The organism is Campylobacter sp. 2457A, from assembly GCF_020135895.1.
In the GTDB taxonomy this organism is placed as follows: Bacteria; Campylobacterota; Campylobacteria; order Campylobacterales; family Campylobacteraceae; genus Campylobacter_D; species Campylobacter_D taeniopygiae.
On sequence record NZ_JACHTO010000012.1, the window covers coordinates 1 to 49,130 of the forward strand.

Annotated in this window: 43 protein-coding genes; 22 read left to right on the plus strand and 21 right to left on the minus strand. The window is 30.6% G+C overall.

The annotated features are described in order from the left end of the window. The coding region (locus tag H2280_RS04920; RefSeq protein ID WP_337215855.1) for a PDC sensor domain-containing protein at positions 1-936 on the minus strand (936 nt) is incomplete at its 3' end. Positions 937-1,055: 119 nt separating this feature from the next. On the opposite strand from H2280_RS04920, the gene H2280_RS04925 reads away from it, so the two are divergent. From H2280_RS04925 to H2280_RS04935, 3 genes are read left to right on the plus strand one after another with little or no spacing between them, the layout of a single operon-like run. Then, the gene (locus tag H2280_RS04925; protein ID WP_137623911.1) at positions 1,056-1,913 is read left to right on the plus strand and encodes a metal ABC transporter solute-binding protein, Zn/Mn family; all 858 of its coding nucleotides are present in this window, start codon (positions 1,056-1,058) and stop codon (positions 1,911-1,913) included. 7 nt (positions 1,914-1,920) lie between these two features. Next, on the plus strand, positions 1,921-2,712 hold the full coding sequence (locus H2280_RS04930) for a metal ABC transporter ATP-binding protein (protein WP_337215856.1): 792 nt from the start codon (positions 1,921-1,923) through the stop codon (positions 2,710-2,712). After that, a complete protein-coding gene (locus H2280_RS04935) occupies positions 2,712-3,518 on the plus strand; it encodes a metal ABC transporter permease (RefSeq protein ID WP_337215857.1) in 807 nt (268 codons plus the stop codon). Before H2280_RS04930 ends, H2280_RS04935 begins: the two co-directional genes overlap by 1 nt. On the opposite strand, the gene H2280_RS04940 is transcribed toward H2280_RS04935, so the two are convergent. The 10 genes from H2280_RS04940 to H2280_RS04985 all read right to left on the minus strand — a co-directional run bounded on the left by H2280_RS04940 (position 3,489) and on the right by H2280_RS04985 (position 14,630). Next, positions 3,489-4,871 (minus strand): McrC family protein, encoded by a 1,383-nt coding sequence (locus H2280_RS04940; RefSeq protein ID WP_337215858.1) that lies wholly within the window; start codon positions 4,869-4,871, stop codon positions 3,489-3,491. The two genes, H2280_RS04935 and H2280_RS04940, sit on opposite strands and share 30 nt — an antisense overlap. Then, the gene (locus tag H2280_RS04945; RefSeq protein WP_337215859.1) at positions 4,864-7,314 is read right to left on the minus strand and encodes an AAA family ATPase; all 2,451 of its coding nucleotides are present in this window, start codon (positions 7,312-7,314) and stop codon (positions 4,864-4,866) included. The genes H2280_RS04940 and H2280_RS04945 overlap by 8 nt, the downstream gene beginning before the upstream one ends. A 78-nt stretch (positions 7,315-7,392) precedes the next feature. Further along, complete coding sequence (gene rimP / locus H2280_RS04950; protein WP_137623906.1) at positions 7,393-7,833, minus strand: ribosome maturation factor RimP; 441 nt, start codon at positions 7,831-7,833, stop codon at positions 7,393-7,395. Then, positions 7,823-8,185, minus strand: a complete 363-nt coding sequence (rbfA, locus tag H2280_RS04955; RefSeq protein ID WP_137622711.1) for a 30S ribosome-binding factor RbfA — start codon at positions 8,183-8,185, stop codon at positions 7,823-7,825. Before rbfA ends, rimP begins: the two co-directional genes overlap by 11 nt. Then, positions 8,182-10,761 carry a translation initiation factor IF-2 gene (gene infB, locus H2280_RS04960; RefSeq protein ID WP_337215860.1) on the minus strand — a complete coding sequence of 860 codons (2,580 nt, stop codon included), beginning with the start codon at positions 10,759-10,761 and terminating at the stop codon, positions 8,182-8,184. Before infB ends, rbfA begins: the two co-directional genes overlap by 4 nt. Continuing rightward, positions 10,748-11,044, minus strand: a complete 297-nt coding sequence (locus H2280_RS04965) for a DUF448 domain-containing protein (RefSeq protein ID WP_137623904.1) — start codon at positions 11,042-11,044, stop codon at positions 10,748-10,750. Before H2280_RS04965 ends, infB begins: the two co-directional genes overlap by 14 nt. Next, a complete protein-coding gene (gene thrB / locus H2280_RS04970) occupies positions 11,038-11,916 on the minus strand; it encodes a homoserine kinase (protein ID WP_137623903.1) in 879 nt (292 codons plus the stop codon). Before thrB ends, H2280_RS04965 begins: the two co-directional genes overlap by 7 nt. Before the next feature lie 22 nt (positions 11,917-11,938). Beyond that, positions 11,939-12,367, minus strand: coding sequence for a tRNA threonylcarbamoyladenosine biosynthesis protein TsaB (locus tag H2280_RS04975; protein WP_337215861.1), 429 nt, complete (start codon positions 12,365-12,367; stop codon positions 11,939-11,941). Positions 12,368-12,378: 11 nt separating this feature from the next. Next, positions 12,379-13,263, minus strand: coding sequence for a UDP-3-O-acyl-N-acetylglucosamine deacetylase (lpxC, locus tag H2280_RS04980; RefSeq protein WP_337215862.1), 885 nt, complete (start codon positions 13,261-13,263; stop codon positions 12,379-12,381). Further along, on the minus strand, positions 13,260-14,630 hold the full coding sequence (locus H2280_RS04985) for a M23 family metallopeptidase (RefSeq protein ID WP_337215863.1): 1,371 nt from the start codon (positions 14,628-14,630) through the stop codon (positions 13,260-13,262). Before H2280_RS04985 ends, lpxC begins: the two co-directional genes overlap by 4 nt. Positions 14,631-14,836: 206 nt before the next feature. On the opposite strand from H2280_RS04985, the gene bamA reads away from it, so the two are divergent. The 6 genes from bamA (at position 14,837) to H2280_RS05015 (ending at position 20,762) form a co-directional block, all read left to right on the plus strand. After that, the gene (gene bamA / locus H2280_RS04990; RefSeq protein ID WP_337215864.1) at positions 14,837-17,053 is read left to right on the plus strand and encodes an outer membrane protein assembly factor BamA; all 2,217 of its coding nucleotides are present in this window, start codon (positions 14,837-14,839) and stop codon (positions 17,051-17,053) included. Positions 17,054-17,199: 146 nt separating this feature from the next. Continuing rightward, positions 17,200-18,042 carry an acetyl-CoA carboxylase, carboxyltransferase subunit beta gene (accD, locus tag H2280_RS04995; RefSeq protein WP_137623898.1) on the plus strand — a complete coding sequence of 281 codons (843 nt, stop codon included), beginning with the start codon at positions 17,200-17,202 and terminating at the stop codon, positions 18,040-18,042. Between the two features lies 1 nt (position 18,043). Further along, positions 18,044-18,496 (plus strand): 23S rRNA (pseudouridine(1915)-N(3))-methyltransferase RlmH, encoded by a 453-nt coding sequence (locus H2280_RS05000; RefSeq protein WP_337215865.1) that lies wholly within the window; start codon positions 18,044-18,046, stop codon positions 18,494-18,496. Positions 18,497-18,509: 13 nt separating this feature from the next. Beyond that, positions 18,510-18,872 carry an RNA polymerase-binding protein DksA gene (gene dksA, locus H2280_RS05005; protein WP_337215866.1) on the plus strand — a complete coding sequence of 121 codons (363 nt, stop codon included), beginning with the start codon at positions 18,510-18,512 and terminating at the stop codon, positions 18,870-18,872. Further along, on the plus strand, positions 18,862-19,848 hold the full coding sequence (locus H2280_RS05010) for a hypothetical protein (protein ID WP_337215867.1): 987 nt from the start codon (positions 18,862-18,864) through the stop codon (positions 19,846-19,848). The genes dksA and H2280_RS05010 overlap by 11 nt, the downstream gene beginning before the upstream one ends. Beyond that, complete coding sequence (locus H2280_RS05015) at positions 19,845-20,762, plus strand: tRNA dihydrouridine synthase (RefSeq protein ID WP_337215868.1); 918 nt, start codon at positions 19,845-19,847, stop codon at positions 20,760-20,762. Before H2280_RS05010 ends, H2280_RS05015 begins: the two co-directional genes overlap by 4 nt. 50 nt (positions 20,763-20,812) lie before the next feature. On the opposite strand, the gene H2280_RS05020 is transcribed toward H2280_RS05015, so the two are convergent. Next, the gene (locus H2280_RS05020; protein ID WP_137623893.1) at positions 20,813-23,182 is read right to left on the minus strand and encodes a ribonucleoside-diphosphate reductase subunit alpha; all 2,370 of its coding nucleotides are present in this window, start codon (positions 23,180-23,182) and stop codon (positions 20,813-20,815) included. Between the two features lie 16 nt (positions 23,183-23,198). Further along, entirely contained in the window at positions 23,199-24,527 is a 1,329-nt protein-coding gene (gene purB, locus H2280_RS05025) for an adenylosuccinate lyase (RefSeq protein WP_337215869.1), read from the minus strand. Positions 24,528-24,604: 77 nt separating this feature from the next. On the opposite strand from purB, the gene H2280_RS05030 reads away from it, so the two are divergent. From H2280_RS05030 to dsbI, 5 genes are all read left to right on the plus strand, one after another. Next, positions 24,605-25,510 carry an RluA family pseudouridine synthase gene (locus H2280_RS05030; RefSeq protein WP_337215870.1) on the plus strand — a complete coding sequence of 302 codons (906 nt, stop codon included), beginning with the start codon at positions 24,605-24,607 and terminating at the stop codon, positions 25,508-25,510. 76 nt (positions 25,511-25,586) lie between these two features. Continuing rightward, the gene (locus tag H2280_RS05035; protein WP_337215871.1) at positions 25,587-26,501 is read left to right on the plus strand and encodes a cytochrome-c peroxidase; all 915 of its coding nucleotides are present in this window, start codon (positions 25,587-25,589) and stop codon (positions 26,499-26,501) included. Continuing rightward, a complete protein-coding gene (locus H2280_RS05040; RefSeq protein ID WP_137623889.1) occupies positions 26,485-28,272 on the plus strand; it encodes a methyl-accepting chemotaxis protein in 1,788 nt (595 codons plus the stop codon). Before H2280_RS05035 ends, H2280_RS05040 begins: the two co-directional genes overlap by 17 nt. Before the next feature lie 95 nt (positions 28,273-28,367). Continuing rightward, positions 28,368-28,535, plus strand: coding sequence for a disulfide bond formation protein Dba (dba, locus tag H2280_RS05045; protein WP_137623888.1), 168 nt, complete (start codon positions 28,368-28,370; stop codon positions 28,533-28,535). A 12-nt stretch (positions 28,536-28,547) separates the two neighbouring features. Continuing rightward, positions 28,548-30,065 carry a disulfide bond formation protein DsbI gene (gene dsbI / locus H2280_RS05050; protein WP_337215872.1) on the plus strand — a complete coding sequence of 506 codons (1,518 nt, stop codon included), beginning with the start codon at positions 28,548-28,550 and terminating at the stop codon, positions 30,063-30,065. A gap of 20 nt (positions 30,066-30,085) precedes the next feature. On the opposite strand, the gene H2280_RS05055 is transcribed toward dsbI, so the two are convergent. Together H2280_RS05055 and queC are read right to left on the minus strand one after the other, a co-directional pair. Next, positions 30,086-30,514 carry a GNAT family N-acetyltransferase gene (locus H2280_RS05055; protein WP_337215873.1) on the minus strand — a complete coding sequence of 143 codons (429 nt, stop codon included), beginning with the start codon at positions 30,512-30,514 and terminating at the stop codon, positions 30,086-30,088. After that, complete coding sequence (queC, locus tag H2280_RS05060) at positions 30,507-31,187, minus strand: 7-cyano-7-deazaguanine synthase QueC (protein WP_337215874.1); 681 nt, start codon at positions 31,185-31,187, stop codon at positions 30,507-30,509. The genes H2280_RS05055 and queC overlap by 8 nt, the downstream gene beginning before the upstream one ends. Before the next feature lie 74 nt (positions 31,188-31,261). On the opposite strand from queC, the gene H2280_RS05065 reads away from it, so the two are divergent. The 4 genes from H2280_RS05065 (at position 31,262) to H2280_RS05080 (ending at position 34,486) form a co-directional block, all read left to right on the plus strand. Continuing rightward, positions 31,262-32,488: an HD domain-containing protein gene (locus H2280_RS05065; protein ID WP_137623884.1), complete on the plus strand. Its 1,227-nt coding sequence runs from the start codon at positions 31,262-31,264 to the stop codon at positions 32,486-32,488. Between the two features lie 74 nt (positions 32,489-32,562). Beyond that, positions 32,563-33,081 carry a YagU family protein gene (locus H2280_RS05070; RefSeq protein WP_137623883.1) on the plus strand — a complete coding sequence of 173 codons (519 nt, stop codon included), beginning with the start codon at positions 32,563-32,565 and terminating at the stop codon, positions 33,079-33,081. Positions 33,082-33,201: 120 nt separating this feature from the next. Next, entirely contained in the window at positions 33,202-33,849 is a 648-nt protein-coding gene (locus H2280_RS05075; RefSeq protein WP_137622688.1) for a ferritin family protein, read from the plus strand. Positions 33,850-33,910: 61 nt separating this feature from the next. Next, on the plus strand, positions 33,911-34,486 hold the full coding sequence (locus H2280_RS05080) for a ribonuclease HII (protein ID WP_337215875.1): 576 nt from the start codon (positions 33,911-33,913) through the stop codon (positions 34,484-34,486). Positions 34,487-34,507: 21 nt separating this feature from the next. On the opposite strand, the gene gltB is transcribed toward H2280_RS05080, so the two are convergent. Together gltB and H2280_RS05090 are read right to left on the minus strand one after the other, a co-directional pair. After that, positions 34,508-38,935 (minus strand): glutamate synthase large subunit, encoded by a 4,428-nt coding sequence (gene gltB, locus H2280_RS05085; protein ID WP_337215876.1) that lies wholly within the window; start codon positions 38,933-38,935, stop codon positions 34,508-34,510. Positions 38,936-39,005: 70 nt separating this feature from the next. After that, on the minus strand, positions 39,006-40,307 hold the full coding sequence (locus H2280_RS05090; protein ID WP_137623880.1) for a Na+/H+ antiporter family protein: 1,302 nt from the start codon (positions 40,305-40,307) through the stop codon (positions 39,006-39,008). A 193-nt stretch (positions 40,308-40,500) separates the two neighbouring features. On the opposite strand from H2280_RS05090, the gene sorA reads away from it, so the two are divergent. After that, complete coding sequence (sorA, locus tag H2280_RS05095) at positions 40,501-41,742, plus strand: sulfite:cytochrome c oxidoreductase molybdopterin oxidoreductase subunit (RefSeq protein WP_137623879.1); 1,242 nt, start codon at positions 40,501-40,503, stop codon at positions 41,740-41,742. 2 nt (positions 41,743-41,744) lie between these two features. Further along, a complete protein-coding gene (sorB, locus tag H2280_RS05100; protein WP_137623878.1) occupies positions 41,745-42,083 on the plus strand; it encodes a sulfite:cytochrome c oxidoreductase monoheme cytochrome C subunit in 339 nt (112 codons plus the stop codon). 47 nt (positions 42,084-42,130) lie between these two features. Here the strand turns inward: sorB and H2280_RS05105 are convergent, their stop codons facing one another. From H2280_RS05105 to dnaA, 4 genes are all read right to left on the minus strand, one after another. Further along, positions 42,131-43,087 (minus strand): HrgA protein, encoded by a 957-nt coding sequence (locus H2280_RS05105; protein ID WP_442862343.1) that lies wholly within the window; start codon positions 43,085-43,087, stop codon positions 42,131-42,133. Between the two features lie 55 nt (positions 43,088-43,142). Beyond that, positions 43,143-45,455: a DNA topoisomerase (ATP-hydrolyzing) subunit B gene (gene gyrB / locus H2280_RS05110; protein ID WP_137623876.1), complete on the minus strand. Its 2,313-nt coding sequence runs from the start codon at positions 45,453-45,455 to the stop codon at positions 43,143-43,145. 36 nt (positions 45,456-45,491) lie between these two features. Then, positions 45,492-46,559 carry a DNA polymerase III subunit beta gene (gene dnaN / locus H2280_RS05115; RefSeq protein ID WP_137623875.1) on the minus strand — a complete coding sequence of 356 codons (1,068 nt, stop codon included), beginning with the start codon at positions 46,557-46,559 and terminating at the stop codon, positions 45,492-45,494. Positions 46,560-46,720: 161 nt separating this feature from the next. After that, a complete protein-coding gene (dnaA, locus tag H2280_RS05120) occupies positions 46,721-48,043 on the minus strand; it encodes a chromosomal replication initiator protein DnaA (protein ID WP_137623874.1) in 1,323 nt (440 codons plus the stop codon). Positions 48,044-48,136: 93 nt separating this feature from the next. On the opposite strand from dnaA, the gene ruvC reads away from it, so the two are divergent. Both ruvC and H2280_RS05130 read left to right on the plus strand, forming a co-directional pair. Then, positions 48,137-48,613 carry a crossover junction endodeoxyribonuclease RuvC gene (gene ruvC, locus H2280_RS05125; RefSeq protein ID WP_137623873.1) on the plus strand — a complete coding sequence of 159 codons (477 nt, stop codon included), beginning with the start codon at positions 48,137-48,139 and terminating at the stop codon, positions 48,611-48,613. Between the two features lie 124 nt (positions 48,614-48,737). Further along, positions 48,738-49,130, plus strand: a 393-nt coding sequence (locus H2280_RS05130) for a flagellar hook-basal body complex protein (RefSeq protein ID WP_337215878.1), incomplete at its 3' end; no start/stop codon positions are given.

Here is a 49,130-nt window from a genome sequence, read left to right on the forward strand (position 1 = left end):
GAGTTTGGCGATAAAAATATATAATAATAAAGAAATAATTGCCACCATAATCAAAGAAGAAACAATTTGCACATAAGTCATTTTAAGAATTGGCTCGGTTACAATATCAAGTGGTTCGCCAATACATATGGTTGAATTTTCGTATTTTGCACATATAGCAAATCTTTCACTATTGTCTCTTTTTCTTGTATATTCAAAAGGTTCAAAATCCGCTTTTGTTTTAGATATAGCAGCAATTTGATCAATATTATAACCTTCTTTAAGTTGCTCTTTATCTGTCGCTGCAAAAATTTTATTGTTTTTATCAAATGCAAAAGTTCTTCCAGGATTTGCCTCATACTCTTGTTGTAAATCTTTAGTTAAAACATCAATTGCCAAAACTCCAATAAATTTACCATCTTTGTATAGGGCTTTAGAGTAGGTAAAACAAGGAAGTTTAGAAGTGATATCGACATAAGAAGGAGTTATATAAACATCATTTGTTTTTAAAGCTTCTTGATAATATTCTCTTGTAGTGGCATCATAATTATCTGCTTTTCCATAAATACCAAAATCTAACCCTTTAGAATCAGAATCAGAATCAGAAACAATTAATTCTCCATTAGGTTGAGCAATATAGGCTGCCAAAAATCCTCCAGCATCCCTTAAAACTTTAAGCTCCTCGCCCACATTTTCTTTAAGTGCTTGCTCACTACTCAATTCATCATAAGAAAAACCTGAAATTCTTTTACTATAATTTTCAAGAGCTTCCAAATTCTTTTCTTGAAATGATATAAGAGAGTTTTTAGCAACCTTTATATAACTAGTTTCTGTTTCAATAACTTCATCATAAATCAAGTTCTTTAGGAAAAAATAAGTTATAAAACCTAAAATACTTAAGCAAATTATAGTTATTAAACCTGCAACAAAAGAAACCTTAAATTTCAAATTTCCCATAAATATCCCCTTTTTCAATTTTAATAATTTTTACCAAAAGATGGTATTATAACGAAATAAGAATTTATTTTATATTAATTAAATACTATCTCTAAAATATTTAAAACAGGGTTTAAACAATGGTAAAAAAAATATTTTTCTTATTTGCAATTTTATTAAGCTTTTTAAATTTGACTTGGGCTAAAGATATAAAAAATCACAAAGATATCCCTACTGTAAGTGTGAGCATACCACCTCAAGCCTTTTTTGTTGAGAAAATAGCCGGAGATACTGTAAAAATAAATATTATTTTACCGCCTAATACCAATGAACATCATTTTGAATTTAAGCCAAGCGTTATGAAAAAACTCGAACAAAGCGAAATTTATTTCACTATAGGTTTAGAATTTGAAAAAATTTTTATTGATAAATTTCATCACAATTTTCCCAACTTAGAAATAGTCAATATGCAAAAAAATATCAAATTACTTGATTTTCAAGATTCACACCACCAAAAAGATCCTCACACTTGGCTAGATCCTGTCTTAGTGCAAACCATGGCTTTAAATATTTATGATGCCTTGATCCAAAAATATCCTGAAAATAAAAATCTTTACAAAGAAAATTTAAACAAATTTTTAGCAGAATTAGACAATCTTAATTTGCAAATTTCTTCAAAACTTGAAAATATAAAACAAAAAGAATTTATTGTTTATCACCCTTCTTGGGCTTATTTTGCCAAACGCTATCATTTGATTCAAATTCCTGTAGAAAATTTAGGAAAAGAGCCAAAGATAAAAGAATTAAAACAGCTGATAACTTTTATTAAAGATAAACACATTAAAACTATTTTTGTTCAAAATGGCTTTCCTGAAAATGCAGCAAAAACCTTAGCTCATCAATGTGATGCCCAAATTTACATCATCAATCATCTTTCAAAAGATTGGGAAAAAGAACTTTTAAAAGTCAGTGATGCTCTATCTAAAGCTTTAAAATAGGTAATTTATGGAATTTTTTTCTATTAAAAATCTTAATTATTCCTATAATAAAGAATGTGTTTTAAAAAACATCGATCTAACATACAATAATCAAGATTTTTTATCCATAATAGGTCCAAATGGTGCTGGAAAATCCACACTCATAAAGCTGATTTTAGGACTTTTAAATTCTCACAATACAATTATATTTAAACAAATTAAAAAAAGTGAAATCGGCTATGTTCCGCAACATACTTTAGCTAATCCAAATTTTAATCCTAGAGTCCTTGAAGTCGTGCTTATGGGACTTATCAATAAAAAAAGATTTGGTTTTTACAAACAAGAAGATAAAAACAAAGCCTTAAAAGCTTTAGAAAAAGTCCAAATGCAAGATTTTTGGAATAAAAAAATCAACGAATTAAGCGGGGGGCAAAGACAACGCGTATTTATAGCAAGGGCTTTGGTGGATGAATGCAAAATGCTTATTTTGGATGAACCAACCGCAAGTGTTGATAGCAAATCAGCAATACAAATTTTTGAGCTTTTAAAATCTTTACATGAAAAAGGCATAGGCATTTTGCTTGTTTGCCATGATATCAATTTAGTTCTTGCTTATAGCGATAAAATCGCACATTTAAATAAAGAATTATTTTTACATTCCAATCAAAAAGAAAAAAAGAAAAGTGATTTTTTAAAACATTTATACGAAAATCATTCCCATTTTTGCGATGTAGAAATGAGTTTAAATTCATGCTTATGCGATCATAATTGCAAGGATAAAAATTTAAAAACATCACTGCACTTTTCTAAGGAAAAATAATGTTTGAAATTTTTCATTTCACTGTATTTCAAAACGCTCTTTTTGCGGCAATTTTAGTCAGTATTGCTTGTGGAATTATAGGAACTTTAATCATGATCAATCGGCTTTTTTCTATGGCCGGAGGGATTACACATGGGGCTTTTGGGGGTATAGGGATCGCTTTTTATTTTTCCTTGCCTATTTTGCTTAGTACAAGTATTTTTACTCTCATCTTAGCCTTTATCGTTGCCTTTTTAGTCAAACATTACGAGCACAGAAGCGATAGTATCATTGCTGTGATTTGGGCATTTGGCATGGCGATTGGGATCATACTTATAGATTTAAGTCCTAGCTATAATACCGATCTTATGGCTTATCTTTTTGGAAACATTTTAGCGGTTGAAAATGAGGATTTATACCTAATGGGCTTAATTGATGGGATTGTGATTTTTTTAATGCTTTTATTTTATAGACAATTTGAAGCGATAAGCTTTGATGCTGAATTTGCAAAAGTGCGTGGAATTAATACAAATTTTTTCCATTATCTTTTAATCGCACTGATGGCATTTTGTATTTGTATTTCAATCCGCCTTGTTGGACTTATTCTTATTATAGCGCTGCTAAGCATTCCTAGTTTTATCGCTGAAAATTTTAGCAAAAAACTTGGTTTTATAATGATTCTAGCAAGTTTTTTGAGTATGATTTTTTGCTTAGGTGGGCTTTTGCTTAGTTATTATTTCGATCTTTCTAGCGGAGCTTGTATTATTATCGTTGCTTGTTTTGGTTTTTTAATCAACTTAGGCGTGAAAATCGTTTGCAAAAGGTAAGGGTGCGAACAAAATTTTTAACTTTATGCGATCTTCTAAGAAATTTAAAAAATCACTTGCTTTAAAAAAATACTCATCCTTTTTGCTTTTCTCTTTTAATTCTAAAGTCCTCCCGCACAAAGGATAAATAAGCCAAACCTCTTTTACCTTAAATTTAGCAGCATAGGCAAACATTTGATAAAGATCACTTTGTGCGATAGAGTATTGTTTTTTATCGTCACTATCACTTAGAATTTTCCATTTAGTATCTGCGATTATATGATCTTGGATATAAAGATCTGGTTTAAGCAAAAAACAATCTTCGCTGTTATTTTTATTCATTAGAAATTTAGTTTTATCTTGAGTTTTAATCTTAATTTGATCATTGGCTATTTTAAACATATGAGCTACATAATCTTCAAAAAGTTTTTCCATAGGAAAAAGCAAAGCAAAAGCTTCGTTACTTCCTTTATAAGGGGTAAAAGTTTCTTTTTGTAAAAAAATCCTACACCAAGAAAGCAAAGTTTCATAATAATCAAAATGTCTTGAAATTTTATACTCAAAATCTTTTTTGTAGTTTTTAGATAATTGCACATCATCAAGCATTTGCAAGGCTTTTGTGACTTTAAATTTATGCATAGTTGTTTTGGATTTTAAAAACTCAAGTGTAGATTTTATCAAACGATTTGGCGGAATATCCAAGATAAACTCATCGCTTTCTGTAAAAAATCTTTCTTTATGGATAAGATTGTGTTTTAAATTTTCACCAAAAAGCAATTTTCCCTTTAAAAAAGCCCTGTTATCTTGTATACTCACATAATCTTTTTTTAATCCTTTTTTAAAAATCAAATCCAATTCTTCTAAAAACATAGAAATAAAAATTTCAAATAAAGGCATTTTAGAAGTTTTCAAAGATGAAATATGACTTTTTTTAAAAGGAGAATTTTTTAAGGTTGTAAGCAAATTTAACAAAAGTTGCTTAGAAGGAAAATTGTAATTTTTTTCATAGTTAAAATTTACAAATTTTTCTATTTTGATCTCGTTTTTAGGCTCGTTCTCTTGTATATCTAGTTTATAAATTTGTTTTAGTTGATGAAAATTTATTTTTTTTAAATTCTCATCTTTTTCTCCTTGATAATTTTCTAAATCGGTGCATTTGGGCAAAATCTCCAAAATACCGCTTTTTGTTTGTATCATACCCACATAATTTTTAGCTTTTAGCGTATTTTTATTTTTAAAACCTAAAAAAATTTCATTATTTTTAGCAAATTCTTCTAATTCTTTATAAAATTTATTTGCCCTATTTCCAAAATCTTTTTTTAAGTCATTCTCGCAAAAAGCTTGATACTCAATAACTTGAAAAACATTAGTCATTGTTTTTATTATTTTCTTCGGTTTTGTTATTGCTAATTTGATTTTCATAAATTTTTTGATACGTTTCTATTTCATCCCAAATTTCATTATCAAAAGAGGTAATATTATAAATAATTTTCTCATTGTATGTTTCTAGCTTCTTAATGCTATGTAAATAATCATTTTCTTTATTTTCTGCTTTTTTAACCATACCATTATTATTTAAAACGGCATTTATTAAAGCATAATCATCGTAAAAATACTCTTGCAAAAGAGGGATGATTTTATTTTGAAAAACGCTCTTTAAATTTTCTAAATTTTTAACACCTATGAAAAACGCATGTCCTATAGTTTTTTCCCTATCTAGTAAGTATTCTATACGAGTATTGATAGCTGTTAATAGTTTTGATAAATCTACATCTTTTTTATATTCTAAATTTTCCAATTCTTTAGGATTGGGCATCATCTCCACAAATTCAAAACGCCTTCTTAAGGCTGTATCAAGCGAAGTTATACTTCTATCAGCTGTATTCATAGTGCCTATAATATAAACATTTTCAGGTACTCCAAATTTTTCACCACTATAAGGCAAAGTTACCCTTAGTTCTTCTTCTGCCCCTATTCTTTTGCTTGGTTCTATCAAAGTTATAAGCTCACCAAAAATCTTACTTACATTACCGCGATTGATTTCATCAATAATGATAACAAATTTCTTTTCCGTATTATCATCAATAGTTTTTATATCAATCTGTTCTTTTTCGTTTTTTATTTTTTCCAATAAATCATTAGCTCTAATTCTCCACAATTTATAAACTGTTTTTAAGGTTAAATTTTTACTATCATTAAGCTCATATAAGCTAATTTCACTATCTTTTGATATCCATTTAACATCTCTGTAAGTTCGGTATTCTTCTTTATCGTCGCCGTATTTGACATCACTTTTTATAATACCAACGCCTTTTATAGTTTTTAAAGAATTAAACACACATACCAAATCGCCTATTTGCATTTCATCCTTAAAATTATTAATGGTACTTTTATCATTTGTACCAAGTGCTAAAAATTCTTCATTCATATTTTCTGGAATTTTATACCATCCTATATAAATTTTATTTTCTTTGAAACACTTGTCTCTTAGTGAAGCGTTAGGTCCTAGAGAAATTTTCCATATTGGAGTATCATTATTGATAGTTATATCATCAATTTCATTATTATCAACTTTTCTCTCTTTATTTAACGCTCTATTGCATATTCTTTTAAAAACTCCATCTTTTATTTCATATTCTAATTCTTTAGAATTTTCATTATCTTTATTTATAATAGGTTTTATGCCTTCTACAAATTCTTCATATCCATAACTTTGATGAAAGGTAGTAAAAACTATTTGTCCATTTTTTACATACTCATCAAATTTTGCTTTTTTGTCTATTCTATTTTCTAAATTTTCACCCAAAATTTCTAAAGCTTTATCTATAGTATGATAAGTCTTTCCTGTCCCTGGAGGCCCATAAAGAATTTGATTTAAAGATATATTTTCATCTTGTATATCTTTTCCAAAATGAACTTTAAAAAATTTCTCATAATATTTCAATGCATTAAAATACATATTACCATTTTTAAGATTTTCTGATAAAAAATTTTTATCTTTGTCTAATTTGTGTTTATTTCTATAAAATTCATTGTTATCGCTACAACTATACAAACTCTTATCTAAAAATTTCTTAGATATATTATCTATTGCATCAATATATTCTTTTATAACTTCATCGTGCAATTCACTTTTTAAAAAATTAAAAAATAGTTCTTTTATTTCTCTAATATAATTTTCACTATTTTCACCATATTCAAACCATAAAGGATTGGCTATTTTATTTATCATATCTATTAATGATAAATTTTCATCTTCTATTAATTTTCTATAAATTTCACATGTTTTCAATTTCTGTTTAAATTTATTTTTGGATATTACGTTTAAAACATCTTTTGAAAAAATATTAACTATTTTAATATTTTTTATATCTTGATAATGAAAAGCTATTTTCCATTTTACAGCATCCCCAAAATTTATCTTTTCTATCGCCTCTAAATCATTATTTTTACTTGCTTGTATTATTTTTACAATTATTTTTTTTACATTTTCAAAAGCTTCATCTTGGTTATTTCCATATTTAGATAACCAAGCATAATTTTGATTATACAATCTACCTTTAGAAGATTTTTTTTCACCCTCATCGTTTCTTCTATATATACCAAATTTAAAACTTGAGCCACCCCAAATGCTTCCTATATTGCCAAGTTTATTTTCTATCCAAAAAGTAAAATCATCTCTATTTGGATTCTCTTTTAATACACTGGTATATTCTTTTAAAGTCATTTCTTGGACTCTATCCAAAGTCCATACTTCTTGAAATTGTAAAAAATTATCCGCCAATTCTTGAGATTCTTTTTTATCTAAATTCCACATTCAATTTCCTCTTTAGCTATTTTAAAAATTAATAAGCATTATAATAAATTATTTATTAATATTTAATAAATAATTTATTTACCACTGTACAAAAGTTCTAGCTTTTTTTATATCATTAAATTTAAGAGTGATTTTTTCATTATCTAAGGTTTGTAAATTTATATTTTCATTTTCAACGCTAAGAATTTTTGCCTCGATCTTTTCTTTTTCATTGGTTGTGATTTTTACAAGCTCATGGATGCTTTTTTCAAAATGCTCTATTTTACTAAGCTTTCTTTCAAGCCCACAGCTTGAAACCTCTAAAAAATACTCTCCACTTACAGGTGGTTCCACATCAAAAATAGGTGATAAAATCTCACTAAGCCTAGCACAATCATCCAAATTTATCCCCACTCTTTCACCTTTTTCATTTAAAGGATTCATCACATAAATTCGGTAAATTTTTTTTCCATTTTCACTGACTAATTCACTATCATAAAGTTCTAAATTTGCTTCTTTGCATAAAGCCTCAAGATTCATTTTTTTCCTTTTTTATCTTTTCAAAAAGCGCATCCATGTGATTTTGATACTCGAGTCTATCATCAAATTTAAAATGAAAATTCGGACAGCGATACCAACCTTGCTCACTCATACAATAGTTTTGCAAAGCCCTTGATGCCTTTTTTAAAGCGTTAAGAATTTTTTCTTGCTCATGGGCATTGAAAAACATTTTATCAAGATACACAAAAGCATCATATCTGCCTTTTTTGCATTCTACATCCACAACGCAAAGATTTTTTAAATTCTCATCATCTAAATTTGCCAAAGCTTCAGGGATAAGCTCTTTTAAAATGCTTTCTGTGCGTAATTTTTTAATCTCGGCTGGATTCATAGACTTACTTTTTCTTCAACTTCTTTATAACTTTCTATATAATCACCCACTCTCATATCATCACATCCTTGTATGCCAACGCCACACTCATAGCCTTTTGCAACCTCTTTAACATCATCTTTAAAACGTTTTAAAGAACTCACGCTTCCTTCAAAAACCACAACGCCTTCTCGTATGAGACGAATTTTAGCCCCTCTATTGATCACGCCTTCTGTAACCATACAGCCCGCAATTTGACCCAATTTTGGCACATTAATCACTTGTCTGATTTCAGCTTGACCCAATTGCTCTTCAGAAATTATAGGGCTCATCATACCACCAAGCAAGGCTTTAACATCGTCTAAAAGATTATAAATAACATTGTAGGTTTTTATTTCAACACCTTTATCTTTAGCACGTTCTTTGATTTCCCCTGTTGGACGTATATTAAAACCAAGCACGATAGAATTTTCACTCGCACTAGCAAGTTCAATATCGCTTTGTGTGATTCCACCTACCCCGCTATGGATGATATCGACTTTAATTTCATCGTTTCTTAATTTTTCCAAACTCGCTTTTAAAGCTTCTAGCGTTCCTTGAACATCTGCTTTTAATATAACTGGTAAAGCTTTGATATTGCCTTCTTTGATTTTAGCTCCAAGTTCATCAATGCTGACTTTTGTGGATTTGCTAAGCTCTTTTTGACGATTGTATTCATAACGTTTAGCCGCATACTCTCTTGCTTCTTTATCGGTTTTAACAGCAATTAAAATTTCACCCGATTGTGCCACTTCACTTAAACCAACTATCACTCCACATTCACCTGGCTTGATCTCTTTAAGTGCTTTGCCTTGATCATCACTCATAGCTTTTATTTTTCCATAAGAAACACCCGCTACAACCGTATCACCTACTTTTAAAGTTCCATTTTGCACGATCACAGTAGCAACTGCACCACGACCTTTTTGTATGGAAGATTCTATAATACTTGCCTTTGCGTAATTTTTAGGATTTGCTTTTAACTCTAAAATATCAGCCTGTAAAAGCACGATTTCAAGTAAATCTTCTATCCCCATCCCTGTTTTAGCAGATACACCTACAAATTCATAACTTCCACCCCACTCTACTGGCATGATCTCAAGTTCAGCAAGTTGTGTTTTTACCATATCAGGATTTGCACCCTCTTTATCCATCTTATTGATCGCTATGATGATAGGCACATTAGCAGCTTTTGCATGATTGATCGCTTCTTTTGTTTGAGGTTTAACTCCATCATCAGCAGCTACAACGATAATAACGATATCGGTTATACTTGCACCCCTTGCACGCATAGCCGTAAAAGCCTCATGACCTGGAGTATCGATAAAGGTGATCTTTCGATCATTTTTTTCCACCATATAAGCACCCACATGCTGGGTAATTCCGCCTGCTTCGCCACTTGCAACACGAGATTTTCTGATAAAATCTAGCAATGAAGTTTTACCATGATCAACGTGTCCCATTATCGTAATAACAGGTGCTCTAGTGATTAAATCTTTTTCATCATCTTGAGTTTCATAATCTTTTACATAATCAAATTCATCCGCTTCATTAGTAATAGTAATTTCTATACCAAATTCAGAGCCCAAAATCTCAATAGCATCTTCATCTAAAAAATCATTTTTAGTTGTCATCATACCTAACATAAAAAGCTTTGAGATTACTTCGCTTGTGTTTTTGCCTATTTTATCGGCAAATTCATACACTCTAATTTCTTTAGGAATTTCAACGCTTGTAATGGCTTCATTTTCTTTTTTTTCTACTTTTTTAGGCGGTTTTTTACGACTTCTTCTTTGAATTCCGCCTTCAGCAAAATTAACAGAATTACCCACAGCTTGGCGTAAAAAATTAGGCTGTTTTTTAACCGTATTGTTCGGCTTTTCTTCTTCCTTAACGCTAAAATCAGGCAAAACAACCTCATCCTCATCATCTAAAGAAATTTCGGCAAAATCTTGATTTCCTAAAAGATCCATTTTTTGAGTATTTTCTTTTTTGACTGCAATATTAGGTTTTTTATCTTTTTTCTTCTTTTTTGCAGAATCATCAAGATCAGTATTTGAAAACATCGTTTTTAAATTAATTCTTTCTTGATTTGAAGGAGTATCAGCAGCACTTTTTGGTTCTTCTTTTTTTGCAAGTTCTTCTTCGGTTTTTTTCTTTTTAACAATCACAAGCCCTCTTCTTTTTGCCAAAGTAGCACTCGCTAAACTCTCTTGAACTTTTTCTTTAGGCTCTTCTTTGACTTCTTCTTTTGGCTTAATCGTTTCTACTTTTTCTACCTTTTCTTGTTTTGCTACAGTAGTAGTTTTTGCGGTTTGAACCTTGTCTTCTTTTGCTTTGGTTTTTGTTTTTTTTGCCGGAGTTTGCTTGATATTTTTCTTAAAAGCTTCGGGGATAACTTTAGTTTGTATGTATTCATAAATTCCCGCAGCAACATCAGGTTCTACGGCATTTGATGCGGTTTTGATATTGAGTCCCAATTCGTTAGCCTTTTCGATGATTTCTTTGCTGTCGTATCCTAATTCTTTTGCGATTTCATGAATTCTAATTTTTGCCATTTAAAACGATCTCCTTTATATTCTGCTGAGTGATTTTTATATTTAATTTTTTACATATTTTCGAGAATGTGGCCTGAAATTTTTCATCCTCCATTAAAAGACAATGATTGCACAAATAAATACTACGACCAAAAGCTAAATTTTGGTATAACTCCGCCTTAAAAACCTTTAATCTATGCAATTCTTTTTGAAAAAAACGATTTTTGCAAACCACGCACATTCTAACCGGTTTATGTTTGTCTGCATTTTTAGAATTATATCTTTTTTTTTCATTTTTTAGCAAATTTCAAAACCTTTATTATCAAATTCTAAAACCAAAATTTTAAAATTTCTAAATTTTTTCTCAAGTTGCTGTTTTAAATAATTTGCATCCTCTTTATAAGCAAGATTAAAAAAGCTAGAACCTGATCCCGAAAGAGTGCTCATTAAAGCTTTGTTTTCTAAAGCAAATTTTTGCACCTCAAAAAGTTCGGGTAAATTTTTCATTCTATGATTTTGATGGATTAAATCTTTACTAGCTATAGTCAATAAATCGTATTTTTTTTCCAAAAAACAAGCTGTAAGAAAAGAAGAATGAGCTAAGTTAAATACGCACTCTTTAAGATTAAAACTTGATGGTAAAGCCGTACGACTTTGCTCTGTGCTTATAAATACATTTGGAATAACTACAACAGCACTTAAATTTTCATCTATGGATTTTTTTATACTAAAAACATTTTCATTTTCAACCACAGAAGTTACAAATCCTCCCAAAACCGCCGGAGCTATGTTATCAGGATGATTTTCATATTTTAATGCCTCATTTAAGATTTTTTGTTTTTCAACCCTAAATCCAGCCATTTCAAAAGCCGCTCCAATAGCTCCAACAATGACAGCAGAAGAGCTTCCAAGACCTCTAGATAAGGGAATTTTATTTTCAAAAATAAAGCGAAATTTTTCTTTTTTTCCACTCAATCTTTCATAAACTTCATTAAAAATACTCACAAAAATATTATTTTTTTTAAGGCTTAAATTTTCACTGCCTTCTCCATAAATGCTGATGCTAAAAAAATTGGATTTTTCAATGATAGTGCTATTAAAAAGCCCTATGCTTAAACCAAGACAATCAAATCCTGGTCCTAAATTTGCACTCGTTGCAGGTACTAAAATTTTCAATATTGATTCCTAGTAAAATTATTTAAATTGCAGGTAAAAAATAAAAAGGTAGATTATCATCTTTTTTATTAAGCTTGCTTAAATTTGAAGGTAGGATAAACTCTCCTGAAACAGCCTTTTCTAAAACAATTTCATCCCCTTTTTTGACAAAACACATTTCTCTATGAGCACTGATGGGCTGATTATTATTCAACTCAAATGCGCTAATTGCAAACAAAGGAATATTTTTAACTATGCTTAGAGTACTCAAACTCACATAAGAAATTTTAATCCCCATAAAAGAGCCTGGACCGTTAGCATAAATAAGCTCATCAAAGGTGAAATCTTGAAGTAATTCTTGTAAAATTTTAGGTATAAATTCACTCGCTTTTTCATCGCTTGTTATGCTTTTTACAAGAAGATCATTTTCATAAATACCAAGCATTAAAGGCTTAGATAAGGCATTAAGCAAGAGAGAAGTTTTTATGCAAAAACCTTTTCATAAGCTTTTTCATTTGCTTTTTCAAGACTGACAATCTCATAAGCTTCTTTATCTTTTAACACCTCTTTAGTGAGTAAGTGATTTAAATGATGGCTTCCAGCAAAAGATATATAATCGCCAAAAACTCTATATCCAAGCAAGGTTAAATCCCCAATAGCATCTAAAATTTTATGTCTTACAAATTCATCCTTAAAACGCAAACCTTCAGGATTTAAAATTCTACTCTCATCGACAACTATAGTATTTTCCAAACTGCCGCCAAGGGCTAAATTTTTATCTCTAAGCATTTGAACATCTTTTAAAAAACCAAAAGTTCTAGCTCTTGCGATATTTTCTATATAATTTTTTTTGCTAAATTCAAAATTATAAGTTTGCTCACCTATAACCGCATTGTCAAATTTGATGGTATAATTAATACGAGGCTCTTTAGTCGGTATTAATCTTACAAATTTATTCCCATCTCTTACTTCTATTGGTTTTTTAATAACCATAATTTTTTTAGATGCATCTAGTTCTACAACTCCCGCTTCATCAAGCATCATACAAAAACTAATACTTGATCCATCCATAACAGGAGCTTCGTTTGCATTTAAAACAATACGCACATTATCAATTCCATAAGCATTTATAGCACTCATTAAATGTTCTATCGTTGAAATAAAACCGCGATCATCTCCTAAAACAGTGGCCATTTGAGTATTGATTACATTTTCAGGAATCGCTTTGTAACTTGCATTTAAATCACTCCTAAAAAAAACTATGCCGCTATCAGCCTCCAAAGGCTCAAGAGTAATTTCGATAGGTTCGCCTTTGTGTAGTCCTATTCCTACACCTTTTACTGATCTTGCTAAGGTTAATTGTTTCATTGTTTTTGTCCTAAAATTATTTTTTTTCCATTATTTAAAACTTTATAAATATTTTCCTCGATCCATTTTCTATCTTGCCATTGCTCCGGACGTGTTTCTACTCCTTGAACTAAAACCCCAAAATGCAAATGATCTCCAAGAGCTAAACCACTTTTTCCTGTTCTTGCGATCACACTTTGGCTGGCTATTTTTTCGCCGACATCAATATCTTTAGATGAACAATGCCCATAAAGACTATAAACACCAAAGCCATGATAAACAATCAAATTAAGCCCGTAAATTCCATTCTTTTGTGCAAATACAACTTTTCCAGAATTATTGCTAAAGATTGGAGCTTCTCTAACACTAGCCAAATCTATACCCATATGGTAAGAATCGCTAACAAATTGACCATTATAAGAATAATATCTATGATCAGCAAAATCCCCAACTTTTAGTGCATGTTTAAGCGGCAAAAATAAATTAAGGGAAAAATTATCAATTTTATCTTCTAAAACATTTGAAGTGATTTCATGTATGAGTTTTTCATTATCATTTCTTAAAGTTTCATTGACGAATTTAAATTTGTCAAAACGCGTAAAATTATTGTCTTTTGGAGCGTATTCTTGAGCTAAATTTTCAATTTTACCATCTAAGAAACTATCTGTAAGGTTGATATTAGAAACTTTATACTTTCTATTTAGAAAATAATACCTTATGCGCTCTTTAGAAATATTTCCAGCCTTATCTGTTGCAATCACATAAGCTCTAAACTCATCATCTCTTGCATCCCAAGCAATAAGGGCTGCATAATAACCATCTTTAACATAAGGAGTTGCTTTAAAGATCTTTCCTCTATTTGTCTCGATATAAACTTGATCTAAGTTAGCATCTTTTGCAGAAAATACAACGCTAGCTGCCCCGCCTTGCTCGATTTGATAAGAATTGCTTAAAATATTTATTTTAGGAGAGACATTATCAACTATAATCGCGATTTGTTTTTTTGCTTTATCTTGATCAAAAATATTCCAAAAACAATCATTTTCAGCAATGATTTCCATAATAAAAGATTTTGATTTTTCGCTACTTTTTGGCAAAGCAACTTGCAAAGTAATATCATTTAATTTTTGTATTTTTTCATCTGCAATTAACATTCCAGAATCTTGATCATCTTTTTTTAAAATAATTTTTACATTTTTAATAGAACGATTCTCATCTTTAATATGCACATAAATAGGTTCTTTAAGATTTGTATAGACAATATCGGGCATAAGAATTTGAGGTAAGCTTTTTCTCACTATATCTTCTTTTTTTACAATAAAAAAAACTGCCAAAACAACAAGGATTAAAAAATACAGATAAAAAGTCTTTTTCTTTCTTCTTGCCATCTTTTCTTCCTAAGATAAAAATCAATTATTTTTAGTTTTTAAAAATTTTATAAAAATATAGTAAACACTTAAAATAGAGAAAGTAAAAATCATATAAGAAGCTTAACTTAAATAAAAACAGCTTTAAAACATCTTGTTTTTATTAAAATTTTTCTGATATAATCATAACTTTGTAATATAAAGCTTATTTTTAGGTAAAAAAATCAATGAAAAAAATTATCAGTGTTTGTTTATTAGCTACTTTGAGTAGTGCTACTGTTATAAAAGAAATTAAATTTAGCGGTTTAAATCATCTTTCAAATACAAGCGCACTTAATCTTACCGGTTTAAAAATTGGAGAAAAGCTAGATCTTTCCAAGGTTAATAAAGCTATACTTAATCTTTATAAGCAAAATTATTTTGATAATATTGCTGTAGAAGAAAATAATGGGATTTTAAACATTATTGTTACAGAAAAACCGAGTATTGCTAAAATCACAGTTACAGGAATTGCTTCCAATGATCGTAAGCAAATTGAAAGTATGCTCGGAATTAAAAGAGGAAATTTATTTGACGAATCAAGTGCCAAAGAAGCATGTGATCGCATTAAAAACTACTATGAAGCAAGAAGTTATTTTGACACTGTTGTAGAATACAAAACAAAAACTCTAAACAATACAGACGGCCTAGAACTTGAATTTATAGTAAATCGTGGAGAAAATATTATCATCGATAATGTTTATTTAAGTGGAGCTAAAAAGCTATCTTACTCCGATATAGAACCTGCTGTTATCAATAAAGAAAAAGAATTTATGGGCTGGATGTGGGGAAGAAATGACGGAAAGCTTAAAATATTTGAATTAAATAATGATAGCGCAAGAATTAGCGATGAGTATATGAAAAAAGGGTATTTAGATGTACAAGTTTCAGCTCCTTATCTAAAAACTTATACGGATTTGTATCAAGCTGATTTAACCTATTTTATCAAAGAAGGCAAACCTTATAAAATTAAAAATATCTCTATAGAAAACCCTTTATTTGAAGAAAAGCAAAATTTAAAAACAGTTAAAAATCTACGCTCTAGCGTCGGTAAAATTATCAATATCGAAGATGTTAGAAAAGATGTAAAAACTTTAGAAACGCAAAGTGCTGATTTAGGTTATGCTTTTGTTGAAGTTTATCCAGATATCCAAAAAAATGATGAAACCCATGAGGTTACAATTAATTTTAAAGTCATTCCTCATGAAAAAGTTTATATTAGAAATGTAATTATTGCAAATAATTCTCGTACAGTCGATCGTGTTATACGTAGGGAATTATATATTACAGAAGGCAATTTATATAATAGAACGGATTTAACCGAATCCAAAAACGCTCTAAGAAGAACTTCTTATTTTGATGATGTTAATATTAAAGAAAAAAAGGTTGATGATACACATATTGATCTTATTGTCGATGTCAAAGAAGCTTCCACAGGTGCAATTTCTGGAGGTATAGGATATGGATCAAGTGATGGACTACTTTTAAATGCTTCTCTTTCTGATACAAATATTTTTGGATCAGGAATTAAAAGCTCGGTGAGTGTGGATAAAAGCGACGATACTTTATCAGGAAGAATCAGCTTAATTAACCCACGAGTTCTTGATAGTCAATATAGCCTAGGAGGAACTCTTTATTCTAATGATTATGAGTGGGATAATTATTCAGAAAAAAATTATGGATTTGATATTACTGTAGGTCGTCAATTTGCAAGATATTTTAATGCAAGTTTAACTTATAATTTAGAACAAAGTGATATTTATCATCTTAGTCCAACCCTTTTAAGAACAGGTTATGATCTTGGAAAAAGTATCAAAAGTTCTATATCTCCAGCTCTTTCATTTAATAATACAGATGATTATTATTTACCAAGATCTGGAATGATCACTTCGACAAGTCTTGAGTATGCTGGAATCGGTGGAGATCAAAAATTTCTATCCTCAAGCACTAGGTTTAATTTTTATCAAGGTTTGCAAGATTATATAGGCTATGATCTCATTTATCGCTATAAAGCTAGTTTTTATAAAGTTTGGAATAGAGGTTACTTACCAATCAATCAAAGAATTTATTTGGGAGGTATTCGCTCAATTCGTGGTTTTGAAAGTAGAACTGTAAGCCCTAAAAATGAATGGGGTGATGAAGTGGGCGGAACGATAGCTTTTGCCAATTCCGTAGAGCTTAGTTTTCCATTGATAGATAGAATCAAACTTCGTGGAAGTATGTTTTTTGATTATGGTATGATAGGACGTAAAAATTTAGATGAAATTAAAAGAATGAGTACGGGCGTTGGTTTAGAATGGATCACTCCTATAGGACCTTTACAACTCATCTTTGCTAAACCGCTAAATAAGAAAAAAGGCGATGATACGAGTACTTTTGAATTCAATCTAGGAACACGTTTTTAATATTTTTTAGATGCATTAATGCATCTAAAAATTCAAATACTTACTACAAATAAATTTCATTTCATAAAAATTTTACTAATTGCAAGAAAAGATAAGAAAATTTTGATATAATTCTTAAATTTTTTAAATCTAATTAGGTAGTTTATATGAATTTTGCAGATATTTTTTCAAAAATTAGAAGACAACAACCTAGCGTAAAAGAAGCACCAAATCACTGGGTAAAATGCCCAAGCTGTCATGCTTTAATGTATTATAAAGAAATAGAATCTTGTTTTAATGTATGTCCTAAATGTTCTCATCATATGAGAATTTCTCCTATAGAAAGAATCAATCTTTTAAGCGATGAAAATAGTTTTGTAGAATTTGATGCAAATTTGGAAGCTATTGATCCTCTAAAATTTGTTGATAGTAAATCCTATAAAAAAAGATTGAGTGAAAATCAAAATAAAACAGGCAAAAAATCTGCGGTCGTAAGCGGAGAATGTACAATTGATGGGATTAAAACTCAGCTAGTTGTATTTGATTTTTCTTTCATGGGGGGCTCTTTAGGATCAGTAGAAGGTGAAAAAATAGTTCGAGCCATACAAAGAGCCATCAGTAATAAAAATCCTTTAGTGATTGTAAGTGCAAGTGGAGGTGCTAGAATGCAAGAAAGCACCTATTCTTTAATGCAAATGAGTAAAACAAGTACTGCTTTAAAACTCTTAAGCAAAGAAAAAATTCCTTATATTAGCATCTTAACAGATCCAACCATGGGTGGCGTGAGTGCTTCTTTTGCTTGGCTTGGAGATTTGGTGATTGCCGAGCCAGGGGCTTTGGTAGGCTTTGCAGGAGAAAGAGTTATAAAACAAACCATAGGAGCTGATTTACCACAAGGCTTTCAAAGAGCTGAATTTTTATTAGAACATGGTCTTATAGATGCAATAGTCGAACGATCTGAAATGAAAAAATATCTTAGCGATGTACTTAAGTTTTTTTGCGGAAACTGATTTGCAAATTAATATTTTTTATATACAAAAAAGTGATGAATTTGAAATTTTAGATCAAAAATATTTTAAGTTAATATCTAAATTTGCCACAATTAAAGAATACAATCTTTTTAATAAAAAAATAGCTAATGCACAAAATCTTAATAATCCAGAACTAGCGAAAAAAAGTTATGAAGAAGTATTTAATACGCATAAAAAAGGCTTTAATATAGCCCTTGATGAAAGAGGCAAAGAGCTAACAAGTTTAGAATTTGCCAAAATGATACAAGATAAAATTGAATTAAGTTTTTTTATAGGTGGAGCTTATGGACTGAGAAAAGAATTTACGGAAAAATTAGATTTTAGCCTTTCGTTGAGTAAATTGACTTTGGCACATTATTTTGTTAAAACTTTGCTTTTAGAACAAATTTATCGCGCCTTTTGCATTAACTCCAATCACCCTTACCATAAATGAATTAGGAAATTTCATGAAAAAAAATGACTTAAACTTTTTTAAAGATAATCTAGAGCAAAGAAAAAAAGCTATCAAAGAAGATTTGCACAGCAATTCTAAAGAAATTGAAGCCTTACACAATAGCGTTCCTAGCGATAGCGTTGATTTTTCAGTGATAGAAACAAATTCTCAAATTGATCTTGCTATCAGTGCTAATTTAAAACAAGAATTAAAAGAAATTGAAGAATCTCTCGATAAAATCAAAAACAATACTTATGGAATTTGTGAATCTTGTGATGACGAAATTGCTGTTGAAAGACTCAAAATAAAACCTCATGCAAAATATTGTATCACTTGTCGCGAAAATTTAGAAAAAGGAAAAATTTATGAAAGTTAAATTATTTTTGGGTGCTAGCCTTATTTACACTCTTATAATTTTTGCATTTGCTTGGTATTTAAAACTTGGTAGCTATACTCTAAATTTTAGGACTTATAATTTTGAGCTTCCGGTTATGATTTGGTTGATTTTACCTTTAATTCCTTTGATTTTTTTTGCTACTTTTCACATGATCTTTTATCATTTTTTACTCACTTTTAAATTCAAGCATTTCTTCAAAGACTCTGCCAAATTTGAAAGCTATATCCAAAATTTACTTTTAGAAAAAGAGTTAAATACAAGCTTTAGCACTCAAGAATTTAGAAAAGTAGCACAACTAGCAAAAATTGTAAAAACCCATGAAAAAATTCCAAATGAAACCAAGATCAATGAAATTCTAGATCTTATTGATGCTTTAAATAATCAAGAATATGTCAATATTTCTAAATTCAAGCTTGCAAATAATAATATTTTATTTTTAAAAAATGAGCAAAATCGCATTCAAAATGATATAAATTATGCCTATTCTAAAATAAAAAACATCACTGAAATCAAAGACGAGTTTGAGGAATTAGCCTTTAATACTCTTCTTAAAAAAGGCAATTACGAACAAATCAAAAGTATTAAAATTTCTAAAAATTCTCATCAAATTTTAAATTTAATCAAACGCTTTAAAGATGGAAATCTTGAACTTAATACCGCTGAATTTGAAGTTTTGCTGACTCATTCTCTCTTAAATGAAAAAGAATATTTAAGTATTGCGAAAATGAGTACTCAATTTTTTAATCCAGATGCAATACTAGGAATTTTTTCTAAAATAAAAAATGAAAAAAATGAAGCGTTAAAAGCATACTTATATTTACTTGCCGAATTTGGACTTTTAGATGAGTTAAGAGAACAAATTAGAAAAGATGAAAAAAAATTCAGTGATTTTAAAGCCTTTTTAATCCTTAAAGAAAATAACATCAAATTTGATTTAAATCATCTTATACAATGATAGATTTTACCAATAAACCCTTATTTTTAGCTCCAATGGCAGGTTTTTCAGACTTGCCATTTAGAAATGTGGTTAAAAAATTTGGAGCTGATGTAACCATTAGTGAGATGATAAGCTCTAATGCTTTAGTTTATGAAAGCTCTAAAACTTTGCACATGTTAGAACGTTCCGAATTTGAAAAACCTTATATTGTGCAAATTGCTGGAGGCGATAAAGAAGTGCTTAAAAAAGCGGTTGAACTTCTTAATCAAATGGATTTTATAGATGGTATCGATTTTAACTGCGGCTGTCCTGTAAATAAAGTAGTTAAGCAATGTGCCGGTAGCGCCTTATTAAACGATTTGGAACTTTTTAAAACTTTAGTGGGAGTGATCAAGCAAACCAATAAAAAAAGATTGACAAGCGTCAAATTTAGACTAGGATTTAATGAAAAATATCCTGAAAAAATGGCTAAAATTTGCGAAGATTTAGGTGTTGATTTTGTAAGCATTCATGGACGAACAAGAAAACAACTTTATAGCGGAAAGTCTGATTATGACTCTATAGCCTTTGCTAAAGCAAATGTAAAAATTCCTGTTATTGCTAATGGGGATATTAATGCAAATAACGCGCTTGAAGTTTATAATATCACAAAATGCGATGGATTGATGATAGGAAGAGCAAGTATAGGTAATCCTTGGATCTTTTATGAAATAAAACATAATAAAAAAGTTGAAGAAAACTTAAAAAAAGAAATTATATTAACCCATTTTGAAGAAATGCTAAAGCATTACCAAAATCAAGCTGTAAGTATATTTCGTAAGCATTTGCATGAGTATTCTAAAGGACACAAAGAAGCTTCAGCTTTTAGAGATGAAATCAATCGCATCAATGATGCAAAAGAAATGAAGAAAAAAATAGAATCATTTTTCTAATCATTTTAAATTTGAAGTTTTTAAAAGATTAAAAACTTCAATAAAATTTTTTACTGACATCCCTCGCATTCTATGCTGCGATCGGCCACATTGACTTTTTCACTATTAGGGCTTTCACTTCTTAAATAATATGTAGATTTAACGCCAAGCTCCCAAGCGAGTTGGTAAATTTCATTAAGATAACCTCCGCTTGCCTTATCTAGCGATAAAAAGATATTTAAACTTTGTCCTTGATCGATCCACTTTCCACGTATAGCAGCTGCTTTTACTAAAATTCTTTGATCAAGCTCATAAGCTGGAGTATAATATTCCCAAGTTTCAAGGCTTAAATTTGGAACAACAACAGGTATCATGCCGCTTAAATTCTGCTCAAACCACTTACGCTTATAAACAGGTTCTATAGTTTGAGTGGTTCCTACCAAAATAGATATAGAAGAAGTAGGAGCGATCGCCATTAAATACCCATTTCTCATACCATCTTTTTTTACTTTTTCTCTAAGTTTATTCCAATCACAATCACTTTGATTAAACAAACCTTCTCTTAAAGTTAAAGCTTTAGCTTGTTCATTAGCAACATCAATAGGAAAAATTCCTTTACTCCAGTTTGATCCTTGAAAATCAGGATAAGATCCTTTTTCTATAGATAAATTAGAACTTGCATTGATAGCCTCAAAACTAATTTTTTCCATAATTCTATCAATCATTTCAAAATGCTCTTCACTTCCCCAATGAATTCTAGCTTCAGCAAGCATTTGTGCTTCTCCCATAACTCCAAGCCCTATAGAACGCGATTTTAAATTTGTATCTTTTACTTTTCTATGAGGATAAAAATTTAAATCGATCACATTATCAAGCATACGAATAGCCGTAGGCACAACGCGTTCTATATCTTCATTAGAATGTACTTTACTTAAATTAACACTTGCCAAATTGCACACAGCGGTTTTGCCGTCATTTTTGTATTTTTCAACTATATAAACTTTATTGCCATCAATACTATCTAAAGTTGAAATTTTCTTAGCTGATTTTTCATAGCCACCATCTATAATAACACGCTCTTCTTCATCATAATGTCTCTCATCGCCGTTTTCAAAAACAACTTTAATTTGATAATAATTAGCATCGGTATTTTGAAAAATTTCAGTGCATAAATTTGAACTTCTAATGATTCCAACGTGAGAATTTGGATTGGCTTTATTAGCAGTATCTTTAAAACATAAAAATGGCAAACCTGTCTCAAAATAATTTAACAATATTTTTTTCCAAAGCTCTTTAGCCTCTACGATTTCTTTAACTATATTTTCATCTTTTTCATATTCTTCATAACGTTTTTCAAATTCTTCACCATACAAATCACACAAATCAGCTGTATCAGCAGGATCAAAAAGCGTCCATTTATCATTAGCTCTAACCCTTTTCATAAAAAGATCATTGATCCATAAAGCAGGGAAAAGCTCATGTGCTCTACGTCTTTCCTCTCCGGAATTCTTTCTTAAATCTATAAAATCACCTATATCCATATGCCAAGGCTCTATATAAACCGCAATAGCACCTTTTCTAGTTCCAAGTTGATCTACAGCCACCGCAATATCATTTGTAATTTTTAAAAAAGGAATAATCCCTCCGGCTGCATTTTTATGTCCGTCTATGCTTCCACCCATAGCACGAACTTTAGACCAATCCCAACCTATACCACCACCAAATTTAGATAAAAGTGCCATTTCTTGATAAGAATCAAAAATTCCTTCAATATTATCAGGAGTGCTTCCTATATAACAAGAACTGAGTTGATGTCTAGTGGTTCTAGCATTTGAAAGAGTTGGAGTAGCAAGCATAATTTCAAATTTAGAGATCAAATCATAAAATTTTTTAGCCCATTCTCCAGGATTAAATTCATTTTGCGCCAAAAACATAGCTATAGCCATAAACATTTGCTGTGGAAGTTCTATGGGCATACCCTTGCTATCTTTGATCAAATAGCGATCATATAAAGTTTTAACACCCAAATAAGTAAATTGCATATCGCGTTCAGGCTTAATATAGTCATTTAAATCATCTAAATCATATTTTTCTTTTAAGCCTAATAAAATTCTTCCTTCTTTTTCCCCTCTTTCAAAATAATCACGTAGGTGATTATAGCGATTCATACCATTAACTTTTTTATACAAATCAAACAAAAAAAGTCTAGCAGCAACAAAAGTCCAATTTGGACAATCAATATCTATCTTATCTACAGCCGTTTTAATAAGAGTTTTTTGAATTTCTTCGGTTGAAATTCCATCCCTAAACTGAATTTTTGCATCAAGCTCTAACTCACTTAAACTCACACCTTCTAAATCTCTCACAGCATCGGAAGTGCATTTTTTAATTTTAGAAATATCTAACTCTTCTGTTCGGCCATTTCTTTTTATAACTTTCATTGTTTTCCTTGCTTAATTATTTAAATGTTCTTGCAAAAATAGCATCAATATTTTTTGTATAGTAATTATAATCAAAACATTTACGTATATCTTCTTCGCTTAAACTTTTTCTTAAATCTTCATCATTTAAAAGTGCGATTAAAAATAAACTTTCGTTTTTATCATTGATTGCTTCTTTGCCATTTTGCAAATCAGCCCATACCTTCATAGCATTTCTTTGAACGATTTTATAAGCTTCCTCACGACTAATTCCTTTAAAAGGAAGTTCTAGTAAAACACGTTGAGAGAAAACAAGTCCTCCGGTAAGATTTAAATTTTTCATCATATTTTCTGGATAAACTAAAAGATTTTCGATCAAATTTGTAAGACGTGCAAGCATAAAATCTGCTGTTATAAAAGCATCAGGTAAAATAAATCTCTCTACACTAGAATGAGAAATATCTCTTTCATGCCAAAGTGCAACATTTTCCAATGCTGGAGTAACAAAAGATCGAAGAACTCTGCAAAGTCCTGTAATATTTTCACTCAAAACTGGATTTCTCTTATGTGGCATTGCCGAACTTCCTTTTTGCCCTGCACTAAAAAATTCTTCAGCCTCATAAACTTCCGTTCTTTGAAAATGCCTTATTGCCACAGCGATTTGCTCACAAGATGAAGCTAAAATCGCAATAGCTGAAATCACTTGTGCGTAACGATCTCTTTGGATAACTTGATTTGAAACTGGAGCAGGTTTAAGATCTAAATTTTTGCAAACCTCTTCTTCAAATTCCAAAGGAGCGTGGGCGAAATTTCCCATTGCACCGCTGATTTTTCCATAACTAATCACTTCTTTAGCGTGCTCTATAAGATCTTTAGCGTGCAAAATTTCATCATACCAAATTGCCATAACCAAACCAAAAGTTATAGGCTCACCATGAATTCCATGACTTCTTCCAACCATTAAAGTATTTTTATGCTCCATGGCACGTTTTTTTATGGCTTCTAAAAGCAATGAAATATCCTCTAAGATAAGCTCCAAACTTTCTTTGATTTGTAAAGCAACCGCAGTATCAATGCAATCAGAACTCGTCATTGCATAATGCACAAAGCGACTCTCTTCTCCCAAACTTTCACTCACACTTGTAAGAAAAGCTATAACATCATGTTTGGTTGTTTTTTCAATTTCATCAATTCTATCAATGTCAAATTTTGCATTTTTTAAGATTTTTTCACAGTCAGTATCATTAATAAGACCTAATTTATTCCAAGCTTTTACAGCTGCTAATTCTACTTTTAACCATGCATCATATTTGGCTTTAACATCCCATTTTTTAGCCATAATTTCTCTGCTATATCTTGCAACCATGCTTTTAAACCTTTTTAGTTATAATTTTAAAATGAAAAAATGGAATTTTATCTAAAAAATTCTAAGAAAGAAGTTAAATGCCCTATATCAAAACAAAACTACCTAATAATGGAAAAAAGGCGTTTCAAGTCCTTATGGAGGCCTTAAAAATTCCCATAAATGAGGCACAAAGACTGATCGATAAAAAAAGACTTTTTTGCGATGGAAATTTAGTTGAAGAAAAAAATAAAATTTTAAATGGAACGGTAGAATTAATTGTTTATGAAACCCATCCAAAGGGAGTGGAGATTGTATTTGAAAATGAAGATTTTGCCGTACTTGAAAAACCAAGTGGCGTTCTTAGCCATCCTAATGGAAGGCATTGTCAATATAGCCTTAGTGATGAAATTTGGCATTTATGGGGAAAGCAAGCTTGTATAGCCCATCGTCTTGATAAAGAAACCAGCGGTTTAATCCTCGTTGCAAAAAATAAATATGCTCAAATTGAATTTAAAACCATGTTTGAAAAAAGACAGATTCAAAAAGAATATTTAGCTTTGGTTTTAGGAAAAGTAGAAAAAAATTTCAAAATTGATGCTTGTATAGATTTAATCAAAAATTATCACGATGTAAAAACCAGAATGCAAATTTGCGAAAAAGGAAAACAAGCTTTGACCGAATTTGAAATTTTGAATTTTTTTCCTAAGCACAATTGCACACTTTTACTTTGCAAACCCTTAACAGGAAGACAGCATCAAATAAGAATTCACTTACACCATGCAAAATATCCTATATTAGGCGATCCACTTTATGGCTTAAAAAAAGAAGAAATTGAAGCGATATTGGATGAAAAAATAAATTTGGAAGAAAGAATCCATCTAACAGGTGCTAAACGCTTATGTTTGCATGCTAAAACATTAAAATTCATTTTTAGAGATCATCAATTTATCATTGATTCTAAAAAAAATATTGAAAATGAATTTATACAAGCCTTATATATCTAATGCTTTAAAAATTTATTATTAATTAATAAATTTTACATTATGATTATAAAACTTTTAAAAACAAGGAAACTAAACAATGAAAATATTTTATACAATGCTATTTTTAATAACAACAACATTTGCAATTGATATGATCACCCCACTTCCAGATAAAATACCTTATGATAAACAAAAAGCTATCCTTGGAAAAAAATTATATATGGATACCTCTTTATCTAAAGATGGAAAAGTATCTTGCAATACCTGCCATAATATTAATAATTATGGAGTGGATAATACCACAAATTCAACAGGGGTGAATAATCAATTAGACACGCCTTTTAACACACCAACGACTTTTAATTCTGTGTTTAATTTTGTCCAATTTTGGAATGGACGGGCACAAAATTTACAAGAACAAGCAAAGGTGCCTTTATTTAATCCTAAGGAAATGGGTCTAACTCCAGAATTTCTCTTAAAACAAGTCAATGCAAATACTGATTATGTAAAAAGTTTTAAAGACATTTATGGGGAAGTTAGCGTAGATAACATAGCTGATGCAATTACAGAATTTGAAAAAACGCTCATCACTCCAAATTCTCCTTTTGACAGATATTTAAAAGGAGATAAAAATGCAATTTCTGAAAAAGCAAAAAGAGGCTATGAAGAATTTAAAGCTCAAGGTTGTATTTCTTGCCATCAAGGGCAAAATATAGGGGGCAATATGTTTCAAAAAATTGGCATTTTTCAAGAATATCCTAATCAAGAAAATTTAGGACGCTATGAGATCACAAATAAAGAGAGTGATAAAATGGTATTTAAAGTACCAAGTCTTAGAAATATAGCCAAAACAGCCCCTTACTATCATGATGGAAGTATACCGACTTTGGATGCTTGTGTTCAGTTTATGGCCTATTATCAACTTGGAAAATTTTTAGATCAAGAAACCGTAGATGATATAGTAGCTTTTCTAGAAAGTTTAACAGGAGAATATCATGACAGCATCCAATAAAAAAATTTCTTTTTTATATCAATTTATTTTTTTAGCAATTTGCACACTGGTTGCTATTTTTATATTATTAGGAATTATTTTCAATAATTACACCTCAAGTAAAAATACTAAAGAAATTATAAATACTTTACAGACGCTTCAAATTTTAAATACACGCATCGATAAAGTTTTTCAAAATAGCTTTAATTTTATCAACTATGATGAAAGTGTTGCAGCTGTTAAACAAATGGAAGATATGTTAAAAAAGCTTAAAGAATTAGGGATTGATGATTCTCATGCTGAAGCTATTTTTAAAGAAAAATTAGCACAATTAGATCATTTCAAATCGGCTAATTCCATCGCCGTAAATTCTAAATTTTATCTTTTTGAATTAGCTAAAGATTATTTCAATGAAACTGAAAATAATTTAAGCAAAAAAGATTCTCAAAATTTAAAGACAATGAATGCTATTCTTAGAATTGTTGCCACAGAAAATGTTTTAGAAAAAACCACATTAAAACATTTAGATGCCTTGATACAAAATTTATCAATGATGAAAAATAATGATACTTTAGATCTTTTTGCAACCCATTATAAAATGATCTTAAAACAAATCCAAATTATGCAAAGCGAATCAACTATTTATACTAATTCTACTTTAGCTAAGGAACTCAATCGCCTTAATCAAATCACACAATCAAACATTGATAAAATTAATATACAAAAACTATACGTAGCAATTGGGGTTTTTGTTTTGGTTTTTGTTTTACTGATTTTATTTATCTCTATTACTTTGAAAAAAATCATTATTCCTGTAAGAATCTTAGAAAAGCTAAGTACTAATTTAGCCAGTAAAGAAGCCAACTTATCCTCTCGCTTAAATATAGATCCAAAAAGCGAACTAGGACAAAGTGCTGCACACATCAATTCTTTTATTTCAGTTGTTCAAAATTCTGTACTTGAAGCTATTGAAAATGCAGAAGCCAATCATAAAAATTCCGAACAACTAAAAAACAACGCTAACACACTTGAAGAGAGTTCTAATTCTCAAAATAATCAAATTGAAAATGTGAAAGAAATTACTAATGTTTTAGATGATCACATTATACTAGCTGGAAATTTGGCACAAGAAAGCGTTGATAATATGCAAGATATGCATTTATTGATGAATAAAGTTGGAAGCACTCTTACTCAACTTGTTAATCTTATTAATGAAAACAATGCAAAAGAGCAAAATGTTGTTGTCAATATGGATAATTTAACCCAAAGTGCCGACAATATTATAGAAATTACTAATTCTGTTAGAGATATAGCCGATCAAACCAATCTACTTGCCCTTAACGCAGCTGTTGAAGCAGCTAGAGCAGGAGAACATGGACGAGGTTTTGCAGTCGTTGCTGATGAGGTTGGAAAACTTGCCGATAAAACAAGTAAATCTCTTTTAAGTATCAATGCTACTGTTAATACTATCGTACAGCAGATCAATGATAATAAATCTTTAATGGATCTTATTCACGAATCCATGAAAGAAACTTCTGACAAAACCAATAGCTTGCAACAAGAACTCATTAACTCTATGCACAAGTTAGAAAGCTCTATACAATCGACTCAATTTATGAAAGATAAAAGTACGCAAGTGCAAGAAAAAATGGTTATTTTAAGAGATAGCGTTGATAAAGTAAATGAACTTGCTAACCTTATCAAAGATCTTTCTTGTGAAATTAATAATATTTCTAGCAATGTCTTCAATGGAGCTTCCAAACTTTCACAAAAACTTAATAATTTCAAATAATTTTTTCCGTATTTTATAAATACGGATTAAATATTTTATGTTTATTTTATTTTAATGGGGTACAATTTAATAACTTTAGCTAAAAAGGAGTTATTATGGAGTTTTTGGAACTTTTATTAATTTTTGTTGCCTTAATACTCATCATTAAAAAACCAGAAAAAGAAAATCTGGCTTTTAGTTTAGTGATGATAGCTTGGCTTATGATGATTGTTTTTTATGTTGGTCACAAATCAACTGGACTTTTAACCATAATGAATTTGTAAGAAGGATAAAAAATGAACGAAATTAATAAAGCAAAAAAATTTTATACCTTAATGTGTCTAGCGGGTTTTTTAATCATACTTTTACCCGTAGGAACTGCAAATATTATTTTTGGTTATTTTCTAGCTGACAGCCCTTGTGTGCTTTGCTGGGGACAAAGAGAAGCGATGATTTTTATCGGAGTAATGGCTCTTTTCATAGTTCGCTATGGAATGAAAGGAAAATATCTAGCTGCTCTTTTAATCATGACTGCAGCGGGTCTTTATCAGTCTTTTGCGCATTTTGGAAATCATGCCATGGAAGATTTAGATCAAGGTTTTGGTTTGCCTGTTTTTGGAATTCATACCTATTTTTGGGCTGAAGTTGTATTTTGGGCAGTTGTATTGCTTTTAGGTTTCATTTTTATTTTTGCACCAAAATTCAGCGCCTTTGATAAAGAATTAAATGGTGAAAAATTTAGAAAATACACAGGCTTCTCACTTGCTGCTGTTGTTATTAGCACTATTATTGTAGCTTCAAATGTTTTTCAAGCTTTTGTTGGAACTGGCGTATTTCCTTATGTAGGTCAAGGAGATCCTGTAAGATTTACCCTTAATCCAAAATATATAATTTGGAGCACAGATAGCTGGAATGGATTATGGCAAAATATCTCTTTCTTAGGAAAACGAGATGTTAAAGCTCCTGATTATGCTTTTGCACCAGCAAGTGATAAACTAGGAATTAAATTTGATAATGATGTCAATAATTCTCCGTTTGCAAAAATTGATGAAAATCTAAAAATATTAGATGAACAAACCATTAGCTTTAATAAAGCGATTAATACACTAGATTTTATCAACAATGAATTTGTAGCAAGTTCTAAATGGGATGTTTATTTCTTAGACAACAACTTCACTACAAAAGATAGCTTTGAGCTTGATCCATATTTTTCAGCAAGCATCGATCCTATCGTAGGAATTATTCCTTATATGAATGATAAATTTATCCTTATGGGTTCTAATAAATCTTTCTTAAGATTTAAGAAAAATCCAAATGCGGACGACACTTTACAATATGCTGATTTTGTAAAAGGAGCTAATCACTTTGAAGGTCAAGGAAAAGATCTAGGCCGTGGAAGATTAAGCACTATAAGATCTAAATTTAATCACGTAGCAAGTATGACTACAGATGATCAATATTTTTATCTTGCTACAGTTCCAAACAATAAAGACGCTAAAACCTTTGTTATTTCTAAATACTCTTTAAAAGATCTTGTTTTATCTGGAGAATTTACACCAAAAGCAGATCTTAAAGAAGGTAAAACTTTAGGGGATCTTTATGTTACTTCAATGACTGATAAAGATGGAAAAATATACGCTTTAAGTAAAAATCATAATGTTATAGCAGTGATTGATCCAGTTAAAGAAGAAGTTGTTAAAACTCTATCTTTTCCAAATACTATAACTAATGCAAGAAGTATTTTCTTTAAAGATGGAAAAATAAATATTCTTTCTTATCAAGATGGAGCAAATAAACTCTTTACTCTAAATTAAAACTCAAGTCCTAGTTAAAGCTAGGACTTTTGCATTTTTAAAAGCTTAAATCCAAAATCATCTTGATATTCCCCTACGATTTGAAAACCAAATTTTTGATAAAATTTTAAAGCTTTTGTATTGTCAAAATTAACTTCTACTTTATTTAACTTAAAATCCTGCATCGCCTTTTTTAAAAGTTGAGATCCAAAACCTCGATTAAAAAACGAAGGGTGTATAAAAAGCATTTGAATTTCTTCTTGATGAAAACCTAAAAAACCTGCCAATTCATCTTTTTCATAAGCAAATAAAAATTCTAATCCTTTAAAATCAAATTCCATTAAATATTTTTTAATGATTTTAAAATTCTTTTCATCCAAAAAATCATGACTTGCCTTAACACTTTCTTCCCAAAGCCCTAAAAGCTTTTCTATTTGAGTTTTGCTTAATTCTTTATAGTGTCTAATCATTTTTATATTTAATCCTATCTTTTATTCCTGCTTTTTTAAAACCTTTTAAACGAAGCAAACAGCTATCACATTCCCCACAAGCTTCATCATTGCTTTCATAACAAGACCAAGTAAGCTCCAAAGGTACATTTTCTTTTAAAGCTAACTCAACGATTTGCCCTTTATTGAGATTTATAAGCGGAGTTTTTAGTGAAACTTTAAAATTTTTACTCGTTCCATTATTGATAAAACTCTCTGCTTTTTCTATAAATTCACAAGTACAATCAGGATAACCACTACCATCTTCTTCCACAACCCCTATAAAAATACTTTCACAATTTTCTTTTTCAGCTAAAGATCCTGCAATGCTTAAAAAAATTCCATTGCGAAAAGGAACGTAGGTTATAGGCGGAGTGTCGCTATTTAAAAGAAGTTCATTTTTAGGTATATTTAACTCCTTATTAGTTAAAGCATTTCCTCCTATGATCTTAATAAAACTTACATCCAAAATATAAAATTTTTCAACTTTTAAAGCTTGGCAAATTTTTTTAAAACATTCTCTTTCTTTTTCTTGAGTTCTTTGTTCATAATCAAAATGCAAAGCTACGATCTCATAGCCTTCTTTTTTTGCCAAATAAGCACACAAAGTGCTGTCCATTCCACCGCTGATTATGCAAAGTGCTTTTTTACTCATTTTTATCCTTAATTTGTTATAATTTTTGTAATTTTAACGAATTTTTTAATCTAAAAATATAAAAAGGCAATTTTATGATAAATATAAAACTCATAGAACACATTTTTAAAGCCGCTTCCATTAGTCGCTGGAATGATTACCCAAGAATGGCAAATTTAGTTGAGCTTGATAAACAAGCGCATAAATTTATTATTGCTTATTTTATTGCTAAAATGGAAAAAGATGTTGATATGAAAATGATTATAGAAGGGGGTATTTTTGAGTTTTTAAGTCGCGTTGTGGTGACCGATATACGCCCTGATGTTTATCATGAAATCGTGCGTCAAAAAAAAGATGAGGTTAATGCTTGGGTTTTAAGCAAAATCGAGCCCATGATAGCAGATATTGAAGATGGAGAATTTCTTAAACGTTTTGAAAATTATCTTAATAATAATTCCTATGCTAAAGAAAGACTCATTTTAAAGGCTGCTTCTTATTTTGCTACTAGATGGGAATTTAATATCGTTTATCAAACCTCAGCTTTTTTAAATGATATTGACGATATTAAAAACAAAGTTGAAGAAGAATTGGAAGATTATTACGAGTTAATAGGAGCTAGAAAAATCGCTCTAAATCAAAAAATAGCAAAAATAATCGATCTTAGCGGAAGATTACGCTTTCAAAAACGTTGGGCACAAACTCCAAGAATTCCAGAAACTGCAGTGCTTGGACATATGTTAGTAGTTGCAATTTTGGGTTATTTTTATTCTTTAAAAATCAAAGCTTGTGATAAAAGATTAGAAAATAATTTTTATTGCGCTTTATTTCATGACTTGCCAGAAAGCCTTACAAGAGATATTATTAGTCCTGTTAAATATGGCATAGAAGGTCTTCATGAAATTATAAATGATTATGAAATGAAACTAATCAATGAAAAAATTCTTCCTTTTGTACCTGAAAATTTAAGAGCGGAATTTTCTTTTATACTAGGCATTAGAGAAGGAAGAGCTGGAGAACCTAATTTTGTAAAAAATGAATTTGAAAATCGCACCTATAAAAATAAAAAAATAGAACTTTGTAGTGGGAGCTTGAGTTCTTTTAATGAAAATGATTTTGGAGCGATTGATGGAAAAGCTTTAAAATACTGTGATAAACTCGCTGCTTTTATAGAAGCAGGACTTAGTATAAGCTATGGGGTTAAGTCCAAAGAACTTGAAGGTGGTTTTTTAGGAATGTATGAATTTTTTGAAAAAAACCGCACTATAGATGGAGTCAATTTTTTTGAAATATGCACAAAACTTAAAGAATACTTTAAAATTTAAAATAAATTTATTGACAAGATATATTGAATGCGGTAGAATGAAATTATAATCAAAATCCAAAAAAAGGAGAGACTATGAAAACTGATAGAAAATATACTCTAGCATTTTTTATAGGGATTTTAGCAGGTGTTTTTGGTGCAATTGTAAAATGGGGATGGGAAGTGCCTTTTCCTCCACGAAATCCTAATGTATTTTGGCCAGTAGATGCATTAGAACGCGTAACTCCACCTAAAATTTTTCTAGAGCAATTAGGGTTACCTACGGATTGGACTTATACATTTTCAGGTATGCAAATGCCTTTGTCAATTTTTATAGTCCATGTGGGATTTTCTATTGTATTTGCAATAGCATATTGCATGATAGCAGAGAAATGGCATAAAATCACAATGTGCCAAGGAGCTGTTTTTGGCTTTTTTGTTTATCTTTTTGCCCATGTAATTGTTATGCCTTTAATTGCAGAAGTTCCACCTCTTTCAGAAATTCCTTTTGATGAACATTTATCTGAAATTTTTGGACACATAGTTTGGCTTTGGGGTATAGAAATCGTGCGTCGAGATATAAGAAATCGTATCACGAAAGAAGTTGAAATATAAAAGCATCATGAATTAGATGCTTTGCAATTTCATCAAGTATTTATAATTGATAAAAATTATCAATTGACAGAAGTATTTTTTTATAATACAATACACACTTATCTTAAAAAAGGAGTCTAAATGAGACAATACGAAACTTATAAGTGTTCAAAATGTGGCAACGAAGTTGAAATTCAAGTTGTAGGTGGAGGAAAACTTACCTGTTGTGGCGAAGAAATGCAATGCATTACAACAGATTTGACAGCTGTAAATCTCATGAAAGCTTTTGCAGGAGAATCTATGGCTAGAAACAAATACGACTTGTTTGCTGATATTGCAGAAGAAGAAGGATGGCATGCAGTTGCTAGACATTTTAGAGAAGCTGCCGAAAATGAAAAATGGCACGCAAGGGCTGAATTTAAAGCTTATCATGAAATCGTAGATGGCAAACCTTTAGAAATAACAACAAAAAATCTTGTAAGCGCAGCAGAAGGTGAAAATTACGAACATACAACCATGTATCCAAATTTTGCAAAAATCGCAGAAGATGAAGGCAAAAAAGCTATAGCAAGATTATTTACTGCTATTGGAAAAGTAGAGATTGAACACGAAAGAGAATATCTAGCTCTTAAAAAAATGCTTGAAGAGGAAGAATTCTTTAACAGCGAAGAAGAAGATTTATGGGTTTGCGAAGTTTGCGGACATATCCATCGTGGCAAAAAAGCTCCTGCTGCTTGTCCTTTATGTAAAGCTCCAAGAGAATACTTTAAAAGAGAATTTTTAGGTTAATTAAGCAAGCCTTATATTAAGGCTTGTAACTCCTCTTAGATAAATTTAGTAAAATATTTCTATGAAACTTTTATTTTCAGATAATGAACTTTTACCTAGGTATGATGAAAATTTAATAGGCATAGATGAAGCAGGACGTGGGGCTTTAGCGGGTCCTATGATGATGGCAGCTTGTAAGCTTAATAAAAAAATAGATGGACTTTGCGATTCTAAAAAACTCAGCGAAAAAAAACGCGAAGAACTTTATGAAATCATCATACAAGATTCAAATTATCTCATCTTAGCTTTTTCATCCGATCAAATTGACACTCTAGGGCTTAGTGCTTGTTTAAAAACAGGCTTAGCACTTATAAAAAGGCATTTTAAAACATATTCTCATTTTTTATACGATGGCAATACAAATTTTGGAATTAGTGGCATTAAAACCCTAGTTAAGGCAGACGCTAAAATTTTACAAGTAAGCGCAGCTAGCATACTTGCAAAAGTAAGCAAAGATAGAGTTATGAATTTTTTGGCTAAAGAATTCCCTTGTTATGAATTTGAAAAAAATAAAGCCTATGGCACCAAAACCCATAGGAAATTAATAGCCAAATTTGGAACTTGCAAACTACATAGAAAAAGTTTTAAACTAAAATGAAATTATCATTTTAGTTTATTTTTATCCTTGTGTGATTTTCAAAAAAGCTGCTAAACTTGGATCTTTTTCATGCTTGCAAATTTCAAGCATTTTTAACATCTTTTCATAATCCCTTGGCATAATCTTAAAAAAATCTTTCTTATCAAATTTATCTAGTATATCCTTAGCTTTTTTTGAATCGGTATAAAAAATATGTTTTTCTATCATCTTTTTTAATTCTTTTTCGTCTTTAGCGTTTAAATCCTTAATATCCACAAGCTCCGTATTAACATGAACTTCATTGTGCCTTCCTAGTATGTAAGCAACACCTCCACTCATTCCAGCTGCAAAATTAGCACCCACATCACCAAGCACGACTACAAGCCCACCTGTCATATACTCGCATCCATGAATTCCCATTCCTAAAACCACAGCTTTAGCACCTGAATTTCTCACACAAAATCTCTCTCCAGCTATGCCATCAAGATACACTTCACCTTCAGTTGCACCATACAAACAAGCATTTCCTGCGATGATATTTTCTTCGGGTGAAAAAGTCGCCTCATCTGAAATTTTAGCAATGATTTTTCCTCCACTTAAACCTTTGCCTAAATAATCATTACTATCTCCGATGATCTCAAGCTTGATCCCTTTGATCAAAAAAGCTCCAAAGCTATTTCCAGCATTTCCTATAGCTTTAATATGGATATTATCTTCCATTAAAGCATCTTTTCCATGAGTTTTTAAAATTTCACTTGAAAGCATAGTCGCAAAAGTCCTGCTTTGATTGCCCACTTCTAAAGAAAGTTTGATCGGTTCTTTTATAGCATTTTTACAAAGCGGGAGTAAAATTCTATAATCAATCGTTTTTTCAAGTTTATTATCTTTATAATCTTTAAAATGCACTGCGGTTTTATTGTAAGTGGATAAAGATTTTAAAATTTTATCTAAATTAATTTTTCCTGCTTTAGCTTGTGCATTTTTTTGATGAAGTTTATCCACACGACCTATCATATCGTCTAAACGTTCAAAACCTAATTTAGCCATGTATTCTCTTAACTCTTCTGCTATAAAATACATAAAATTAACAACCTCATCCACCTTACCTTTAAAATTCTTTCTAAGCTTTGCATCTTGAGTGGCAATTCCAACTGGACAAGTATTAAGATGGCAAACCTTATTCATACTACATCCCATTACAATCATAACTGCTGTTGCAAATCCGAATTCTTCAGCCCCTAAAAGTGCTGCTATGGCCAAATCTCTTCCTGTCATGAGTTTGCCATCAACTGCTAATTTTATTCTATCTCTAAGCTTGTTTAAAATAAGGGTTTGGTGTGCTTCAGTAAGTCCTAACTCCCAAGGAATTCCCGCATGTAAAATTGAAGTTCTAGCACTCGCTCCTGTTCCTCCATCATAACCTGAAATTAAAATAGAATTAGCTCCTGATTTTGCAACACCAGCAGCAACGGTTCCTATACCATTTGCACTGACGAGTTTTACTGAAATTTTCGCATCCTTGTTTGCATTTTTTAAATCATAAATAAGCTGAGCCAAATCTTCAATAGAATAAATATCATGATGTGGTGGCGGAGAAATAAGAGTAACAGCTGGAGTAGAATGTCTAGCTTTTGCGATCCAAGGATAAACTTTAAAACCTAGCAATTGTCCCCCTTCTCCAGGTTTTGCCCCTTGAGCAACTTTAATTTGAATTTCTTTTGCATGGATTAAATAATTTAAATCCACTCCAAAACGGCCGCTTGCAACTTGTTTTATAGCAGAATTTTTATCGCTTTCATAGCGTTCTTCATCTTCCCCACCCTCACCTGAATTTGACTTTGCACCTATTTTATTCATCGCCATAGCCAAACACTCATGAGCTTCTCTAGAAATTGATCCATAGCTTATTGCACCAGTTCTAAAACGTTTTACTATGCTTTCTACACTTTCTACTTTATCGATGCTGATAGCTTCATTAAAATCAAATTCCATTAAAGAACGCAATGTCACTTGTTTTTCATCAACCAAAGAAGAATACTTTTTAAAAATTTTATAATCATTATTTTGACACGCCTTTTGAAGATTAAAAACAATCATAGGATCGATTAAATGTTCCTCTTTAAAAGTTTGCTCATTAAAAGCATTTTTGTAAAAATGAAGAAATTCTTTTTCAAAATCATGCAAACTAATACCCTCTATACGAGAGACAGTAGAGCCAAAATATTTATCAATCATTTTAGAATTTAATCCCAAGCATTCAAAAAGTGCCGATCCATTATAACTTTGCAAAGTAGAAACACCCATTTTAGAGGCGATTTTTACTATGCCATTTGAACTTGCATGGATAAAATTTTCCACCGCTTTTTCATAACTTAAATCAAGTTCTTTATCTTGAATGAGTTTATAAATACTTTCATAAACCAAATAAGGATTGATCACAGTCGCACCATAACCCAAAAGACAAGCAAAATGATGAATTTCTCTAGGTTCTGCACTTTCTATAATGATACTTGTATGTGTTCTTAAATTTTTTCTAACCAAATAATTATGCACCCCAGAAACCGCAAGTAAAGCAGGGATATAAGCATTATTTTCATCGGCTCCTTTATCGCTTAAAATCACGATAGAAGTTCCTTTTTTTATCTCTTTTTCTATTTCTATAAAAAGATTATCCAAAGCCTTTTCTAAATTCATTTTAGAATAATCATAAAGTATAGAAAATTCTTTCACTTTAAAATTTTTCAAAGATCTAATCTCAAACAATTCTTCATTCGTAATAATTGGTAAAGAAATTTTTACACGTTTCGCGTTCTTTTCATCAGGCTTTAATAAATTTCCTTCACAACCTAAATAAATTCTCGTTGAGGTTACGATTTCTTCTCGTATAGAATCAAGCGGAGGATTGGTCACTTGCGCACAAAGCTGCTTAAAATAATTATACAAAGGTTGATAGTTTTTAGATAAAACAGCCAAAGGCGTATCAACTCCTGTAGAAATAATCTCTTCTTTAGCATTTTGTGCCATAGCTTTAATACTAAGTTCGACCTCATCCCAACCAAAAATTTTTTGAAGTTTAAAAATTTCATCTTGCTTTAAAAATTTGTGCTTATAGGCTCCACTATCTTGTTTTTCAAGATCGATCAAATTTGTAAGCCATTTTTGATAAGGTTTAGCATTAGCATAATGTTCTTTAATTTCATGATCAGTTACCACCCTACCTCTTGCAGTATCGACAAGTAAAAGTTTTCCTGGCTCTAAACGTTTTTTAGCTTTGATATTTTTTTCATCGATTTTTAAAGCTCCTGTTTCACTAGAAAGTATCAACATATCATCTTTTGTAAGGTAATACCTTGAAGGACGAAAACCATTTCTATCTAAACTCGCCCCCATAATCACACCATCTGTAAAAACAATCGCAGCAGGACCATCCCAAGGCTCCATTAATAAAGAATGATACTCATAAAATGCACGTTTATGACTTTGCATATTTTCATTTTTATGCCAAGGTTCAGGCACCATCATCATAAAAGCTTCTTCTAAAGTTCTGCCATTTAAAGCTAAAAATTCTAAAGTATTATCAAACATGGCAGAATCACTGCTTTCTTTAGCAATGATTGGAAAAATTTCATCTAAATTTTCAAAATAATCACTTTGCATCAAATCTTGTCTTGATCTGATGCCATCAACATTACCTCGTATAGTATTAATCTCACCATTATGCACCATATAACGATTTGGATGTGCTCTTTCCCAACTTGGAAAAGTATTGGTAGAAAAACGAGAATGCACTAAGGCTATAGCTGATTTCATATTGACATCTTTAAAATCAAGATAAAAATCACTCAATTGTGTAGAAAGCAACATTCCTTTATAAACAATAGTCCTAGAAGAAAAGCTAGAAAAATAAAATTTAGGCACATGTAAAGCCCTTTTTTCTATCAAACGACGGCAGCTATAAAGCACTCTTTCAAATTCAATTCCTGCATTTATTTCATCAGGCTTTTTTACAAAGGCTTGTAAGAAATAAGGCATAGCTCTTAAGGCACTCTCTCCTATATCGCTAGGATTAAAAGGAACTTCTCTAAAACCTAAAAATTCAAGATTTTTATCTTTTAAACCTTGTAAAAATATAGCCTTAGCTTCCTCTTTAGCCTCTAAATTAGGAGATAAAAACATTTGTGCAACAGCATAATCGCCTTTTTTTGGAAGTTCAAAGCCTAATTCTTGAGTTTTAAAAAAATCGTGCGGAATTTGGATTAAAATTCCAGCTCCGTCTCCTGAATTTTCTTCAGCTCCAAAACCTCCTCTATGCTCTAGATTCATCAAAATTTCTAAAGCATTACAAATAACCTTATAAGAAGCAATACCGCGTATATTAGCAACAGCAGCAATCCCACAAGCATCATGCTCATTTTTAGAATCATAAAGTCCTATGCTTTGATTTTTTTCTAAAATATCCTCTAAATTCATCTTTACTCCTTATAAATTGTTTTTCACTATTTATAAGGATTATAACATAAATAAGAATATAAACTAGACGCTATAAAAACATAGCGATAATACTTCCTAAAATCAGTAAAGGGCCATTGTAAAAAATAAAAGTTGGTATGCAAGTATCTTTAATATGATCGTGCTGTTTATCAGCATTTAAGCCCACAGTTGTTCCCATTGTGGTTTCACTAGCAGGACTTCCAGCATCTCCTAAGGCTCCAGCTACCCCTAAAATAAAAATCGTCAAAGGGATACTAAAACCAAGCTCTATACAAATAGGACAAAAAAGTGTCGCAATGATAGGAATCGTTCCAAAAGAAGTTCCTATACCCATAGTCACGATAAGTCCGATTAAAAGCATTAAAAAGATGGCTAAAAATTTGCTTTGCTTGATCCATGGAATCACAAAATTAACAAGTTCTTGCACCGCTCCACCATGTCTTAAAACTTCTCCGTATCCCGCTGCTACAAGAATAACAAAGGCGATAAACCCCATAGTCTTAAGCCCATCATCAAAAATTTCATTGACATTGCTATATTTTACCCCACCTAAAACGACCATTAAAATAAAGCCTAAAAGTCCAGATAAAGGTAAATTCATAGTGATAAGTTGCAAAATTAAAGTCAAAATCAATCCGGCTAAAACACCCCATTCTTTACGTGTCATTTGCAAATTTTCTAAGTCGATTTTAGCTAATTCTATTTCTTTATATTCCTTTGGTTTGCGATAAAAAACAAAAATCGCTAAAAAAAGTCCAGTAATCATACAAATAGCTGCAAAATACATCGTATGAGTGACATCATTTAAAGTTACATTAACGCCGTTTTTTACAAGATTATCTTTTAAAAGATCTTGGAAAGTCAAACCAAATCCAACAGGCAAAACCATATAAGGAGTTGTAAGACCAAAAGTTAATGCACAAGCAACTGCCCTACGATCTATCTTTAAGCGATTAAACAAACTTAAAAGTGGCGGTATAAGCAAAGGAATAAAAGCCACGTGAATAGGGATTAAATTCTGAGAAAAACAAGAAATTATAGCAATGGATAAAATCAATAAATATTTTTTATGAGAAATAAAATGACTTACTATTTTAATCAAATACGCTGTTAAGTGAGTGCGAGAAATGGCTGCAGCGATCGCGCCCAAAATAACATAACTTAAAGCCGTTTTTAAATTGCCTTGCATACCATCAATCAAAACATTCATACTCTCTGTTAATGGCATATGATCTAGCATTCCTGCTACAAGTGCTGAAATTAAAAGGCTTAAAAGCACATTAAAACGAAATAAACAAAGTAAGCTCATCAATAAAACGCTTACTATAACTGGATTTGTAAGTAAAGTCAATTTTTTTCCTTCATTATAAATTTTTGATTTTATAAAAAATCATGGAAATGTTATTTTATTATAAAATACTTATTTTTACATCATTATTTTAAAATAATAATTTTTTTTAATTAAAAACATTAATATTATAAATTATTTAGATTATTTAAATTATACTAAAATTATCGTATTTAAAAAATCAAAGGAAGTTACAATGAAAAAAACTGATCACAATGAAGAAAACAGAAGAGATTTTCTAAAAAATTTAGGAGTGAGTTTGCTTGGTATAAGCGTATTATCTAGTTTTTCTTTTAAAAATTTTCTAGGCAGCAAAGCTTTAGCAAAAGAATTACCAAATTTTAAATTAGAAGGAAAAAAAGATTTGATCTATCATGGTGATAGACCAATGACTGCAGAAACAGAAATTTATGCTCTTGATAGCGACTTTACAAAACCTGAAAATTTCTTTGTTAGAAATAACGGCGTTCCACCAACTCTAGAAACTATCAAAGCAAGATTAAAAAAAGGTTGGACTTTAGAAATCGGTGGCGAAAGTGTTGTGAATTCTAAAACTTATACTTTAGATGAGTTAAAAAAGAAATTTAAAACTTACACTTATGCCTTAACCGTTGAATGTGGCGGAAACGGAAGAGCAGAAGTTTTACCTAGCACTAAAGGAACTCAATGGGGTTATGGTGCTGTGGCTTGTGGTAGATGGACTGGAGTAAGATTAAAAGATATTTTAGAAGATTGTGGTCTTAAAAAAGACGCTGTTTATATCGGATATTATGGAATCGACACTAAATTAAATGGTGAAGAAAGCGCTCCTATTAGCCGTGGTGTTCCTATTTCTAAAGCTTTACAAGATGAAACCTTAGTCGCTTGGGCTTATGAAGGAAAAGACATTCCACTATACAATGGCTATCCTTTACGTTTAGTTTGTGGAGGTTATCCTGCGAGTACCAGTGGAAAATGGCTAAGCAAAATCGTTGTAAGAAATAAAGTTCATGATGGTGAAAAAATGGAAGGATCTTATAGAGTTCCTGTAACTCCGGTTAAGCCAGGTGATTTTAGCTATAAAGGCGAAACAAAAATCATAGAATCAATGCCAGTAAGATCTGTAATCACCAATGTAAAAAATGGCACTCAAGTAAAAGTTAATAAAAAATTTGAAGTTAGAGGAAAAGCTTGGGCGGGAGAGTTGTTTGTAAAAGATGTTTTTGTAAGTTGTGATTATGGTGTAACTTGGATTAAGGCTAAAGTAGAAAAACCACTTAATCGTTTAGCATGGCAAAAATGGAGCGCTGAAGTTTCCATCCCAACAAAAGGATATTATGAAATTTGGGCTAGAGCAGTCGATAGTGAAAATAAAAGCCAACCTATGGTTTTAGCACAATGGAATCCAGGCGGTTATTTAAATAATGCTTGCCATAGAGTGAATGTATATGGAGTTTGATCATGTTTAAAAAAATTTTATTTTTACTCACTTTAAGCTTGAGTTTTTCCCTTGCTCAAGATTATAAAGTCAATCCAGAAACAGGTTTGATCATCGATCCTGTTTCACCTTTAGTGGAAGCTAATTGTCTTGCTTGTCATAATTCAGGACTCATTACAAATATGCACGCGAACAAACAAGCTTGGTTAGCTGCTATTAGATGGATGCAAGCAGAAGAAGGACTTTGGGAAATTCCGGCTGAAGATGAAGAAAAGATTTTAAATTATCTTGAAAAATACTACGGAGAACAATACAACACTAGAAGAAGAGTTCCTTTGGCTGTTCTTTTAGAAAATAAATAATTTTAATTTTATCAAAAAAAGAAATTCACTTTTTTTGATAAAAATCTTTAAATGATTTTTTTATCTTTCAAATATTTTTGCATTTTTTCATCATTATAAATTTCATCATAAAATTTATATCCTATTCTTTCAATATCTGATATATCAATATCCTTGTTTAGATTTTGTATAAATTCATTAAAATCTTTATTTTTATTTACCAACAAATCTAAAGTAATAAGATCTAAATTTGATTTTTCTCTAGCCTTAATGATCACTTTAGAATCGTTAATATCTCTAACATCAAGCTTGATAAAACCGATTCCAAAAGCATTGTTTAATCTCCAAAGCTCATTCATAATCTCATCATCAAATTCCAAAGCAACCAAATAACCTTCATTTGCCCAGCTAGAATTACTCACAGCTTGAAAATAACTTTGTCTTAAATTTGAAAAATCAAGTTTTATTTTAAGCTCAAAACTATAAATTTTGTAAGAAATTTGATTTAAATTCTTGCAAAGTTTAAAAGTTTCATCTTCATAATCTTTGAAAGGAAAATGCACACCTACTATATCAGGATGGATCCATTCATTTTCACCACTTTTTCCTTTATGGGACTTTTCATGAAAAATAGTCTTAGAATAAAGATTAAAATCAGGACTTTCAAATAAAAACTTGACCACTAAAGGATGCAAATCTCTTTCTCTAAATTTACTTTCTTCTTTTTGAATTTCTATATTTTTTGATTTTGCAAGATTGAGTTCATTTTCTCTTTCTTTTAGCCAAAATTTCGTTGGCTGTTTAGAAATAACTAAAATTGAAGAATTTTTACTGTTTAAATTTCTATAAATACAAGCAAATAAACTTTGAACAGGGGTTTTAGTTAAAGTTCCATTTTGATAACTTTGGAGTTTTTTATCAAAATTTTTATTTAAAGCGTATTGCCAAATTTCATTCGCACTTAAAGGAATTTCACTCTCTTTTAAAACTTCTATAATCAAATCTAAAAAGCTATATTTTTTCATCAAATTATCTTTAAATCAGTTTTGAAATAAAGAAGAAAAAATCTTCTTTATTTATTCACACATCCAAATGCTTCACATCCTTAGCGTGTGCTTGGATATAATCGCGTCTTGGTTCTACCTCATCACCCATGAAAAGATTAAAAGTATCATTAGCGCTTTGTGCGTCTTCTATGGTGATTTTAAGAAGTCTTCTTATGCTTGGATCCATAGTCGTTTCCCAAAGTTGTTCAGGATTCATCTCACCTAAACCTTTATAACGTTGGATATAAGCTCCTTTTTTAGCATTTCTCTCAACTTCATCTAAAATTTCTAAGATATCTTTTTCAAAAGTTAAATCACGTTCTTTGATTTTATTAAAGATATAATTTGCTTCTTCATAAAGTGGATGCGCAAATAAATCATCATTGATGATGAGTTCTTCTAGGCCATTTTCAGTTTGTATATACATACGAATTTCATTTTCATTGATGTAATGATTTAAGATATTGTGGCCTTGTTTGTCTAAAAATGCTTTGATGATTTTAAAAAGTTCTTCATTGTTTTCTTTGATAAAATCAGGATTTTCTATAAGATAACGAATCACAGAAATCACATTAAAACGTTTTTTTAGATCATTTAAAACTGATCTATAAGCAGCAACGATTTTTAAAAAGTCTTTTAGATCATTTAATCCTATACCTTCATAATTAGAACTTTCAATTCCTGTCTCGATCAAATAATCATTTAAAGCTTTTTCATCTTTAAGATAAATTTCTTTTTTTTGCCCTTTTTTATAACGATAAAGTGGTGGTTGTGCAAGATAAATATGTCCATTAGCCACAAGTTCATTCATAAAACGGAAGAAGAAGGTTAAAAGCAAGGTTTGTATGTGTGATCCATCCACATCCGCATCCGTCATAATGATGATCTTATGATATCTTAATTTTGAAATGTCAAAATCATCACCTATACCACAACCAAAAGCGGTGATCATATTTTGGATTTGTTCTGATTTTAAAATTTTATCCAGTCTTGCTTTTTCAACATTAAGAATTTTACCACGCAAAGGTAAGATCGCTTGAAAAGATCTTTCACGTCCTTGTTTTGCAGAACCACCCGCAGAATCACCCTCAACAAGATAAATTTCACTTTCACTTGGATCCTTACTTTGACAATCAGCCAGTTTTCCTGGCAAAGTTCCAACGCTTAGACTTTCTTTTTTACGGGTTAATTCTCTAGCTTTTTTAGCCGCTTCTCTACCACGTGCAGCCATTAAAGCTTTATTCATAATGGCTTTTGCTTCGATAGGATTTTCTTCAAAATATTTGCTTAGATACTCAAAACTAGCCTTTGAAACGATAGGACGCACATAAGAAGATCCTAATTTTCCTTTAGTTTGTCCTTCAAATTGCGGTTCAGGCACCTTCACACTTACAACAGCTATAAGGCCTTCCCTTACATCTTCACCGGTGATTTTATTATCTTTTTCTCTAGCACTAGCATTAGCTTCGATGTAATTGCTGATCACACGAGTTAAGCCCATTCTAAAACCGGCTTCATGAGTTCCACCATCTGGGGTTTTGATGTTATTTACAAAAGAGAGTAAATTTTCACTATAAGTGTCATTATAAAGCAAAGCTACTTCTACATTAACATCTTCTTCATCTACACTAAAGAAAATCGGTTTTGTTAAAGCTTCTTTTTTATTCATATCGCTTACAAATTGTGAAATTCCACCTTCAAAATGAAAACTTTCACTTTTACCTACACGATTATCTTTAAAATTAATCGTAATTTTTGGATTTAAATACGCAAGTTCTCTAAATCTTTTTGCCAAAATTTCATAATCAAATTCAGTCACTTCAAAAATGGTATTATCAGGCCAAAATTCAATTGTCGTTCCTGTTTTTTTACTTTTTCCTATGACGCCAAATTCACTTGTAACTTTACCTTCTGAAAATTCTTGACGATAAATTTCTCCATTTCTTTCAACTGTGGCTACAAGTTTTTTAGAAAGAGCATTAACAACAGAAACTCCAACTCCATGCAAACCACCTGAAACTTTATAGGTATCTTTATCGAATTTACCCCCTGCATGAAGAACGGTTAAAACAACAGTTAAAGTAGGCATATTTTCCGTTGGATGCATATCTACAGGGATACCACGTCCATTATCACTTACGATACAGCTTCCTTCAGTGGTAATTTCTACATCAATAGTATCACAATGTCCAGCCATAGCTTCATCGATAGAATTATCCACTACTTCATAAATCATGTGATGAAGTCCGCCTATATTGGTATCACCTATATACATACCAGGGCGTTTTCTAACAGCTTCTAAGCCTTTTAAAACTTTAATATTACTTCCGCCGTAATTTTCTTGCATATCTTTCCTTTTTTATCTAACTTTTTAAAAAATTTCTTACAAAATCATAGGCATAATGATCATAGATAAACCTTGAGATTTAACTACGAAAGCTAGATTAGATTCATTAACATTTAAGCTGAATTTTTCTTCTTCTATAGACATTAAAAAATCAAGTAGATATTTTATTTTTATAGTTAGAGTGAATTCTTCATTTACACCTGTTTGAATTTCAAGTTCAGTTTTTGCTTCCATATTGTCTAAGCTGATACCTTCAAAGATGATTTTATCTTTATTAAAATGAAGTCTCATTTTTTCAGTTACGACGCTGATTTTTTTAAGACTATCGATAAAATCTTCAGTTGAAAATTCAAGAGTTTGTTTGAATTCTTTTGGAATGACTTTTTCATAATCTGGGAATTTATCGTTGATAAGTTTAGTAAAGAATTCAAAATTATCATTTTTAGCGATAAGCATATTTTGATCATAATAAATTTCTATTTTTTCATAGAAAAGTTTTTGCATTTCCATAATAGCTTTTTTAGGAATGCTTATAGAAAATTCTTGAGGATTAGTTTTATCAAGAGTATAAACAGCAAGGCGTCTAGTATCAGTTCCAACGAAATTGATTTTATCAGTTTTGATATCTAAAAAAGCACCATTTAAAGAATATTTTGGATTGTTAGTATCGATGCTTGGTAATATTTTTTTAAGAGAACGACTCAAATCACTTGAATCAATATCAAATTGATTTTTTCCTTCTGTTTTTGGAAAATCTGGAAAATCTTCATAATTAAACATAGGCAATTTATATTTTGTTCTTTTTTGTCTTATAAACAAGAAATTATCAATAGTTTCTAAGATAACTTCTTCATTGTTTAAACTTTTAACAACATCAGCTATATTTTTTGCATTTGCAGTTGCAAAACCACTGCTTTCAACGCGGATTTTTCTTATTTTATAATTAATTCCTATTTCAAAATCACTTGCTTTGATGATGAGTTTATCTTCTTCAGCTTGAAAAAGTAAGTGTGAAGTGATGGTGCTAGAGTCTTTTTTTTCAACGTAAGCATTACATAAAAGTATAGCTGACTCAAGTGTATTTTTGTTAATACTGAGTTTCATTTTTTCTCCTTGCTTATATTTAATTTTAAATTCGTCGTAATAATAGGGCTGTTGAAATTGTGAAATTTTTCAGCAAAAAATCATTAAATTTGTATTTTATCATACTTTGCTTAATTCTATTTTTTTCACATACCCTTTCTATTTTTTTCACCTTTTTTCACTTAAATTTGACTTTTGGCCAAGACTTTATTTTTTAATTCTTCTATTTTGATTTTTGTTTCGCTATTTTCTTCCATCAATTCTTTGATTTTTTTCACATTATGTGAAATAGCCGTATGATCTTTCATCACGAAAAAATTCGCTAATTGTGAAAAAGTAAGGCTAGTGAGTTCCCTTGCTAGGTAGATCGCAACGCGTCTAGCTGTGACTACATTTTGTTTTTTATTGTTTGATTTCACATCGCTTGGCTTGATGTTAAATTCTTTACAAACTAAGGCTAAAATATCTTCTATGCTGATATTTTCTTTTTTTTCTTTGATATGATCTTTCATAACACTTTTTGCAAGTTCAAGCGTGATTTCTTGTCCGACTATATTTGCATAAGCATTTAAGCTGATGATGATCCCTTCAATTTCTCTTATATTATCCCCTAAAGAAGTAGCGATGTAATTTATGATGTCATTAGAAAGATTGATATCATTAAATTCACATTTTTTTCTTATGATAGCGATTTTAGTATCAAGTTGAGGTGGAGTGATATCAGCGATGATCCCATGTGCAAAACGGCTTTTTAAGCGTTCTGTGATGCCTTTTAACATATTGGGTGGATTATCTGAAGTCATGATAATTTGGCCATTGTTATTTTTGATTTCATTAAATATAAAGAAAAATTCTTCTTGAATTTTATCTGTTTTGCCTAAAAATTGCACATCATCTATAAGTAAAACATCGCAATTTCTATATTTTTCATGGAATTTATCTAAAGAGCCATTTTTTAAATTTGAAGTGAATTCATTGACAAAATTTTCACTCGTTGCATAGATCACTTTTTTACCCATTTCTAAACTTGCATTGCCCACAGCCTGAAGTAAGTGAGTTTTTCCAAGTCCTGTTGGCCCATAGATAAATATAGGATTATAAAGTTTGCCGAGTTTATCTTTATGAGTGATGGCCTTACAAGCTCCATAAGCGTATTTGTTAGAGTCCCCAACCACAAAACTTTCAAAAGTAAAAGAAGGATTTAAAATCGTGCTTTGCTCTTTAGTGTTTGCGATATCGATTTTAGTTGTGCTTTTGCTGTGTTTTTGATTTTGGGCTTGAATTTTAATATTGGCTTTTATCCCGCTTTGTACTTCGTAAAAATGTGAAATTTGATGGGCGTATTTTGTTTGTATGAATTTAGCGATAAGTTCATTTGGTGCGTTAAAAACTAAAAGATCAGCTTTGCTTAGTTTTTCATTGAATTTTAAGATCGATATATAATTTTCGTATTCGTTTTCGCTTAATTCTTTTTTTAAAGATAGGAGTATCTCGCTTGGGTTCATAATCTCTCTTTAGAATTTTTTAATTGTATAAATTTTATCTTAAATTTTATAAAAAAAGGTTAAAATCCTTTTTTATCTTTAATAAGGCTAGTTATGAAAATTTTAGGGATTGATCCAGGTTCAAGAAATTGCGGTTATGCTATTATTGAGGCGGATAAAAATAAAAATTTATTGATAGAAGCAGGACTCATTAAAATCAAGCCTAGCACCTTACAGTATCAAATCACAGAGCTTTGTGAAGGTTTGGATCTGATCTTTAAAGCACATCAATTTGATGAGGTAGCTATAGAAGATATCTTTTTCGCTTACAATCCAAAAACCGTTTTAAAACTCGCGCAATTTCGTGGAGCTTTGAGTTTAAAAATTCTACAAATTCACGGAGACTTTGCAGAATACACCCCTTTACAAGTTAAAAAAGCCGTTACAGGAAAAGCAAAAGCGACAAAAGAACAAGTTGCTTTTATGGTAAAAAGACTTTTAGGGCTAAGCAAAGAAATCAAACCTTTAGACATCACAGACGCTATAGCAGTAGCCTTAACTCACGCTGCAAATTTAAGAGTGCGTGTTTGATCAAAAATTTCTAAAAAATTCTTATTTTTTACTCAAAAATTTCAAAAGTTGGAACAGAACTTGCTTATAAAATTGCATAAAACGCTAATGCGTTAAAAAGCAATATTTTATAAAGGATTCAACCATGATGAGATCACTTTGGTCCGGAGTGAGCGGACTTCAAGCACATCAAACAGCAATGGATGTTGAAGGTAATAACATTTCTAACGTTAATACGACAGGTTTTAAATACTCTCGTGCCGATTTTGGAACGATGTTTAGTCAAACGGTTAAGATCGCCACAGCACCAACTGATGGTAGAGGCGGACAAAATCCACTTCAAATTGGACTCGGTGTTTCTGTAAGCTCAACCACAAGAATTCATTCTCAAGGATCGATCCAAACTACCGATAAAAATACCGACGTTGCGATCAACGGTGACGGCTTTTTTATGGTAAGTGATGATGGAGGTTTGACAAATTATCTTACAAGAAGTGGGGATTTCAAACTTGACGCTTATGGAAATTTTGTCAATAAT

Bases quoted from the DNA above. Each gene is read 5' to 3' on its own strand.
- H2280_RS04925 (WP_137623911.1), top strand. From the start codon at position 1,056: ATGGTAAAAAAAATATTTTTCTTATTTGCAATTTTATTAAGCTTTTTA.
- H2280_RS04930 (WP_337215856.1), top strand. From the start codon at position 1,921: ATGGAATTTTTTTCTATTAAAAATCTTAATTATTCCTATAATAAAGAA.
- H2280_RS04935 (WP_337215857.1), top strand. From the start codon at position 2,712: ATGTTTGAAATTTTTCATTTCACTGTATTTCAAAACGCTCTTTTTGCG.
- H2280_RS04940 (WP_337215858.1), bottom strand. From the start codon at position 4,871: ATGACTAATGTTTTTCAAGTTATTGAGTATCAAGCTTTTTGCGAGAAT.
- H2280_RS04945 (WP_337215859.1), bottom strand. From the start codon at position 7,314: ATGTGGAATTTAGATAAAAAAGAATCTCAAGAATTGGCGGATAATTTT.
- rimP (WP_137623906.1), bottom strand. From the start codon at position 7,833: ATGAATCTTGAGGCTTTATGCAAAGAAGCAAATTTAGAACTTTATGAT.
- rbfA (WP_137622711.1), bottom strand. From the start codon at position 8,185: ATGAATCCAGCCGAGATTAAAAAATTACGCACAGAAAGCATTTTAAAA.
- infB (WP_337215860.1), bottom strand. From the start codon at position 10,761: ATGGCAAAAATTAGAATTCATGAAATCGCAAAAGAATTAGGATACGAC.
- lpxC (WP_337215862.1), bottom strand. From the start codon at position 13,263: ATGAAACAATTAACCTTAGCAAGATCAGTAAAAGGTGTAGGAATAGGA.
- H2280_RS04985 (WP_337215863.1), bottom strand. From the start codon at position 14,630: ATGGCAAGAAGAAAGAAAAAGACTTTTTATCTGTATTTTTTAATCCTT.
- bamA (WP_337215864.1), top strand. From the start codon at position 14,837: ATGAAAAAAATTATCAGTGTTTGTTTATTAGCTACTTTGAGTAGTGCT.
- accD (WP_137623898.1), top strand. From the start codon at position 17,200: ATGAATTTTGCAGATATTTTTTCAAAAATTAGAAGACAACAACCTAGC.
- dksA (WP_337215866.1), top strand. From the start codon at position 18,510: ATGAAAAAAAATGACTTAAACTTTTTTAAAGATAATCTAGAGCAAAGA.
- H2280_RS05010 (WP_337215867.1), top strand. From the start codon at position 18,862: ATGAAAGTTAAATTATTTTTGGGTGCTAGCCTTATTTACACTCTTATA.
- H2280_RS05015 (WP_337215868.1), top strand. From the start codon at position 19,845: ATGATAGATTTTACCAATAAACCCTTATTTTTAGCTCCAATGGCAGGT.
- H2280_RS05020 (WP_137623893.1), bottom strand. From the start codon at position 23,182: ATGAAAGTTATAAAAAGAAATGGCCGAACAGAAGAGTTAGATATTTCT.
- purB (WP_337215869.1), bottom strand. From the start codon at position 24,527: ATGGTTGCAAGATATAGCAGAGAAATTATGGCTAAAAAATGGGATGTT.
- H2280_RS05030 (WP_337215870.1), top strand. From the start codon at position 24,605: ATGCCCTATATCAAAACAAAACTACCTAATAATGGAAAAAAGGCGTTT.
- H2280_RS05035 (WP_337215871.1), top strand. From the start codon at position 25,587: ATGAAAATATTTTATACAATGCTATTTTTAATAACAACAACATTTGCA.
- H2280_RS05040 (WP_137623889.1), top strand. From the start codon at position 26,485: ATGACAGCATCCAATAAAAAAATTTCTTTTTTATATCAATTTATTTTT.
- dba (WP_137623888.1), top strand. From the start codon at position 28,368: ATGGAGTTTTTGGAACTTTTATTAATTTTTGTTGCCTTAATACTCATC.
- dsbI (WP_337215872.1), top strand. From the start codon at position 28,548: ATGAACGAAATTAATAAAGCAAAAAAATTTTATACCTTAATGTGTCTA.
- H2280_RS05055 (WP_337215873.1), bottom strand. From the start codon at position 30,514: ATGATTAGACACTATAAAGAATTAAGCAAAACTCAAATAGAAAAGCTT.
- queC (WP_337215874.1), bottom strand. From the start codon at position 31,187: ATGAGTAAAAAAGCACTTTGCATAATCAGCGGTGGAATGGACAGCACT.
- H2280_RS05065 (WP_137623884.1), top strand. From the start codon at position 31,262: ATGATAAATATAAAACTCATAGAACACATTTTTAAAGCCGCTTCCATT.
- H2280_RS05070 (WP_137623883.1), top strand. From the start codon at position 32,563: ATGAAAACTGATAGAAAATATACTCTAGCATTTTTTATAGGGATTTTA.
- H2280_RS05075 (WP_137622688.1), top strand. From the start codon at position 33,202: ATGAGACAATACGAAACTTATAAGTGTTCAAAATGTGGCAACGAAGTT.
- H2280_RS05080 (WP_337215875.1), top strand. From the start codon at position 33,911: ATGAAACTTTTATTTTCAGATAATGAACTTTTACCTAGGTATGATGAA.
- gltB (WP_337215876.1), bottom strand. From the start codon at position 38,935: ATGAATTTAGAGGATATTTTAGAAAAAAATCAAAGCATAGGACTTTAT.
- sorA (WP_137623879.1), top strand. From the start codon at position 40,501: ATGAAAAAAACTGATCACAATGAAGAAAACAGAAGAGATTTTCTAAAA.
- sorB (WP_137623878.1), top strand. From the start codon at position 41,745: ATGTTTAAAAAAATTTTATTTTTACTCACTTTAAGCTTGAGTTTTTCC.
- H2280_RS05105 (WP_442862343.1), bottom strand. From the start codon at position 43,087: ATGAAAAAATATAGCTTTTTAGATTTGATTATAGAAGTTTTAAAAGAG.
- gyrB (WP_137623876.1), bottom strand. From the start codon at position 45,455: ATGCAAGAAAATTACGGCGGAAGTAATATTAAAGTTTTAAAAGGCTTA.
- dnaN (WP_137623875.1), bottom strand. From the start codon at position 46,559: ATGAAACTCAGTATTAACAAAAATACACTTGAGTCAGCTATACTTTTA.
- dnaA (WP_137623874.1), bottom strand. From the start codon at position 48,043: ATGAACCCAAGCGAGATACTCCTATCTTTAAAAAAAGAATTAAGCGAA.
- ruvC (WP_137623873.1), top strand. From the start codon at position 48,137: ATGAAAATTTTAGGGATTGATCCAGGTTCAAGAAATTGCGGTTATGCT.